65 protein-coding genes (2 of these 65 running past the window's edge) are annotated in these 53547 nt (G+C 63.3%); 35 read left to right on the top strand and 30 right to left on the bottom strand.

Annotated elements, in window-relative coordinates:
- The 7 genes from FAY22_RS15255 to FAY22_RS15225 form a co-directional block, all read left to right on the top strand.
- Positions 1–26 carry the end of a penicillin-binding protein activator gene (locus FAY22_RS15255; RefSeq protein ID WP_146331003.1) on the top strand. It extends 1210 nt beyond the left edge of the window, so the window shows 26 of its 1236 coding nt (coding positions 1211–1236); the start codon falls outside the window, past its left edge; it ends in the stop codon at positions 24–26.
- Positions 26–394 carry a YraN family protein gene (locus FAY22_RS15250; protein ID WP_146331002.1) on the top strand — a complete coding sequence of 123 codons (369 nt, stop codon included), beginning with the start codon at positions 26–28 and terminating at the stop codon, positions 392–394. Before FAY22_RS15255 ends, FAY22_RS15250 begins: the two co-directional genes overlap by 1 nt.
- Positions 395–529: 135 nt before the next feature.
- Positions 530–1126, top strand: coding sequence for a phosphoheptose isomerase (locus FAY22_RS15245; protein ID WP_146331001.1), 597 nt, complete (start codon positions 530–532; stop codon positions 1124–1126).
- Positions 1119–1757, top strand: coding sequence for a BON domain-containing protein (locus FAY22_RS15240; RefSeq protein WP_146331000.1), 639 nt, complete (start codon positions 1119–1121; stop codon positions 1755–1757). Before FAY22_RS15245 ends, FAY22_RS15240 begins: the two co-directional genes overlap by 8 nt.
- A gap of 70 nt (positions 1758–1827) precedes the next feature.
- Positions 1828–2391: a LemA family protein gene (locus FAY22_RS15235; RefSeq protein WP_168204849.1), complete on the top strand. Its 564-nt coding sequence runs from the start codon at positions 1828–1830 to the stop codon at positions 2389–2391.
- A 19-nt stretch (positions 2392–2410) separates the two neighbouring features.
- Positions 2411–2848: a DsrE family protein gene (locus FAY22_RS15230; RefSeq protein ID WP_146330998.1), complete on the top strand. Its 438-nt coding sequence runs from the start codon at positions 2411–2413 to the stop codon at positions 2846–2848.
- Between the two features lie 59 nt (positions 2849–2907).
- The gene (locus tag FAY22_RS15225) at positions 2908–3432 is read left to right on the top strand and encodes a TlpA disulfide reductase family protein (RefSeq protein WP_146330997.1); all 525 of its coding nucleotides are present in this window, start codon (positions 2908–2910) and stop codon (positions 3430–3432) included.
- Between the two features lie 266 nt (positions 3433–3698).
- On the opposite strand, the gene FAY22_RS15220 is transcribed toward FAY22_RS15225, so the two are convergent.
- The 3 genes from FAY22_RS15220 to lipB all read right to left on the bottom strand — a co-directional run bounded on the left by FAY22_RS15220 (position 3699) and on the right by lipB (position 6445).
- A complete protein-coding gene (locus FAY22_RS15220; RefSeq protein WP_146330996.1) occupies positions 3699–4349 on the bottom strand; it encodes a phosphatase PAP2 family protein in 651 nt (216 codons plus the stop codon).
- Positions 4350–4729: 380 nt separating this feature from the next.
- Positions 4730–5713 (bottom strand): lipoyl synthase, encoded by a 984-nt coding sequence (gene lipA / locus FAY22_RS15215; RefSeq protein ID WP_146333469.1) that lies wholly within the window; start codon positions 5711–5713, stop codon positions 4730–4732.
- Between the two features lie 96 nt (positions 5714–5809).
- On the bottom strand, positions 5810–6445 hold the full coding sequence (lipB, locus tag FAY22_RS15210) for a lipoyl(octanoyl) transferase LipB (protein WP_146330995.1): 636 nt from the start codon (positions 6443–6445) through the stop codon (positions 5810–5812).
- Between the two features lie 373 nt (positions 6446–6818).
- Here lipB and FAY22_RS15205 point away from each other — a divergent pair, with 373 nt between their 5' ends.
- Entirely contained in the window at positions 6819–7967 is a 1149-nt protein-coding gene (locus FAY22_RS15205; RefSeq protein ID WP_146330994.1) for a branched-chain amino acid ABC transporter substrate-binding protein, read from the top strand.
- Between the two features lie 178 nt (positions 7968–8145).
- On the top strand, positions 8146–9165 hold the full coding sequence (locus tag FAY22_RS15200) for an asparaginase domain-containing protein (protein WP_210411833.1): 1020 nt from the start codon (positions 8146–8148) through the stop codon (positions 9163–9165).
- 79 nt (positions 9166–9244) lie between these two features.
- On the opposite strand, the gene FAY22_RS15195 is transcribed toward FAY22_RS15200, so the two are convergent.
- The 4 genes from FAY22_RS15195 to FAY22_RS15180 form a co-directional block, all read right to left on the bottom strand.
- On the bottom strand, positions 9245–9619 hold the full coding sequence (locus FAY22_RS15195) for a DUF779 domain-containing protein (RefSeq protein WP_146330993.1): 375 nt from the start codon (positions 9617–9619) through the stop codon (positions 9245–9247).
- Between the two features lie 67 nt (positions 9620–9686).
- Positions 9687–11207 carry an aldehyde dehydrogenase gene (gene adh / locus FAY22_RS15190; RefSeq protein WP_146330992.1) on the bottom strand — a complete coding sequence of 507 codons (1521 nt, stop codon included), beginning with the start codon at positions 11205–11207 and terminating at the stop codon, positions 9687–9689.
- A gap of 301 nt (positions 11208–11508) precedes the next feature.
- Positions 11509–11823 carry a cupin gene (locus tag FAY22_RS15185; RefSeq protein ID WP_146330991.1) on the bottom strand — a complete coding sequence of 105 codons (315 nt, stop codon included), beginning with the start codon at positions 11821–11823 and terminating at the stop codon, positions 11509–11511.
- A gap of 31 nt (positions 11824–11854) precedes the next feature.
- Positions 11855–12205, bottom strand: coding sequence for a DUF2917 domain-containing protein (locus FAY22_RS15180; protein WP_168204848.1), 351 nt, complete (start codon positions 12203–12205; stop codon positions 11855–11857).
- 148 nt (positions 12206–12353) lie between these two features.
- Here FAY22_RS15180 and gcvA point away from each other — a divergent pair, with 148 nt between their 5' ends.
- On the top strand, positions 12354–13250 hold the full coding sequence (gcvA, locus tag FAY22_RS15175; protein WP_146330989.1) for a transcriptional regulator GcvA: 897 nt from the start codon (positions 12354–12356) through the stop codon (positions 13248–13250).
- A gap of 9 nt (positions 13251–13259) precedes the next feature.
- Here the strand turns inward: gcvA and FAY22_RS15170 are convergent, their stop codons facing one another.
- The 10 genes from FAY22_RS15170 to FAY22_RS15125 all read right to left on the bottom strand — a co-directional run bounded on the left by FAY22_RS15170 (position 13260) and on the right by FAY22_RS15125 (position 21574).
- Entirely contained in the window at positions 13260–13529 is a 270-nt protein-coding gene (locus FAY22_RS15170; RefSeq protein ID WP_146330988.1) for a DUF493 family protein, read from the bottom strand.
- Positions 13530–13634: 105 nt separating this feature from the next.
- Complete coding sequence (locus tag FAY22_RS15165) at positions 13635–14492, bottom strand: D-amino acid aminotransferase (RefSeq protein ID WP_146330987.1); 858 nt, start codon at positions 14490–14492, stop codon at positions 13635–13637.
- A 146-nt stretch (positions 14493–14638) separates the two neighbouring features.
- Complete coding sequence (locus tag FAY22_RS15160) at positions 14639–15784, bottom strand: D-alanyl-D-alanine carboxypeptidase family protein (RefSeq protein ID WP_146330986.1); 1146 nt, start codon at positions 15782–15784, stop codon at positions 14639–14641.
- 139 nt (positions 15785–15923) lie between these two features.
- Complete coding sequence (locus FAY22_RS15155; RefSeq protein ID WP_146330985.1) at positions 15924–16547, bottom strand: alpha/beta hydrolase; 624 nt, start codon at positions 16545–16547, stop codon at positions 15924–15926.
- Positions 16548–16549: 2 nt separating this feature from the next.
- Positions 16550–16867, bottom strand: a complete 318-nt coding sequence (locus FAY22_RS15150; protein ID WP_146330984.1) for a ferredoxin — start codon at positions 16865–16867, stop codon at positions 16550–16552.
- A 40-nt stretch (positions 16868–16907) separates the two neighbouring features.
- Complete coding sequence (locus FAY22_RS15145; protein ID WP_146330983.1) at positions 16908–18062, bottom strand: VanZ family protein; 1155 nt, start codon at positions 18060–18062, stop codon at positions 16908–16910.
- Positions 18063–18080: 18 nt separating this feature from the next.
- Positions 18081–18716: an ABC-type transport auxiliary lipoprotein family protein gene (locus FAY22_RS15140; RefSeq protein ID WP_146330982.1), complete on the bottom strand. Its 636-nt coding sequence runs from the start codon at positions 18714–18716 to the stop codon at positions 18081–18083.
- Between the two features lie 11 nt (positions 18717–18727).
- Positions 18728–19663 carry an MlaD family protein gene (locus tag FAY22_RS15135; RefSeq protein WP_146330981.1) on the bottom strand — a complete coding sequence of 312 codons (936 nt, stop codon included), beginning with the start codon at positions 19661–19663 and terminating at the stop codon, positions 18728–18730.
- Positions 19653–20450, bottom strand: coding sequence for an ABC transporter ATP-binding protein (locus tag FAY22_RS15130; protein WP_146330980.1), 798 nt, complete (start codon positions 20448–20450; stop codon positions 19653–19655). Before FAY22_RS15130 ends, FAY22_RS15135 begins: the two co-directional genes overlap by 11 nt.
- Positions 20450–21574, bottom strand: coding sequence for an ABC transporter permease (locus FAY22_RS15125; RefSeq protein WP_146330979.1), 1125 nt, complete (start codon positions 21572–21574; stop codon positions 20450–20452). Before FAY22_RS15125 ends, FAY22_RS15130 begins: the two co-directional genes overlap by 1 nt.
- 102 nt (positions 21575–21676) lie before the next feature.
- Between FAY22_RS15125 and FAY22_RS15120 the strand changes: the two genes are divergently transcribed.
- From FAY22_RS15120 to FAY22_RS15110, 3 genes are read left to right on the top strand one after another with little or no spacing between them, the layout of a single operon-like run.
- Complete coding sequence (locus tag FAY22_RS15120) at positions 21677–22462, top strand: biotin--[acetyl-CoA-carboxylase] ligase (RefSeq protein ID WP_146330978.1); 786 nt, start codon at positions 21677–21679, stop codon at positions 22460–22462.
- Positions 22463–22467: 5 nt separating this feature from the next.
- A complete protein-coding gene (locus tag FAY22_RS15115; protein ID WP_146330977.1) occupies positions 22468–23259 on the top strand; it encodes a type III pantothenate kinase in 792 nt (263 codons plus the stop codon).
- A complete protein-coding gene (locus FAY22_RS15110; RefSeq protein WP_146330976.1) occupies positions 23253–24068 on the top strand; it encodes an SPOR domain-containing protein in 816 nt (271 codons plus the stop codon). The genes FAY22_RS15115 and FAY22_RS15110 overlap by 7 nt, the downstream gene beginning before the upstream one ends.
- Positions 24069–24125: 57 nt before the next feature.
- Here the strand turns inward: FAY22_RS15110 and FAY22_RS15105 are convergent, their stop codons facing one another.
- Together FAY22_RS15105 and FAY22_RS15100 are read right to left on the bottom strand one after the other, a co-directional pair.
- Entirely contained in the window at positions 24126–24338 is a 213-nt protein-coding gene (locus FAY22_RS15105; protein WP_146330975.1) for a zf-HC2 domain-containing protein, read from the bottom strand.
- Between the two features lie 9 nt (positions 24339–24347).
- Positions 24348–24920, bottom strand: coding sequence for a sigma-70 family RNA polymerase sigma factor (locus tag FAY22_RS15100; RefSeq protein WP_146330974.1), 573 nt, complete (start codon positions 24918–24920; stop codon positions 24348–24350).
- Positions 24921–25045: 125 nt separating this feature from the next.
- Here FAY22_RS15100 and argB point away from each other — a divergent pair, with 125 nt between their 5' ends.
- On the top strand, positions 25046–25957 hold the full coding sequence (gene argB / locus FAY22_RS15095; RefSeq protein WP_040042896.1) for an acetylglutamate kinase: 912 nt from the start codon (positions 25046–25048) through the stop codon (positions 25955–25957).
- A gap of 45 nt (positions 25958–26002) precedes the next feature.
- Here argB and FAY22_RS15090 read toward each other — a convergent pair whose 3' ends face one another.
- Positions 26003–26926, bottom strand: coding sequence for a TraB/GumN family protein (locus FAY22_RS15090; RefSeq protein ID WP_146330973.1), 924 nt, complete (start codon positions 26924–26926; stop codon positions 26003–26005).
- A 28-nt stretch (positions 26927–26954) separates the two neighbouring features.
- On the opposite strand from FAY22_RS15090, the gene FAY22_RS15085 reads away from it, so the two are divergent.
- The 3 genes from FAY22_RS15085 to pabB all read left to right on the top strand — a co-directional run bounded on the left by FAY22_RS15085 (position 26955) and on the right by pabB (position 30263).
- Complete coding sequence (locus tag FAY22_RS15085) at positions 26955–27680, top strand: pyrimidine 5'-nucleotidase (RefSeq protein ID WP_146330972.1); 726 nt, start codon at positions 26955–26957, stop codon at positions 27678–27680.
- Between the two features lie 23 nt (positions 27681–27703).
- Positions 27704–28279, top strand: coding sequence for a nucleoid occlusion factor SlmA (slmA, locus tag FAY22_RS15080; RefSeq protein ID WP_146330971.1), 576 nt, complete (start codon positions 27704–27706; stop codon positions 28277–28279).
- Between the two features lie 139 nt (positions 28280–28418).
- A complete protein-coding gene (gene pabB / locus FAY22_RS15075; RefSeq protein ID WP_246860525.1) occupies positions 28419–30263 on the top strand; it encodes an aminodeoxychorismate synthase component I in 1845 nt (614 codons plus the stop codon).
- A 1-nt stretch (position 30264) separates the two neighbouring features.
- On the opposite strand, the gene FAY22_RS15070 is transcribed toward pabB, so the two are convergent.
- Positions 30265–31161, bottom strand: a complete 897-nt coding sequence (locus FAY22_RS15070) for a DMT family transporter (RefSeq protein WP_146330969.1) — start codon at positions 31159–31161, stop codon at positions 30265–30267.
- A 222-nt stretch (positions 31162–31383) separates the two neighbouring features.
- Between FAY22_RS15070 and FAY22_RS15065 the strand changes: the two genes are divergently transcribed.
- Positions 31384–31764 (top strand): hypothetical protein, encoded by a 381-nt coding sequence (locus FAY22_RS15065; protein WP_146330968.1) that lies wholly within the window; start codon positions 31384–31386, stop codon positions 31762–31764.
- A 3-nt stretch (positions 31765–31767) separates the two neighbouring features.
- On the opposite strand, the gene FAY22_RS15060 is transcribed toward FAY22_RS15065, so the two are convergent.
- From FAY22_RS15060 to gpmA, 4 genes are all read right to left on the bottom strand, one after another.
- Positions 31768–32523, bottom strand: a complete 756-nt coding sequence (locus FAY22_RS15060; RefSeq protein ID WP_146330967.1) for a molybdopterin-synthase adenylyltransferase MoeB — start codon at positions 32521–32523, stop codon at positions 31768–31770.
- Positions 32524–32624: 101 nt separating this feature from the next.
- Positions 32625–34112, bottom strand: a complete 1488-nt coding sequence (locus tag FAY22_RS15055; RefSeq protein ID WP_146330966.1) for a S41 family peptidase — start codon at positions 34110–34112, stop codon at positions 32625–32627.
- A 3-nt stretch (positions 34113–34115) separates the two neighbouring features.
- The gene (locus tag FAY22_RS15050) at positions 34116–35483 is read right to left on the bottom strand and encodes a murein hydrolase activator EnvC (RefSeq protein WP_146330965.1); all 1368 of its coding nucleotides are present in this window, start codon (positions 35481–35483) and stop codon (positions 34116–34118) included.
- Positions 35484–35545: 62 nt separating this feature from the next.
- Entirely contained in the window at positions 35546–36292 is a 747-nt protein-coding gene (gpmA, locus tag FAY22_RS15045) for a 2,3-diphosphoglycerate-dependent phosphoglycerate mutase (protein ID WP_146330964.1), read from the bottom strand.
- A gap of 92 nt (positions 36293–36384) precedes the next feature.
- Between gpmA and FAY22_RS15040 the strand changes: the two genes are divergently transcribed.
- The 5 genes from FAY22_RS15040 to FAY22_RS15020 all read left to right on the top strand — a co-directional run bounded on the left by FAY22_RS15040 (position 36385) and on the right by FAY22_RS15020 (position 39252).
- On the top strand, positions 36385–36786 hold the full coding sequence (locus FAY22_RS15040; RefSeq protein ID WP_146330963.1) for a rhodanese-like domain-containing protein: 402 nt from the start codon (positions 36385–36387) through the stop codon (positions 36784–36786).
- Between the two features lie 10 nt (positions 36787–36796).
- Positions 36797–37060 carry a glutaredoxin 3 gene (gene grxC / locus FAY22_RS15035; protein ID WP_146330962.1) on the top strand — a complete coding sequence of 88 codons (264 nt, stop codon included), beginning with the start codon at positions 36797–36799 and terminating at the stop codon, positions 37058–37060.
- A gap of 72 nt (positions 37061–37132) precedes the next feature.
- Positions 37133–37633 (top strand): protein-export chaperone SecB, encoded by a 501-nt coding sequence (gene secB / locus FAY22_RS15030; RefSeq protein ID WP_146330961.1) that lies wholly within the window; start codon positions 37133–37135, stop codon positions 37631–37633.
- An 84-nt stretch (positions 37634–37717) separates the two neighbouring features.
- A complete protein-coding gene (locus tag FAY22_RS15025) occupies positions 37718–38164 on the top strand; it encodes an SH3 domain-containing protein (RefSeq protein ID WP_146330960.1) in 447 nt (148 codons plus the stop codon).
- A gap of 59 nt (positions 38165–38223) precedes the next feature.
- Positions 38224–39252: an NAD(P)H-dependent glycerol-3-phosphate dehydrogenase gene (locus FAY22_RS15020; RefSeq protein WP_146330959.1), complete on the top strand. Its 1029-nt coding sequence runs from the start codon at positions 38224–38226 to the stop codon at positions 39250–39252.
- A gap of 58 nt (positions 39253–39310) precedes the next feature.
- Here the strand turns inward: FAY22_RS15020 and FAY22_RS15015 are convergent, their stop codons facing one another.
- Positions 39311–39640, bottom strand: a complete 330-nt coding sequence (locus FAY22_RS15015; protein ID WP_146330958.1) for a cupin domain-containing protein — start codon at positions 39638–39640, stop codon at positions 39311–39313.
- A 174-nt stretch (positions 39641–39814) separates the two neighbouring features.
- Complete coding sequence (locus FAY22_RS22015; protein WP_168204847.1) at positions 39815–39955, bottom strand: hypothetical protein; 141 nt, start codon at positions 39953–39955, stop codon at positions 39815–39817.
- A 150-nt stretch (positions 39956–40105) separates the two neighbouring features.
- Between FAY22_RS22015 and gspG the strand changes: the two genes are divergently transcribed.
- From gspG to FAY22_RS14955, 12 genes are all read left to right on the top strand, one after another.
- Positions 40106–40570, top strand: a complete 465-nt coding sequence (gspG, locus tag FAY22_RS15010; RefSeq protein WP_146330957.1) for a type II secretion system major pseudopilin GspG — start codon at positions 40106–40108, stop codon at positions 40568–40570.
- A gap of 8 nt (positions 40571–40578) precedes the next feature.
- Positions 40579–41070: a GspH/FimT family pseudopilin gene (locus FAY22_RS15005; protein WP_146330956.1), complete on the top strand. Its 492-nt coding sequence runs from the start codon at positions 40579–40581 to the stop codon at positions 41068–41070.
- 1 nt (position 41071) lies between these two features.
- Positions 41072–41455 (top strand): type II secretion system minor pseudopilin GspI, encoded by a 384-nt coding sequence (gene gspI / locus FAY22_RS15000; RefSeq protein ID WP_146330955.1) that lies wholly within the window; start codon positions 41072–41074, stop codon positions 41453–41455.
- Positions 41448–42071, top strand: a complete 624-nt coding sequence (locus tag FAY22_RS14995) for a type II secretion system protein J (RefSeq protein WP_146330954.1) — start codon at positions 41448–41450, stop codon at positions 42069–42071. Before gspI ends, FAY22_RS14995 begins: the two co-directional genes overlap by 8 nt.
- On the top strand, positions 42068–43060 hold the full coding sequence (gene gspK / locus FAY22_RS14990) for a type II secretion system minor pseudopilin GspK (RefSeq protein ID WP_146330953.1): 993 nt from the start codon (positions 42068–42070) through the stop codon (positions 43058–43060). The genes FAY22_RS14995 and gspK overlap by 4 nt, the downstream gene beginning before the upstream one ends.
- 34 nt (positions 43061–43094) lie before the next feature.
- Positions 43095–44345: a type II secretion system protein GspL gene (gene gspL / locus FAY22_RS14985; protein WP_146330952.1), complete on the top strand. Its 1251-nt coding sequence runs from the start codon at positions 43095–43097 to the stop codon at positions 44343–44345.
- Positions 44342–44857, top strand: coding sequence for a type II secretion system protein GspM (gene gspM, locus FAY22_RS14980; protein WP_146330951.1), 516 nt, complete (start codon positions 44342–44344; stop codon positions 44855–44857). Before gspL ends, gspM begins: the two co-directional genes overlap by 4 nt.
- Positions 44858–44867: 10 nt before the next feature.
- Positions 44868–45641, top strand: a complete 774-nt coding sequence (locus FAY22_RS14975; protein WP_146330950.1) for a type II secretion system protein N — start codon at positions 44868–44870, stop codon at positions 45639–45641.
- 29 nt (positions 45642–45670) lie between these two features.
- Entirely contained in the window at positions 45671–47905 is a 2235-nt protein-coding gene (gene gspD / locus FAY22_RS14970; protein WP_371417300.1) for a type II secretion system secretin GspD, read from the top strand.
- Positions 47906–49345 carry a type II secretion system ATPase GspE gene (gspE, locus tag FAY22_RS14965; protein WP_146330949.1) on the top strand — a complete coding sequence of 480 codons (1440 nt, stop codon included), beginning with the start codon at positions 47906–47908 and terminating at the stop codon, positions 49343–49345.
- Positions 49346–49348: 3 nt separating this feature from the next.
- Complete coding sequence (gene gspF / locus FAY22_RS14960) at positions 49349–50569, top strand: type II secretion system inner membrane protein GspF (protein WP_146330948.1); 1221 nt, start codon at positions 49349–49351, stop codon at positions 50567–50569.
- A 100-nt stretch (positions 50570–50669) separates the two neighbouring features.
- Entirely contained in the window at positions 50670–51518 is an 849-nt protein-coding gene (locus FAY22_RS14955) for a type II secretion system protein N (RefSeq protein ID WP_146330947.1), read from the top strand.
- Positions 51519–51588: 70 nt separating this feature from the next.
- Here FAY22_RS14955 and FAY22_RS14950 read toward each other — a convergent pair whose 3' ends face one another.
- The 3 genes in view from FAY22_RS14950 to hslV are tightly spaced (at most 56 nt apart) and all read right to left on the bottom strand, a layout consistent with a single transcriptional unit that may run on beyond the window.
- Positions 51589–51789, bottom strand: coding sequence for a hypothetical protein (locus tag FAY22_RS14950; protein WP_146330946.1), 201 nt, complete (start codon positions 51787–51789; stop codon positions 51589–51591).
- Between the two features lie 56 nt (positions 51790–51845).
- Positions 51846–53189 carry an ATP-dependent protease ATPase subunit HslU gene (gene hslU, locus FAY22_RS14945; protein WP_146330945.1) on the bottom strand — a complete coding sequence of 448 codons (1344 nt, stop codon included), beginning with the start codon at positions 53187–53189 and terminating at the stop codon, positions 51846–51848.
- Between the two features lie 42 nt (positions 53190–53231).
- Positions 53232–53547 carry the 3' portion of an ATP-dependent protease subunit HslV gene (gene hslV / locus FAY22_RS14940; RefSeq protein WP_146330944.1) on the bottom strand. Its footprint extends 221 nt past the window's final position, so only the last 316 of its 537 coding nucleotides appear in the window; its start codon lies beyond the right edge, outside the window; the stop codon is at positions 53232–53234.

The following is a 53547-nucleotide window of genomic DNA, read 5'->3' as shown; positions in this document are numbered from 1 at the left end:
TGGTGTCGGAAGACGGCGCGCGATAATGGGCTTGTTCGGCACCGGCACGCGCACCGCCAAGCAGGTGGAAGGGCAGGCGGCCGAAGACGCCGCGCTGGCTTATCTGCAGCAGCAGGGATTGAAGCTGTTGCAGCGCAATTTCCGCTGCAAGGGGGGCGAGATCGACCTGATTTTGCAGCAGCAGGACACCCTGGTGTTCGTCGAGGTGCGGAAAAGGGCCGATGCGCGTTTTGGCGGTGCCGCCGCCAGCATTACCGCAAGCAAGCAGGCGCGCCTGATCCTGGCCGCGCAGGTTTTCCTGCAACGCTACCGTGTACCGCCTTCCTGCCGTTTCGACGTCGTCGCCTTCGAGGGCACGCACTTAAGCTGGATAAAAAACGCCATTGAAGCGTAATCAAAAGCAACTTTCTTTGGGCACTTAATTTCCTCGGCGCAGTCCAACACCGGCTATCATTTCCAAATTGAAATAAATGGATTTTGGTAGACCGGCGGGAAGTCGCTTCCTACCTGCACTATAATCGCGATCACTATGACAAACCAACGCATTCAGGCGCACTTCCAGGAAAGTGCCGAATTAAAGATCAAGGCTGCCGCCGTTCTCGCCCAGCCGATTTCGCAAGCTGTGGAACTTATGTTCACGGCTTTGTCTAATGGCAACAAGATACTTGCTTGTGGGAATGGTGGTTCGGCAGCCGACTGCCAGCATTTTGCCGCCGAGCTGGTGGGACGCTTCGAACGCGAACGCCTGCCGCTGCCGGCGCTGGCGCTCACGACCGATACCTCGATCCTGACGGCGGTCGGCAACGATTACCACTTCAACGATATTTTCACCAAGCAGGTGCAGGCATTCGGGCAGCCTGGCGACGTACTGCTGGCGCTGTCAACTTCCGGCAACTCGGCCAACGTGCTGGCTGCCGTGGACGCGGCGCTGGAGCGCGACATGCGGGTGGTGGCGCTGACCGGCAAAGGCGGTGGCGCCATCGGCAAGCGCCTCACCGATGCGGACGTGCATATCTGCGTGCCGCACGATCGCACCGCACGCATCCAGGAAGTGCACCTGCTGACGATTCATTGCTTGTGCGACGGTATCGACGTTGCATTATTTGGGGAGGATGCAAATGATTAACTGGACGCGTGTGACACGTCCTTTGGCGGCCGTGCTGTTGTGCGGCGCTGTCACTGTCAGCCTGCAGGGCTGTATCGAAATGGCTGTCGGCAGCGCCGTCATGGGCACGCTGGCGGCGACCGACCGCCGCACCTTCGGCGCGCAGACCGAGGACAAGGCGATCCTGCTCAAGGGCGAGCGGCGCATCGCCAATCTCGTCGGCGAAGACGGGCATGTCAACATCACCAGCTTCAACCGCAAGGTTCTTCTGACCGGCGAAGTGCGCGACGAAGCGACAAAGGCAGCGGTCGAGCGTGAAGTCAACGCTATCGAAGGCGTGGAATCGATCACCAACGACCTGGAAGTGATGGGCTCCTCCAGCTTCACGTCGCGCTCCAACGATTCGCTCATCACGGGCAGGGTCAAGGCGGCGTTCGTCGACACCAAGGACTTGTACGCGAACTCGATCAAGGTCGTCACCGAGCGCGGCACCGTGTATCTGATGGGCCGCGTCACCCCGCGCGAAGGGCGGCTGGCGGCGGAAGTGGCCAGCGGTATCGGTGGCGTGCACAAGGTCGTCAAGGTGTTCGAATACATTACGGAAGACGAGCTCAGGCAGATGACCGCGCAGCCGGAAAACCAGAAGAAGTGAGCTTTTCCTGATCTGGCATGGGCCGCCGGGCGATCTGCCCCGCGGCTTTTTTTATTCGAGGCGAACGATGATGTCTTTCGTGATCCTGGTTGCGCTGCTGATCGTTTTCTGGGCGGTGGGCGCCTACCAGCGACTGCTGCGGCAGCGCAAGCAGTGCCGGACGGCGTTTTCCCAGGTCGACGCGCTGGCGCTGCATCGCCATGAATTGATGCCGGCGCTCGTCAGGGTCTGCCGGGAGCGGATGCCTCAGCAGGTCGACGCGCTCGATGCGTTACTTGCGGCGGACAAGGCAATCCTCGCCGCATACGCGCATGCCGGCCGCCATGCGCTCGATGCCGCCGCCATCGCTCCCCTGAACGAAGCGGAAGCTGCGCTGGAAACGGCGCTGGGTGCTGTGTTCGCGCTGGTACCGCATTCCGATTCGGCATCCAGCGAGGATCTTTCCAGGCTGATCGAGGAACTGGGCGCGGCGGAGAGCAGGATGGCATTCGCGCGCCAGGTCTACAATGAAGCTGCACGCCATTACAATGCCGCACGCGCGCAATTCCCCGGTTCGGTCGTCGCTGCCGTGTTCGCATTCACGCCGGTGGCTGCGCTGCCGGACGCCGGCATGCGTCAACCGGACCGCCTCTGAACAAGATCGAGAAATGACTATGCGACGCACTTTCCTGAAACACACTCTCGCAGCCCTGAGCCTGCTTGCGGCAGGCGCCATGGTACAGGCTGCGGCTGTCGAACCGGTTAAGGTGGTCTACCACCTCGTCGATGGTATCGACCAGGCTTCACGCGCGATGGCGAACATTCGCAACCATCTGCGCGCCGAACCGGACACGAAAATCGTGGTGGTGGCCAATGGCGACGGCATCCGCTTCCTGCTGTCCGGCGCAACAGAGCGCAACGGCCGGCCGTTCGACGCGGCGGTGGCTGCCCTAGCCGAGCAGGGCGTGGAATTCCGCGTCTGCCGCAATACCTTGAACGCGCACGACATCGCGCCGTCGCAGCTCCTGCCGCAGGCGAAACTGGTGCCCTCCGGCGTGGTCGAAGTTGCCAGGTTGCAGGCGCGCGAGGGCTACGTTTACCTGCGGCCCTAGCCGGCGTCATGAACTGACTATAATGAGGGTTATCCCCAACATCACTAGGCCAAGGCATCATGCAAGCTGAAACTACCAATTCCCGTCAACGCACCTGGATCAAGGCTGTGGCGGCCATTGCCGTGGTGGCTGTCGCGGCAGTCGGGTATCTGTCGATGTCGTCCCAAAAAGCGGCGCCGGACGTGACCTTCACCAGCCTGGGCGGCGAAAAAGTGCCGATGCAAAGCTTGCGCGGCAAGGTGGTCATGGTCAATTTCTGGGCCACCAGCTGCACGACTTGCGTGCATGAAATGCCGCAGATGGTGCAGACCTATAACAAGTACAAGGACAAGGGCCTGGATTTCGTTGCAGTCGCGATGAGCTACGATCCTCCCAATTACGTGCTTAACTACGCGCAGAGCCGCGGCCTGCCGTTCAAGGTCGCGCTCGACACGCAGGGTGAATTGGCTAAATCCTTCGGCGACGTGAAACTGACGCCGACCACCTACGTGATCGACAAGAACGGCAAGATCATCAAGCGCTATGTCGGCGAACCGGCCTTCGCCGAACTGCACCAGCTGCTGGAAAAGGCGCTGGCCGCCTAGAGGGTGTTATGAACTGGGGAAGGGGGCGCGCAGCCCCGGGAACCAGCCGAATGCAAGGCGCGGCGACACGTCGTAGCGGTGCTACGGCAAGGAGCCGCAACACCGCAGGCGGCTGGTTTCCGGGGCTGCCCAGAGGGTTCGAGCGAGAAGGGACGCATTGCGGCGTTGCGGCGCTTGCGCAGGGGGCCACCCTGAGCGTCGCGCCGCGCCTAGCACTGCATCCCTTCTCGCTCGAACGCGCCCCCTTCCCCAGTTCATAACACCCTCTAGGAACGCGAAGACAGCTCCGTCCGGCCCGGCCCCTGCGCATCGCGGGCGCCGGTGCGCATGAACGGCTTGTCGTGCCCCGAGAAAAACAGCGAGACGCCGGTCAGCCACTGCTGCGTCGGCGCCGGATGAAGATAGGGGGCGGGAAGCAGCGCCAGCATGCTCAGGGCGATGCGCAACGGATTGAACACGTGCCTGCGCAGCGATTCGGCTGCAATCCAGATGAAAGCCATGCTCACTGCCGCGCCCAGTGCCGTGCCGGCGACCACTTCCGATACCGAATGCGCATGCAGCGTCAGGCGTGACAGCCCGATGAGCACGGCGCCCGCGAAGCCGGCCAGCACGCCTGCGGCGCGCAGCGCCGGGGCCGTCTTTTGCAGCATCAGGTAAAACAGCACCGGGATGACGGCGGTCGCCCGCATCGCATGGCCGCTAAAGCCGGTGAAGTCGAGCGCGCGAACGCCGATGCCCCAGCCGATGAACGCCATTTTCGTCACGACGACGATGCCCAATCCCGCCGTAAAGAGCCCGCTCCACCAGAGCGCCAGGCGCCGCTCGCCCTCGATGTAGAGCCATGCCGCGATGGCAAATGCGACGAGCATCGTGATGGTGACATCGCCAAACTGCGTGATATGTGTCCATGAAATCATACGTCTCGCTTTAGCAACCGGAGCAGAAATATTGTCGTCGACAGGTCCGACCGGCCATTACGCGGTCGGTTCCCGTTTTTGGGGCGCCGTAACATCTGGTAAATAATTCGGGAAATGAAGGTCCGCCCCCGGCGTGAGGACCGGTTCGGGAAAGGAGGCTTGTCGTCGTCATCGAGCAGAAACAAGCGATATAGCGAGATCGGCCGTTGACACAAGAACCGAAAAACCATTTGGCGCCACGACGCGCAAGGCGTGGGGCCGGCATCGATTATTTTTACGGCTTCACGCGGCCTGCCGTTTAGTTTTTATCAAGCCGCATCGTCGTTCGCTGCGGCAGGTCTGCGCGAAGCGGCCGGGAAAACCGCTTCGCTCGGGCCGGATCAGGCCACGCCGGCGCCATGCGCCTGCATGTCGGCGTGGTACGAGCTGCGCACCATGGCGCCGACGGCGGCGTGCGCAAAGCCCATCTTGTACGCTTCGTCCTCGAACATTCTGAACGTGTCCGGATGCACGTAGCGGCGCACCGGCAAATGGTCGCCCGACGGCATCAGGTACTGCCCGATGGTGAGCATGGTGACGCCGTGCTCGCGCAGGTCGCGCATCACCTGCAGGATTTCCTCGTCGGTCTCGCCCAGGCCGACCATCAGTCCCGACTTGGTCGCGACTTCCGGATGGAGTTCCTTGAAGCGCTTGAGCAGGCTCAGGGAAAATGCGTAATCGGCGCCCGGACGCGCTTCCTTGTACAGACGCGGCACGGTTTCCAGGTTATGGTTCATCACGTCCGGCGGCGCTTCCTTCAGCACTTCGAGCGCGCGCTCCATGCGGCCGCGGAAGTCCGGGGTGAGGATTTCGATGCGGGTGTTGGGCGACTGCTCGCGCACCCGCCGGATGCAGTCGGCGAAATGCCCGGCGCCGCCGTCGCGCAGGTCGTCGCGGTCGACCGAGGTGATCACCACGTAATTGAGCTTCATGGCGGCGATGGTTTTCGCCAGCTTGGCCGGCTCTTCCGGATCGAGCGGGTCGGGACGGCCGTGGCCGACGTCGCAAAACGGGCAGCGCCGGGTGCACTTGTCGCCCATGATCATGAAGGTGGCGGTGCCCTTGCCGAAGCATTCGCCGATGTTCGGGCAGCTCGCTTCCTCGCACACCGTGACCAGCTTGTTGGTGCGCAGGATATCCTTGATTTCGTAGAAGCGGGTCGACGGCGAGCCTGCCTTCACGCGAATCCAGTCGGGCTTTGCGAGCTTCTCGGCCGGCACGATCTTGATCGGGATGCGCGCCGTCTTGCCGGCGCCTTTCTGCTTCTCGTTCGGGTTGTAGTCGGCGGGGGCGGAAGAGGGCAGGGGCTTGCTGTCGGTCGTCATGGTCGCTTCGTCAGTGTTCATTCCGGCGCGGGCCGAATCCGGCGGCTTGCGCGTCGACGCTGTTCTCGGATGGATATCGGAGCGGCAGGGAATGCTTCAGGTCGTCAGTAAATCGGTCAGGTTGTGAGCGAGCGCCAGCTGCACGTCGCGCAAGGGCGCTTGCACGCCGACGGTTTGCATGTCCACCGTCGCCATGCCTTCGTAGCCGCAGGGGTTGATCCACGAGAACGGCGCCAGGTCCATCGCGACGTTGAGCGACACGCCGTGATAGGTGCAGCCGTTGCCGCGCACCTTCAGTCCGAGGGCGGCGATTTTTGCGCCTTTCCAGCGGCCGTCGCACATGTAAATTCCCGGCGCGCCGGGCTTGCGCTCACCGTCGAGATTATACGCGTGCAAGGTATTTATGACCGACTGTTCGATTTTATTCACGAATTCGCGCGCGAACAGGCGTGCGCCCGGGCGGCGGCGCAGATCCATGAGCAAATAGATAACGACCTGGCCCGGGCCATGGTAGGTGACTTCACCGCCGCGGTCGGTCTGGATCACCGGGATGTCGTGCGCATTGAGCACGTGCGACGGATCGGCGCCCAGGCCGAGCGTGAATACCGGCGGATGTTCGACGATCCACAGTTCGTCCGGCGTTTCGGATGTGCGCGCGTCGGTGAAGGCGCGCATGGCGGCAAAGCTCGTTTCATACGGCTCGAAGCCGCGGTCGATGATGGTCGGTGTCATTAGCGCAGTATAGTCCGGAACACCCGGCGCTACAGCGGAATCGCTTTTGACTGGGTTTATCCCGACAGTTGCGGTCCAGTTTGCCGGCTTTCATGCCAATTCAGGGAGCGCCAAAAATGACAATAACAATCGCCATCGAATGCGCCCGACGGCCAGGGCCAGGCTAATGGCATGCCGCTTCCCCAGGCGACGATTGCGATTAATCAAAACGTCTTCAAGCATTTGCGCCAGTTCTCGCCGGACAGGTTGAAAATCAGTGCGGCCGGGAGGCATCCCTTGCTCAAATGCCGGCGCTATTTCGACGCGCCCGCGCAGTTTGCTGATTGGGTAAATTCCTGCAGTACCTTCTTGTCCAACCCTAGGAGATAAGCATATGCAGTTCAAGACAAAAATGATTCCGTTGGCTGGCGCTATCGCCTTTGCATTCGCGGGCGCTGCATCGGCACAGGAGCAAGTCGTCAAGATCGGCCACGTCGGCCCGATCTCGGGTGCCATTGCCCACCTGGGCAAGGATAATGAAAACGGCGCGCGCATGGCGATTGACGAACTGAACGCCAAGGGCGTGACCATCGGCGGCAAGAAGGTCAAGTTCGAACTGCTGGCGGAGGACGACGGAGCAGACCCGAAACAAGCCACCTCGGCCGCCCAAAAGCTGGTCGACGCCCATGTCAACGGCGTCATCGGCCACCTCAATTCCGGCACCACCATCCCGGCTTCCAAGATTTACCACGATGCCGGCATCCCGCAGATTTCCCCGTCCGCGACCAACCCGAAATACACCCAGCAAGGCTTCAACACCACCTTCCGCGTGGTGGCCAACGACGGCCAGCTGGGCGGCACGCTGGGCCGCTATGCGGCTGACCAGATGAAGGCCAAGAAGGTGGCCGTGATCGACGACCGTACCGCTTATGGCCAGGGCGTGGCCGAGGAATTCATCAAGGGCGCCAAGGCCAAGGGCGTGCAAGTGGTGGCGCAGCAGTACACTAATGACAAGGCGACAGACTTCAACGCCATCCTCACCTCGATCAAGGCCAAGAATCCGGACGTCGTGTTCTTCGGCGGCATGGATGCCGTGGCCGGTCCGATGCTGCGCCAGATGAAGGCGCTGGGCATGAACGCCAAGTTCATGGGCGGCGACGGCATCTGCACCGAGGGCCTGGTCAACCTGGCCGGCGACGCCATCGGCGAACCGGGCAAGATCGTGTGTGCCGAAGCCGGCGGCGTGGAAGAGGCGCAGAAGAAGGGCATGGACGAGTTCCGCGCCGCGTACAAGAAGAAGTTCGGCATCGACGTCCAGCTCTACGCACCGTACGTCTACGACGCGGTGATGGTGATGGTCGAGGCGATGAAAAAGGCCAATTCGGCCGAGCCGGCGAAATACCTGCCCGAACTGCACAAGATCAGCTACAAGGGCGTGACCGGCAATATCGCCTTCGACGCCAAGGGCGATATCAAGAACGGCACCCTGACGCTGTACACCTACAAGGGTGGCAAGCGCGAACAGATCGCCGTGGTGAAGTAACACGAACGGCGACGACGGGCGGTCGGAGACGGGCCGCCCGCGAAGGCCGAATTGTCCATCCTGTGCCGGCTGGCTGGCCGGGTGCTTTCATCCGGCGCGGCGGACCGTGGCATACTTTTGCGCTTTCGGCTCGGCACGCCGGAAGACGGCGCGACCGTCGAACCGGCAGGATGGAATAATGACGATGAAACAAAAGCATATCGGCCTGATTTACACCGGCGGCACCGTCGGTATGGAAAAAACCGCGCGGGGCTATGCGCCGATGCGCGATTTCGCCGCGGCGCTGTCCCGCCTGCTGGACGGCGGGAGCGGCGCCGTGCCGCGCTACACGCTGCACCAGTACGCCGAACCGATCGACAGCAGCAATGCCACACCCTGCGACTGGCAGCGGATCGGACGCGATATCGCCGCGCGCTATCACGAGTATGACGGCTTTGTCGTCCTGCACGGCACCGACACCATGGCCTATACCGCGGCGGCGCTGTCCTACATGCTGCAAGGCGTGCGTAAACCCGTCATCGTCACCGGTTCGCAGATTCCCTTGAGCGTGGCGCGCTCGGATGCGCCGCACAACCTGATCACGTCGCTGCAGCTGGCCGCCTCGGAGGCGATCCACGAAGTCGCGCTGTATTTCAACCAGCGCCTGCTGCGCGGCAATCGCGCTACCAAGGTGAGCGCCGAACGTCTCGACGCATTCGACAGCCCCAACTACCTGTGGCTGGGCGAGGCAGGCATCGAGGTGCGGCTTAATCATGCCGCCTTGCTGCCCGACCCAGGCCAGGAGCGATTCGAACTGCCGGAGTACGAAAACCGTACCGTGTTGCCGATGCGCTTCGTGCCTGGCTTGCCGCTGCGGGCGGTGCAGGCATTGCTGGACCTGAAGCCGGACGCCGTGGTGCTGCAATGCTACGGCGCGGGCAATGTGCCGGACCGCGATGCGGCGCTGCTCGACATACTTGCGCGCGCCGACGCGGCGGGGACGGTGCTGGCTGCCTGCAGCCAGTCGCCGCACGGCAGGGTGACGATCGGCGCCTATGCGGCCGGCGCGGGCATGATCGATGCCGGCGTGATCGGCGCGGGAGACATGACGTTCGAGGCAGCCTTCGTCAAGCTGCACCACCTGCTCGCGCGCGGCTTGCCGGCGGCAGAGGTGAAAACGGAATTCCTGCGCGATCTGTGCGGAGAGCGGAGCGCCTGACACGACATTGTCCCAGTTCGGGACAATTCAATCGGCACCACGCGCCAGGGTGGGCGGCCGCGGGAGGGGCTTGCCCGTTCTATCGGGCTTGCAGCAGCGCGTCATTTTCTTCGTCGGTGAACAGCCTGGAGCGCGTCAGGAAGCGCTTCCCGGTACCGTTATCGAGCGAAAACATGCCGCCGTTTCCGGCGACCACGTCGATGATGAGCTGTGTGTGCTTCCAGTATTCGAACTGGTCGGCGCCCATGTAGAACGGCACGCCGTATACGTTGCCGAGGAAAACGTCGCTCGCACTGATGTTGAAATCACCTGCCGCGTAGCACAGAGGCGCGCTGCCGTCGCAACATCCGCCCGACTGGAAAAACATTAGTTCACCATGCTTTTCCCGCAACGCCGCAATGAATTCCCGGGCGGCTTCGGTTGCCACCACACGCTGAACCACCGGTTGTGCCATGTTCGTTCTCCACGCAGAAAAAACAGGCGTGCCCTGCTTGTGGCAAGGCACGCCGCCTGATGAACGCTTAGAAGAAGCCGAGCGCTTTCGGGCTGTAGCTCACCAGCAGATTCTTGGTTTGCTGGTAATGTTCAAGCATCATCTTGTGGGTTTCGCGTCCGATGCCAGACTGCTTGTAGCCGCCGAATGCCGCGTGCGCCGGATACAGGTGGTAGCAGTTGGTCCACACGCGGCCGGCCTGGATGCTGCGGCCCATGCGGAAGGCGCGCGAGCCGTCGCGGGTCCAAACGCCCGCGCCCAGACCGTACAGCGTGTCGTTGGCGATCGCCAGCGCGTCCGCTTCATCCTTGAAGGTGGTGACCGACACCACCGGCCCGAAGATCTCTTCCTGGAAGATGCGCATCTTGTTGTTGCCGGCGAAGATGGTCGGCTTCACGTAATAGCCGCCGGCCAAGTCGCCCGACAGGAGGTTCTGCTCGCCGCCGATCAGCACCTTCGCACCTTCCTGGCGGCCGATGTCCAGGTAGGACAGGATCTTTTCCATCTGCTCTTGCGAAGCCTGGGCGCCGATCATGGTGGTGCTGTCGAGCGGATTGCCCTGCTTGATGGCAGCGACACGTTTTACTGCGCGTTCCATGAACTTGTCGTAGATCGATTCCTGCACCAGCACGCGCGACGGGCAGGTACAGACTTCGCCCTGGTTCAGGGCGAACATCGCGAAGCCTTCCAGGCACTTGTCGAAGAATTCGTCGTCCGCATCCAGCACGTCTTCGAAGAAGATGTTGGGCGATTTTCCGCCCAGTTCCAGCGTCACCGGGATAATGTTTTGCGCGGCGTATTGCATGATCAGGCGGCCGGTGCCGGTTTCGCCGGTGAATGCGATCTTGGCGATGCGCTTGCTGGAGGCCAGCGGCTTGCCGGCTTCCAGGCCGAAGCCGTTGACGATGTTCAGCACGCCGGGCGGCAGCAGATCGGCGATCAGCTCGGCCAGCACCATGATCGAGGCCGGGGTCTGCTCGGCCGGCTTCAGCACCACGCAGTTGCCTGCGGCCAGCGCCGGCGCCAGCTTCCACACAGCCATCAGGATCGGGAAATTCCACGGAATGATCTGGCCGACCACGCCGAGCGGCTCATGGAAATGATAGGCATAGGTATCGGCGTCGATCGGCGCGACGCTGCCTTCCTGGGCGCGGATGCAGCCGGCGAAGTAGCGGAAGTGGTCGATCGCCAGCGGGATGTCGGCGGCCATCGTTTCGCGGATCGGCTTGCCGTTGTCGATCGTTTCGGCGGTCGCCAGCAATTCCAGGTTGGCTTCCATGCGGTCGGCGATCTTGTTGAGCACGCGGGCGCGGTCGGCCGGGGATGTCTTGCCCCAGGCAGCCTTTGCGGCATGGGCCGCGTCGAGCGCCAGTTCGATGTCTTCGGCGGTGGAGCGTGCGATCTCGCAGAAGGGCTGGCCGATCACCGGGCTGATGTTCTGGAAGTACTGGCCACCGGTCGGCGCCACGAATTTGCCGCCGATGAAGTTGTCATAGCGTTGCTTGAACGGATTCTTGATGCCGAGTTTGCTGATGTCTGCAAGATTCATGTCTTCCTCCAAAATGGTGTGGGGCAGGCTATTGGCGTATATGTCTCGCGGTATGGTGCCGCGAGTACGTGATACATAGGGCAAGCGCTGTGCCAGACAGTCTTGGGCGGCGGTGTATGCAGCGCAAAGCGTGGGCTGGCGCGCCTTTCGGGGCGGAGCGGGGAAGCGGAACGAAGGGGGAGGGGAATTTGCCGGGCACGCGGGTAGCGGTGCGCATGTCCTATTTTTGAACAGTTCATGAAGGCACTGTTCAAATTCGCACCAGGTGGCGGACATTCCGGTATTTCGGAAGGAAGAAAAGCTAGACGCTGCCTTCCTTTTCTATGACGAGGATACGTGCTGCGCCGCGCGGGTGGGCGACGTGTTCGCAGCCGGCGCCGGCGAAAAACACATCGCCGGCCTGCAGTTGCGCGATTTTCTCGACCCCTGCCTCGCGGTAATGCATGTCGACCGCGCCATCCAGTACGGCGAACACTTCCTCGCCGTCATTGACATGCCACTGATACGGCGTATCGGTCCAGTGCAGGCGGGTGGTGACGCCGTTCATGCGGGCGATGTCGAGCGCTCCCCAGGGGCGCTCGGCGGTAAAGTCGCGGCTGCGGATAATTTTTTGCATGGGGCTGTTCGGGGCGTGGGTGGGGACAGTCTCAGCAGTTGCCGCTGCATGTGCCGTGCCGCTTGAAGGATGCGGTCGCCGTGCGGCGCGAGGCGAAGCGAGCGGCCAGCGGGCCGGCCAGCGTTTTCAGTGCGTCCGGCCAGCTTGCCGGCGACTCGACGTCGATGCGGCTTGCGGCGCTGTCCGCCTCGACCACGGTCAGCCTGCCGGGGAGCGTCGTGAATGTGTCGCCCGCCGACAGCCAGTAATCGTGCGGAATGCCCTCGACGGTAATCCAGAGGCGGCCTTGCCGCAAACGCAGTGTCTGCACACGCCCGGCGATCCCGGAAACAACCTGGCCGGGCAAAACCGTGAGCGATTGTTTTGTGAAAAGGCTTCTCATGGTCATGGACTCCTGAAATGGCGGGCGGGGCGCCGCTGCAGGCTCGCGGAAACGGATCAACCCTGCCTTGTGAACTCATTCTAGTGCTTGTGCCGGTGTTATCTAAACGATATATTTTCGACTCTCTTGTTAATTTTGCTCACATGACATGGCTGACCTGCGACGCCTGCCCAATCTGGCCGCCTTGCGCGCATTCGAGGCGGCGGCGCGCCACGGGAATTTCTCGCGCGCGGCCGAGGAAATCCATGTCACCCACGGCGCGATCAGCCACCAGGTGCGCGCGCTGGAGGCCGACTTGGGCGTGGCGCTGTTTGCGCGGCACGGCAAGCGCATCGCCATCACGCCGGAAGGCGAGCGATTCGCAGCGACGCTGCGCCGCGCGCTGGGCGATATCGCAGCCGAGGCCGACGCGCTCAGGGAGGGGGGCAAGCAGCAGCGGTTGACCATCACCGCGCTGCCGTCCTTTGCGGGACGCTGGCTGGCGCCGCGCCTGGGACGGTTCATCGAGCAGCATCCCGAGCTGGAGGTGATGCTACAGTCGAGCAACCATCTCACCGACTTCGTGCGCGAAGCGGTCGACGTCGGCATCCGCTTCGGAAAAGGCGGTTATGCAGGATTGGCCAGCGAGAAGCTGATGGATGATTACTATTATCCGGTGGCCAGTCCGCGCTTCAACGGCGGCAAGCTGCCGAAGTCGCCGGCCAGACTGGCGCGCGGCATGCTGCTGCGCTGCGAGGGCGAACCCTGGCCGCCCTGGTTTCAGGCTGCAGGGCTGGATTTGCCGGAGCCGACCGGGGGACTTGTGTTTCAGGATTCGTCGATGCTGGTGCGCGCGGCGGCCGAAGGGCACGGCATCGCGCTGGCGCGCCATGCGATCGCAATGACGGAACTGGCGTCGGGCGAACTGGTGCGGCTGTTCGACGTCGCAATCCGGTGCCCGCATTCCTACTATCTGGTCTGTCCGCCGGAGGCGCTGCAAAAGCCGCAGGTGCGGGCGTTTCGCCAATGGTTGTTCGACGAGGTGGCGAAACTCGGCCCGCCCTGAGTTACAGGATTACAGGACGACCTTCACCATCGGATGCGAGCTCAGCTCGCGGTACAGGTTGTCGAGCTGCTCGCGGCTGATGGCGCGCACGGTAACGGTCAGCGACAGATAGGTGCCCTTGGAAGAAGGGCGCATTTCCATCTTGCCGGCATGGAAGGTCGGATCGTGCCGCGTCACGACTTCGACCATCGTCTGGGCAAAGGCGTCCTGCATGATGCCCATGATCTTGATCGGGAAGTCGCTCGGATATTCGATAAGGGTGTCGGAGGTCTGCGTCATGATGTGCTCGCTGCGGCGGTTCGGAGGTAAGCAGGAACGGCCGTTCGAATGAGGTGCTCGATACGGATGGCGCAAGAGCGCCATTCGGTCGGAAAGATGTCTATTTTACGCCCTCTTGGCATCCTGGTAGGCCGCGTGGAGCAGCCGGAATACCGGGCCGGGCTTGCCATCGCCCACGGGCCGGCCGTCCAGCGTAACCACCGGCAGGACTTCTCTGCCGGCCGACGACAGCAGCACCTCGTCCGCTGAGAAGACTTCGCTGCGCGTAATCCGGCGCGCTTCGAAAGGGATGTTGCATGTGGCGCATAGTTCCGCGATCAAGCCGTAGCGGATGCCTTCCAGGATCAAGGCATCCGTCGGCGGCCCCATTAGTTTGCCATCCTTGACGACCCACACGTTCGAAGACGCGCCCTCGGTCAGGAAGCCGTCGCGGAACTGGATCGCCTCGGCCGCGCCTTGCTCGGCTGCCTGCTGCGCGGCCAGCACGTTGCCGAGCAGGGAGATCGACTTGATGTCGCAGCGCAGCCAGCGCTGGTCTTCCATGGTGACGCAGGCGATGCCGTTGTCACACATTTCGGCCGACGGCGGCGTGAAGTCGTTGGTCATGATGAAGACGGTCGGCGCGACATCCTTCGGGAAGGCATGCGCCCGCCGCGCCACGCCGCGCGTGACCTGCATGTAGACCAGCTGGTTGTCGGCTGCAAATCCGGCGGCGTAGGCATCGGTCACGCGCGCGATCAATGCCATCCATTCCTGTTCGCTGTACGGATTGGCGATGCCGACCGCCGCCAGACTGCGGAACAGGCGCGCCATGTGCTGCCGGACGCGAAACAGCCGGCCGGCGTACATCGGAATCACTTCATAGACGCCGTCGCCGAAAATGAAGCCGCGGTCGAGCACCGGGATCTTCGCTTCGGACAGGGAAGTGAAGGCACCGTTGAGGTAGACGAGAGGATCTTGCATGTCGATTGAAGGCAGGCGGCGCTTCGTGCTCGAACGCCAAAATGTGAAACGCGGCGGGCATGGCGAGAAGAAGCGTCGCTTCCGTTGTTCGCCATGTCCGCCGCGTTCGTTGGGGCTGGACGGGCAGGACTGCCCGCGCCGGCCGGTTATTTCATCATCAGGCGCACCGAGTCCCAGGCGCGGCCGAAGATGCTGGCCTGGTTCACTTGCTCCAGCGCGACGACCGGCAACTCGCTTTGCTGCTTGCCGTCGACCATCACCTTCAGCGTACCGACCTTGCTGTTCTGGTTGACCGGCGCGATCAGCGGGTCCTTGCGTTCCAGCACCGGCTTCATCTTGTCGGCAATGCCCTTCGGCACGGTCACATAGACATCATGCGTAAAGCCGATCTTCACCGTGTTTTGCGAGCCTTTCCAGACTTGCGGCGTTTGGACCGCCTGGCCCTTCGCATACAGCTTGACGGTGTCGAAATTCTGGAAGCCCCAGTTCAACAGTTTCTGGCTTTCCTGCGTGCGCACCTGGTCGGATGGCGTGCCGATGACGACCGAGATCAGGCGGCGGTCGCTGTTGCCGCTCGGGCGATGCGCAGTCGAGATCAGGCAGTAGCCGGCGCTGGAAGTGTGGCCGGTTTTCAGGCCGTCGACCGTCGGATCCAGCCACAGCAGGCGGTTGCGGTTCTGCTGCTTGATGTTGTTATAGGTGTATTCCTTGATCGAGTAGATCTTGTAGTCTTCCGGGTGGTCGTAGACCACGTGCGTCGCCAGCGTCGCCAGGTCGCGTGCCGTCGAATAATTGCCGGGATCGGGCAGGCCGTGCGCATTGACGAAGTGGGTCGACTTCATGCCCATGCGCTCGGCTTCGCGGTTCATCAGGGCGGCGAACGCATCCTCGGTGCCGGCCACCGCTTCGGCCAGCGCCACGGCCGAGTCGTTGCCGGACTGGATGATCAGGCCGTACAGCAGGTCGTTGACCTTCACCGGCGTGGCCGGATCGATAAACATTTTCGAGCTGCTCTTGTCGACTTTCCAAGCGCGCACCGAGACGTTCACCATCTGGTTGGCGTCGAGGCGCTTTTCCTTGATCGCGGCCGATGCGAGGTAGGCCGTCATCAGCTTGGCCAGCGAAGCCGGCTCGATGCGCATGTCGGGTTCGTGCGAGGCCAGCACCTGGCCGCTGGTGGCGTCGAGCAGCAGCCACGACTTGGCGTCGATGGTGGGCGCAGGAACGGATTGCGCGAAGGCGCAGGACAACGAGAGGGCTGAGGCGGCAAGCGCCGCAAATAATTTTTTCATGAATATAACAAATGAAAGTCCGCTCGGAGTCCGGCGGATGACGCGAAGAAACAAGCTCGAAATTATAGCGCTGCTGCTTGCGCCGGTTTAAAAACCAGCCGTTGATTGCAGTCAATTGCAACGGTTTTTGAACCGGCGGTCAGCGGTGCCACATTTCGACCACGAAATTCTTTATATGTTGCAACTTGCGGTGAAAAAAATGATCGGCGCCCGGGATGACGATGACCGGCAAGTCTTGCGGGCGTGCCCAGTCGAGCACATCTGACAATGGAATCGTCTCGTCGTGTTCGCCATGGATCAGGATAGTGTTGGCGGGAACGTCCGGGATGACCCACTTGCCGGCGGCGGTACCGACCAGGACCAGGCGTTCGGCCGGCGCGCCTTGCTCGGCCAGACGTTGTTGCAGTTGCGCCTGAACCACAGTGCCAAAAGAGAAACCGGACAGCGCGACCGGCAAGCCGGGATATTGCTGCTGCATATGCGCCAGCAAAAGCGCCATGTCGTCGGTTTCGCCGCGGCCGGCATCGTGTTCGCCTTCGGACTTGCCGACACCGCGGAAATTCATGCGCACGGCGGCATAGCCGAGCGCGACGAAGGCGCGCGCCAGCGTCTGCGCCACCTTGTTGTCCATCGTGCCGCCATACAGCGGATGCGGGTGGGCTACAAGTGCGATGCCGCGCGGCGCGCCGTGCGGCAGGTCGAGCGCGCACTCCAGCGCGCCCGCCGCGCCGGCGAGGGAGAAGCGTTGGGTATGGGCGTTCATTGTCAGATTTTCAAGCGCTCGACGACTTTGCCACCGACCAGGTGTTCATCGATGATTTCGTCGATGTCGTGGTTGTCGACATAGGTGTACCAGGTGCCTTCCGGATAAACCACCAGCACCGGGCCTTCCTCGCAGCGGTCCAGGCAGCCGGCCTTGTTGATGCGGACCTTACCCTGGCCGTTCAGGTGCAATTCCTTGATGCGCTTTTTTGCATGCTCTTGCGCCGCCTGTGCGCCCTTGTCGGCGCAGCAGGGGCGTCCTTCCTCGCGCTGGTTGAGGCAGAAAAAGACGTGGTGCTGATAGTACTGCTGGTCGCTCATGATCGGTCGTGTTACCCAAAGGCGAGATGATACACCCGTGTCAGCTCCGCTTCAGGCGATGCGCCGGATGCAAAAGAAACCACAGCGCGAAAAATTGCCAGAACAGCGACAGGAAATGCGCGGCGCCGTTGAAATTCAGGAATTTCCCTTGTATCCAGGCCTGCAGCGTCGCGACGAAATAAGGATTGGTCGGTACCAGGTTGACCGCGATGAAGCTCGCCAACAGGCTGACCACCGCCAGCCGCCGCTGCATCGTATGCGGCGCGAAGATGAGGCCGGACGCCATCATCGCGCCGACCAGCAATCCGCCCTTGGCGCCGGGCGTGAGCCAGGCGAAGGCGTTTTCCGGCGCAAAGAACAAGCCGCTGGCCAAGACCTTGGCCGCCAGCGCCGCCGCCAGCAGGAGCAGCAGCAACACCGCGCGCGGCGCCTGCTTGCGCAGCAGGCAGGATGCGGTCAGCAGCGCGCCGGCCAGGCCGCAGGCGGTAATGATGGTTTCGGACAGCCAGTACTCCTGCACGCTGAATTCCATGTCACGCCGCAGCAGCGTGACCAGGTCGACCGGCGTTTCCAGCAGATGCGACAGCCATTCGGACAGCAGCGGCATGAACTGCCCATGCCCGAACAGATAGCTTTGCGGATAAATCTGCGCCAGCGGCCACAGCCCGATCACGATCAGGCCGCGTCCCGCGTCCTCCACGAACCAGCGCTGGCGCAGCCGCAGCAGGCGGCTTTGTTCAAGGAAGACGCGCCCCAGGCGCACGCCGGCAATCGCGCCGATGCAGGTTCCGGAAAGATTGGTGATGAAATCCAGGTTGGAAGACACCCGGTTGGGAAGATAGGTTTGCAGCGCTTCCATGCTCCCGGACAGCAGTGCGCCGCATGCGACGGCGAGCAGGGCCGCTGCCCAGCCCCGCAAGTGCGGATGCAGCGCAAAGACGACCAGCATGCCGAACGGCATGTAGCCGATGACATTCGTGATGACGTCGAACCCTGTCCAGTAATGCGGCAAAGGCTGCAGCAGGAAGGCCCAGAACGGCAAACCGATGTCGCGCCAGTTAGAGAACGGATACAGGCTGGCATAAACGATCAGGAAGCTGTACATCGCCAGCCCGACGCGCGCGAAGGTTGATACGTGCGGCGTGGCATCCGGTTCGGCGGCGGCCGTTTGCAGGCTTTCCTTGTTCAATGGCATGGTTCGGTCATGGTGCTGTCATGGCGCGCCTGCGGGACGCCCCATGGCGTCTCCCTGTCTTTGCGGCAACGCGGCCAGCCACCGCATTATGTCGGCAATCGCCATATCGCTAGCCGCTGCCAGCGCCCGTGCGCCGCCGCCGGCATCGGCGCTGGCGGCCGGCACCTGGCTGCTGAACGATTGTTGCGCCACCAGTACGCGTCCCCGGAACAGCGACGCGCGCAAGGTCACCCGGCCGACGCTTTTTCCGGGCACGTCGAAGACTTGCATGAAATCGTCAGCTTCGATGCGCAGCAACGGCATGTTGGCGGCCCCGTCGGAGGCCGGCAATACAACCCCGCCGGCCTGCGCGATGCGCGTCTTCACGCGCTGCGTGACCATCTGCGTCGGCGGCGTCATCCAGCGGCTTTGCGTATAAGCGCGCGGCTGCAGATCGCTCTGGTAATTCAGCCGGTAAAACATCAGCGGCCGGTCGAGCCAGCCGGGCGCCGTCACGTCCGCCACGCTTATCGCGGGCAAGGCCGGCGCGCCGGTCATCGGACGTGCCGGCCCGAGATCGTACAGCGTTGCCGATTCCGGTCTGGGCAGCGCGCAGCTGACGAGCAACATGCACATCGCACACAGCGCGGGAATCCTCTGGAGTGTTTTTTTCATCTGTTGTTCCCTTATCTGGAGGGGGCGCCAAAGCCGGGCTCGCCGGGGCCGGGCGCGGCGCGCGGCATGCCGAACAACACGCTTTGCGGACGTTCGTTCAGGTTGTCGAGCGTACGGTTGAGCGCGCGCAACGACGAGCGCATGTCGCCGGCCAGCGGCAGCGTTTCGTATTCGAGTTTGCTGGCCATGCTGCCCATCTGTTCAGCCGCGTTGCCCAGTTGTGCCAGCGCGCCGCCGGGAGCCTGCAGGTTGCGCGACATCTTGTCCAGGCTGACGGTGAGGGCGCTGGTGTTTTGTGCCAGGGTATTGACGGAGCTTAAGGTTTGCTGCGCCTGCGCCGTCAGGGCCGGCAGTTTTTCCAGGGTCGGCTGCAGTTGCCGCGGGACGGCTTCCATGGCCGAGGCGGCCTTGCCTGCCTTTTCAAAGGCGCTCAGGATGGCTTGCTGGTTGGCCGGCGCGAGCATGTCGTTGAGGCGCCGGGTTACTTCCTGCGCCTGCTGCAGGATGGCCAGCCCGCGCGTCTGCAGCTGGTCGAACAGGCTGGGCCGCATGTCGATGCGCGCGATATTTTCCTCGCTGCTTGGCAGCTTGGTCGGGTTGCTGCCATCGTCATCCAGTTGGACATAAGCGATGCCGGTGACGCCCTGGTAGCCGAGCGAGGCAAAGGTCGAATGCGTGACCGGCGTGTCCGGCCGGACCTTGATGCGCACCAGGATCTGCCCCGGCACCTGCGGGTCGAACGAAATGTCTTCCACCTTGCCGACGTCCAGTCCGCGATAGCGCACGTTGGCCTGGGGATTGAGGCCGGGAATCGACTGCTTGGTCGCGATCTGGTACGGCACCCATTGCACGCGGTCGCGATTGAGCCACAGGCCGATCAGGACCGCGGCGGCCAGCAGCGCCAGCGTGAAAAGGCCGGCAACGACGGCATGCGACTTATTTTCCATGTTCCATGTCCATTTCCTTGTTGCGTAATACTTCCAGCGCGCGCCGGCCGCGCTCCCCGAGGAAGAATTCCTTGACGAACGGATGCGGCATCCTGATCACCTCTTCCGGCGTGTCGTTGGCGATCACATGCTTTTCCGCCAGCACGGCTACCCGCGTCGACAGCTCGAACAGCGTGTCGAGGTCATGCGTGACCATCACCACCGTCAGATGCAGTTCGCGGTGCAGCGCGCGAATCAGATTGACGAAGCTGTCCGACAGGTCCGGGTCGAGGCCGGCGGTCGGCTCGTCCAGGAACAGCAGTTGCGGTTCCAGTGCAAGCGCGCGCGCCAGCGCCACGCGCTTGACCATCCCGCCGGACAGGTCGGCCGGCATTTTCAGCGCATCGCCCGGACTGATGCCCACCATGTCGAGCTTGAGCAGGACCGCGTCGCGGATCAGACCTTCCGGCAACGCGCGCAACTCGCGCATCGGCTGCGCGACGTTGTCGAACGCGGTGAGCGCGGAAAACAGCGCGCCGTGCTGGAACAGCATGCCCCACCGGTTGCGCAGCGCCTGCAACTGCGCGCCCGTGGCGCGGTGGATGTCTTCGCCGAACACCCGCACCGTGCCGTGCGCCGGCTGCTCCAGCCCCAGCATCTGCCGCAGCAGCGTAGTCTTGCCGGAACCGGAACCGCCCACCAGCGACAGGATTTCACCCTTGCGGACCTCGAGATTGAGATCCTGGTGGACCACGAACTGATCGAAGCGAGTGCACAGGTCCCGGATCTGGATGATGGGCTGCGGCATCAGCGGAACCCCACGCCCTTGAACAGGATCGCGAACACCGCATCGGCCAGGATCACTGCGGTAATGGCGGTGACGACCGATAGCGTGGTGCCCTGGCCCAGGCTTTCGGTATTGGGCTTGACGCGCAGTCCGAAGTGGCAGGCCACCAGCGCGATCAGCATGCCGAACACGATGCCCTTGCCGAGTCCGATCCAGTAGTTCAACAGGGGCACGACGGACGGCAGGCGCTGCAGGAAGTAGCTGGGCGACAGGCCGAGCTCCAGGTGCGCCGCGGTCATGCCGCCGACCAGGGCGATTGCATCGGTCCAGATCACCAAGAGCGGCATCGAGATCGCCAGCGCCAATACGCGCGGCAGGATCAGGCGATAGCCATGCGGCATGCCCATCACCAGCATCGCATCGAGCTCCTCGGTCACGCGCATGACGCCCAGCTGGGCCGTGATGGCCGAGCCGGAGCGTCCGGCGACCAGGATGGCGGCCAGCATCGGTCCCAGTTCGCGGATGATGCTCATGCCCAGGATGTTGACCAGGTAGACATCCGCGCCGAAGGTATGCAGCTGTTGCGCCGACAGGTAGGACAGCACCACGCCGATCAGGAATGCCACCAGCGCGGTGATACCGAGCGCACGGTAGCCGATATGGAACACGTTGGCGGAAATTTCTTTCCACGGTCCGCGCTGGGGGCGCATCAGGAAGCTGCCCATGTCGATGGTCAGCTGTCCGATCAGGCCGACGAAATAATAGGCATGGCCGGCGAGGTCGTGCAGCCAGCGTTGCAGGCGCCGGCCCAGTGGCCCGTCGCGCCGGCCCGGCGGGAGCCGAAGCGGCGCGCTGCGCTCGATGCGGTTAAAAATGTCGCGATGGTCGTCGGCCAGTGCGAGCTGCTGCGGGCGCGTCTTGCCCCATGCATTCCACAGCAGTTGGGCGCCGATATGGTCGAGAGAGGCGATCTGCGTTAAATCCCAAGCAATATGTGGGCTCTGCGGCAACCTGTGCAGCGTCGCCTGAATGCTCTTCATGACGCCGGATTGCGCCAGCGCATTGACTTGCCAGCTGCCGACGGCGCGAACCGCCAGGTGCGTGCCGGGTTCGATGTTCAGGGCGGGCGGTTGCTGATTTGTCATGCTGCGAGTTTAAGGGAGAATTATCCTGTCGTCATCCTTTGCCAGATCATGCCGTCCGCATCAGAAAATGACGGACCAGAGTCGTCCCGTTACAATCACGCCATGAAACTTTCCCCCGAACGCATTTCCAGTTTTTGCCATCCGGCCGCGCGACAGGTGGCGCTCAAGGTAGTGGACGAAACCGGCTCCACCAATGCCGACCTGCTTGCCGCGCTGCCGACGATGGCGACGCCCGCCTTGCTGGTCGCGCGCACCCAGACAGCGGGGCGCGGACGCGCCGGGCGCAGCTGGCTGTCGGCGCCCGGCAAGTCGCTGACCTTTTCGCTGGCATGGAAATTCGACGCGCCGTTGCAGGCGCTGGTCGGATTGCCGTTGGCCGTCGGGGTTGCGCTTGCGGAAACGCTTGACATGTTCAATGTGAACGTCCGGCTGAAGTGGCCGAATGACGTGCTCTATGAAGGAAAAAAGCTGGCCGGCATCCTCATCGAAAGCGCGGCGGCAACCCGCTCCGACCAGAGCTGGGCCGTGATCGGCATCGGGATCAACATGGCGCTCGACGAGGAACTGGTCGCGCGCATCGAGCGCCCGGTCGCCAATATCCCCTGGCTGGCGGACCTGGATCAGGACATGTTGATGGCTACCCTGTTGAACCGGCTGGCCGAAGCCATGGAGCAATTCGGGCAGGAAGGACTGGCCGCCTTCGTGACGCGCTGGAACCACTTGCACGCCTATGCCGGCAAGCCGGTCGTCATCGTCGATCACGGCAAAATATTGCATGAAGGAACTGCTGTCGGGGTCGATGCCATCGGCCGCTTCTTGCTGGACGGCGCCGCCGGCCGCATTGCAATCATGGCCGGCGACGTATCGCTGCGGCCGTCGGAAAGGTAAACGGAATGCTGCTACTGATAGATGCCGGCAATACCCGCGTGAAATGGGCAATGGTCCCGAGCGGCGCGCACGTGCCGGGCGAACTGGGCGGCTGGACCGCCAGCGGCATGGTCGAACATGCCCGGTTGCTGGAGCTGGCCGATGAATGGCGCGGGCAGAATATCGTGCGGGTGCTGATTTCGAACGTGGCCGGGCAGGCCATGCGCGATGCGCTGGAACAGGTGTTGCTGCGCGCGCTAGGCATGCAGCCGGTGCCGCTGGAATGGTTTTGTTCGGCGGCGACACTGGGCGGCGTGCGTAACGCTTACCGTAATCCAACCCAGCTCGGGTGCGATCGTTTCGCATCAGCGATCGGGGCGCATGCCTTGTTCCCGGATCAGCCCCTCATTGTCGCCACCTGCGGTACGGCGACCACGATCGATGCCATCTCGGCGGACGGCGTATTCATCGGCGGCATGATCCTACCCGGGCTGGGCCTGATGGCCAGTTCGCTCGCCAGCAATACCGCGCAATTGCCCCAGGTGGCGCAAGGCCTCGATATTGCGGACCCGTTCGCGGACAATACCGATGCGGCGATCGCCAGCGGCTGCATCGCCGCGCAAGCCGGCGCCATCGAGCGGGCGCTCGCGGCGCATGCGCAGCGCAGCGGCGGCCGGGTGCAATGCATTCTTTCCGGCGGCGCCGCCGCCCTGATCGCGCCGCACCTGCCGGCGCCGCACCGCAGGGTCGACAATCTCGTGCTGATCGGCTTGCATCAAGTCGCCATCAGCACCGCACGACACAACACATCATGCTGAAATTCTTTTTCTGGCTGCTGGTGCTGGCCAATGCCGCGTTGTTTTCCTACCAGCGCGGCTATCTCGACTGGTGGCTGCCGAGCGGGCGCGAGCCGGCACGCTTAGCCAATCAGCTCAATGCCGACAAGATCAAGCTTGCCTCTGCCCCGAGTGCCGCGCCCGGCACGGCGGCGGCCGGTGCCGCATCCTCAGCCGCATCCTCTGTGGCACCGGTTGCACCTGCAGAGCCGGCCACTCCCGCCCAGGCCGCACCCGCGCCCGTGACTGCGCCCGCCGCTGTCCCTGCGGCCGTTGCGAATGCAGCGCCGGCAGCGCCAGCGCCGCCCCCGCCGGAGAAGAAAAAGCCGGCCATGATCGCGTGTACCGAATTCGGCAACTTCAACGCCGAGGATGCCAAGCGTGTTTCCGCACAACTGACGGCGCTAGCCATCGGCAGCCGCATCGAGCAGCGTCCGGTGCGGGAAGTGACCAGCCATATCGTCTATATTCCGCCGCAGGCCGACCGCGAAGCGGCAGAGAAGAAGGCGGAGGAGCTGCGCGGCCTGGGTGTCAGCGACATTTTCATCATCCAGGACAATTCCAGCTTGCGCTGGGGGATTTCGCTCGGCGTGTTCAAGACGGAAGAAGCGGCGCGCACGCATCTTGCCAATTTGAACCAGAAGGGCGTGCGCTCGGCCCGCATCGGCGAACGCAGCGTCAACCTGGTGGCGCTCCAGGTGCGCGACATGGAGGCGGACAAGAAAGCGGCCCTGGAACGATTCAAGGCGCGCTATCCCAAGCAGGATATCCGGCGCTGCGAGCCGGCCTGATTCATCACTGCCGCGGCCTTTCGCCGCCATCGCCGGCCTGGATGCGTTAATAAATCGCTATTGCTTGCCGTCTTGTCCGTCGTCGTCGGGCGAAGGCATGAGCTGGCGCATGGCGCGGCGCAGCAGTTGCATCTGGCCGCTGAAATTGCGGCAGGCATGGCATACCAGCAGGTGGACGCGGATGCGTGCGAGTTCGGCCATGGATAATTCGCGGTCCAGCCCTTCCGAGGTAAGCCGGTGTATTTCCTTGCAAGTAATCTTGAGCGCCATCGGGTTTTCCTAGCGGGTCCGGTTGCCGAACCAATTCAGGTCAAGGCATTCGCGCAGCTGAATCCGGGCGCGGTACAGCATGACCCAGGCATTAGACGAGGAAATGCCCAATTCCTTACAGATTTCATCGGTATCCAGTTCCAGCCATTCCCGCATCATGAAAATGCGCGCATTCCGGGGCGGCAGCCTTTCCAGGCAAAGTTCCAGGACACGGAAAAAATCCTTCTGCTCCAGCGCCGCGCCCGGGTCTCCCCATTGACGCGGCATATCCACCGTGTGGCCGTCCGGCTTGAACAGTGCGTCGATGGCGTCGGCGTCGGACTGTCCATCCTCGGCTTCGATGCGCACTTCGCGCCTGGCGCCGCGCAGCGCGTCGATGATCTTGTGCTTGAGGATGCCGGTGACATAGGTGCGCAGCGACGACTCGCCGGCGAAGCGCTCCGGTTTTTCCAGCACCGCGATCAGGGTGTCCTGCACCACATCCTCCGCCAAGCTGTCGTTGCGCAGCTGCAGGGCAGCAAAACGCAGCAGCGCCGGGCGCAGGGATTCGAGTGCGCGAGGAAGGTCAGGAGAGGTTGTCATTTGCGCAAAAGACTAGCCCAAGCCTCGTCGAAATACAAGAAATGCTACGGCAGACAACCGCGCTTCGGAAGCGCTTTCCCTGTAAAATCGCGTCCAGTGAAAAAATGTTGACGATAGGCCCTACCATGACCGACTTAACCGATCCCGCCGCCGATCTGAGTGCGGTTGCCCCGCAGATCAAGGCTCAAATCCTGGCCGAGGCGCTGCCTTATATCCGCAAGTTCCACGGCAAGACCATCGTCGTCAAATACGGCGGCAATGCCATGACCGAAGAGCGACTGAAGCACAGCTTCGCGCGCGACGTCATCCTGTTGAAGCTGGTCGGCATGAACCCGGTCGTGGTGCACGGCGGCGGCCCGCAGATCGACAATGCCTTGAAGCGTCTCGGCAAGCAGGGCACCTTCGTGCAGGGCATGCGCATCACCGACGAGGAAACCATGGAAGTGGTGGAGTGGGTGCTGGGCGGCGAAGTGCAGCAGGATATCGTGATGCTGATTAATCACTACGGCGGCCAGGCGGTCGGCCTGACCGGCAAGGACGGCGGCCTGATCCGCGCGCGCAAGATGAAGATGCCGGACAAGGAAAATCCGGGCCAGTTCCTCGACATCGGCTTCGTCGGCGAGATCGAGGCGATCAACCCGGCCGTGGTCAAGGCGCTGCAGGACGATGCCTTCATCCCGATCATTTCCCCGATCGGTTTCGGCGAGGATGGGCAGGCGTACAACATCAACGCCGACCTGGTGGCCGGCAAGATCGCGGAAATCCTGCGCGCCGAAAAGCTGATCATGATGACCAACATCGCCGGCGTGCAGGACAAGCAGGGCAACCTGCTGACCGACCTGTCGGCGCGCGAGATCGACGAGATGTTCGCCGACGGCACCATTTCCGGCGGCATGCTGCCGAAGATTTCGTCGGCGCTGGACGCCGCCAAGTCCGGCGTGAACACGGTGCACATCATCGACGGTCGCATCGAGCATTCGCTGCTGCTGGAAGTGCTGACCGAGCAAGCGTTCGGCACCATGATCCGCTCGCACTGAGCAATCCTTCCCGCGTGCCCGATTTCCGATCCGGCGCGCGGGGCGTCAATACAGCTTTTCCACCTCGTAGCCGCGCCGGCGCAGCAGCGCCGGCACGCCGTTTTCCCCCAGCACGTGCAGCAGGCCGATGGCGACGAATGACGTTTCGCCGGACTGCAGCAGCGCGCCGATCTTGTCGGCCATTTCCGGGTTGCGCTTGTCGAGCAGGACGCGCTGCGTGAAGTCGGCCGACAGGGTTTTCTCCGCCAGCGACTCGCGCAACAGCCGTTCCTGCGCATCGCCGTCGGCGCTGGCCCAGGCCTCGATCAGCGCGCGCGCCTTGCCCCGCGATGCGCTTTCTTCCAGCTCCGCCAGATTCTCGCGCAGGTATTGTTCCTGTTGCGCGTCGCTCATGTCGTCGTACAGCGACATCTGGTATTCGGCCGACTCCAGTTCCCGCACCTCCTTGGCCTGCGCCTGGGCAAGCAGGAAGAACTCGATGCCATAGCGTCGCTGGTAACCCTGGCGCTCAAGGTCCAGTCCCACCAGCATGTTCGTCACCAGCCACGGCTTGAGCATCGTCACCTGCGCGAACGGCATGCCGAAGCGTTCCAGCGCGCGCCGCAAGTGCGCAAGGCCCGCAGGCGACAGGTGGCGCTCCAGCGTATCGCCGTCGGCATACAGGCCGTGCTTTCGCAGCGCCGCCTGGAACGGCTCGTCCCGGCGCACGTCCAGTTCCAGCACCAGGCGGCTGGCATGCGACAGCGCCTGCGTCACCTGGTCGTCGAGCGGGAAGAAGGCGGGCAACCCGACATGAATGGTGCCAAACACATAAGCGGTGTGGCCTTGTTGCCGCACCCGGTACAATGCGCCGCGGCGCGCGGCGGCCGTGGCTTGTGCGGCGGCAGGGGCTGGATTATTCTCGCCATAGGCGAACGGAAGAAAAAATGCGGCGAATGCGCTTAGCAAAAAAATAATTCTGATGTTCATGCGCTCCCTTTCAAAACAACTCTAGCAGATGCCCAAGCCGATTTGGTTGTTCGACCTCGATAACACGCTGCACAACGCATCGCATGCGATTTTCCCGGCCATTAACGCGAACATGAATGCCTTCATCGCGAAGGTGCTCGGCGACGGCGACACGCCGGCCGACCCGGACACCGTCAACGCGGCGCGGCTGGCGTACTGGAAGCGCTACGGCGCGACCTTGCTGGGCATGGTCAGGCATCACCAGGTCCGGATGGACGATTTCTTGCGCGAGGCGCATCGCTTCGATGATCTGCCTTCCATGATCCGCGCCGAGCGCGGCCTCGGCCAGCTGCTCAGGCGCCTCCCGGGGCGCAAGATCCTGCTGACCAATGCCCCGCGCCGCTATTCGCATGATGTGATGCGCCATCTCGGATTGCACCGGCATTTCGCCAAGCACATCGCGATCGAAGCGATGCACGTGCATCGGCAGCTGCGCCCGAAGCCGTCCCGGCACCTGCTGCGCAAGCTGGTGGCTAAAGAACGCATCGCTCCTAGCCGTTGTGTATTGGTGGAGGACAGTGTCGACACGCTCAAGGCCGCCAAGGCTATCGGCATGCGCACCGTCTGGATCACGCAGTACCTGGCGACCAGCCCCAACCTGCGGCAGCTGGCGGGCAACCGGCCGCTGCCGAGGTTTACCAAGAGGCCCATTTACGTCGATGTCAAAGTACAATCGGTCATGGAATTGCCGACCACGCTGCATCGACTGCGTTAAACAGCTCACTTCAACAGAACATCATGGCAACCACAAAACCGGGCGAACGCAAGCTCCAGATTCTTCAGGCCCTGGCAGCAATGCTGGAGCATCCCAAGGGAGAAAAAATCACCACCGCGGCGCTGGCCGCCAGGCTGGAGGTATCGGAGGCGGCGCTGTACCGCCACTTCGCAAGCAAGGCGCAGATGTTCGAAGGCCTGATCGAATTCATCGAATCCACCGTGTTCGGCCTGATCAACCAGATCAGCGAACAGCAGGAAAACGGCCTGGCGCAAGTGCACGCGATCGCCGGCATGCTGCTCAATTTCGCCGAGCGCAATCCCGGCATGACGCGCGTGCTGATCGGAGACGCACTGGTCAACGAGGACGAACGCCTGCAGCTGCGCATGAACCAGTTCGTCGAGCGAGTCGAGCTGTCGCTCAAGCAGGCGCTGCGCATCGCGGTCACGCAGGGCGAGGCGCAGGAAGGCGAGGTCGCGGCGCGCGCCAACATGATCGCGAGCCTGGTGCTGGGGCGCTGGCATCGCTTCGCCAAGAGCGGCTTCAAGCAAAGTCCGTCGGAGAACGCGCAGGCGCAGATCGCGCTGCTGCTGGCGTAAGAACAGGCAGCGGTCAGGTGCGGCTTGCGCGGCACTCCGTCGGGAATAGCCCCGCCTGACCGCTGCCCGGCTTGGCATTACAATACGCGTTTCGGCGCCGTGTCCAGCGCGCCGCCGCATTATCGCTGTCTGTACCGCCTTGAATTCTCCTTTCAATCCCGCCACCGATTGCATTGCGCTGCTCGACGACTGCCGGGCCGGCGATGCCGATCCGCGCTCGCGCCTGTACACCGGTTATGCCGGCGCGCTGTCCTGCGGCGATGCCGCCGGGCTGCCGGCCATGCTCGATGCGATGCAAGATGCGTTGCGGCAGGGCTTGCACGCGGTGGGCGTGTTTTCCTATGAGCTGGGCGCGGCCCTGCACGCGCTTGCGCCGCGCGAAGATGCCGGGCCGCTGGCGCAGGTTATGCTGTTCGATCGCTGCGAGCGGCTGTCCTCGGCGCAGGTCGAACAATGGCTGGCGCGGCGATGCGACGATGGCCGGCCGGCCGGCATTGCCGGCATCTCGGCCAGCGTGACGCAGGAGCAGTTCGCCGAGGCGATTGCGCGCATCCACGCCTACATCGAAGCCGGCGACACTTATCAGATCAACTATACGTACCGCCTGCGCTTCGAGGCATTCGGCGCGCCGCACGCGCTGTACCGCCGGCTGCGGCAGCGGCAGCCGGTGCCGTACGGCGCATTCATCGTGCTGCCGGATGGGCGCGCCGTTCTGTCCCTGTCGCCCGAGCTGTTCATGCAGCACGCGCAAGGCACGCTGCTGACACGCCCGATGAAGGGCACCGCGGCCGCCACGGGCGATGCCGGGCAGGACAGGGAACGTGCCGCGGCGCTCGCGGCTGATCCGAAAAACCGTGCCGAGAACCTGATGATCGTCGACCTTCTGCGCAACGACCTGGGGCGCGTGGCCCGGTTCGGATCGGTACGGGTGCCGCAGCTGTTCCAGGTCGACCGCTTCAGCGGCGTGCTGCAAATGACGTCCACCGTCGAGGCACGCCTGCGCGACGACGTGGCGCTGCGCGACATATTCCATGCCCTCTATCCGTGCGGCTCTATCACCGGAGCGCCCAAGCGGCGCACCATGCAGATCATCCGCGAACTGGAGCCCGATGCGCGTGGCATCTATACCGGAGCCATCGGCTGGTTCGACGCGCCCGGTGCGGACAACCCACACAGCGTCGGCGACTTCTGCCTGTCGGTGCCGATCCGCACGCTCTGCCTGCAGGCCGCCGCGAATGGCGTGCGCCAGGGTGAAATGGGCGTGGGCGCGGGCATCGTGCACGACAGCCTTGCGGCGGACGAGTTCGCCGAGTGCGCGCTGAAGGCGGCGTTCCTGACCGGCCTGCCGAATGAATTCGAGTTGCTGGAGACGATCTACGCCACGCGTAAAGGCGGCTGCCGCCATCTGGATTTGCACCTGCAGCGCCTGTCCGCGTCGGCGCGCTATTTCGGATTTCAATATGATCAATCGCGCGTGCGCGCCGCCTTGCGCGGGACTTGCGATGCGCTGCCGCCGGAGGTGCCGCACCGGTTGCGGCTGGCATTGCGGCGCGACGGCGGCTGCGACTTGCAGAGCGCGCCGCTTGCGCCGTTGCACGAACCGGTAGGCGTGCTGCTCGCGCCCGAGGCGGTCGCCGCCGACGATGTCTTCCTGCGGCACAAGACCACCGTACGCCAACGCTACGATGCCGCCTGGCGCGAGGCGGAAGCGCGGGGCGCGTTCGACATGCTGTTTCGGAACACGGATGGCGAACTGACCGAAGGCGGACGCAGCAATGTGTTCGTCAAGCTGGACGGCCGCTGGTGCACGCCGCCGCTTTCGTCTGGCCTGCTGCCCGGCGTGATGCGCGCGGTCCTGCTGGCCGATCCGGCATGGAATGCGCAGGAGCGGCGCCTCACGCCGGAGGACTTGTGGCGGGCCGAAGAAATCGTGGTGTGCAATGCGCTGCGCGGCGTGCTGCGGGCGAGCCTGATGGCCGGATAGTCTATTCGCCGGCAAGCGCTTTGTCCGGCACGTTGCGCGCGGCCGGCAGCACAAGCCCCATCGCGAGCAGCACCACGGCGCCTCCAGCCAGCGTCCCGGCGCGCACCGCCTCGTGCAGGAAAATCGCTCCCCATAACATGCTGAACAAGGGAATCAGGAACGACACGCACATGGCCCGTGTCGGACCCACCTTCACGATCAACGGAATGAATAATGCCTGCGCCAGCCCGGACGACAGCAGGGACAGGCCGGCAATGCATCCCAGCGCAAGCGGCGACGGCACGGTCTTAGGCAGCACGAAGGGAGCCGCCGGCAGCATCATCAGCCCGCCCAGCACGAGCGATCCGGTGGCCATGGCAATCGGATGGATGCCGCCCGGCATGCCAGTCTTTTTGACGATGATGCTCGAGATCGCGTAACTCGCTGCCGCCAAGAGGCAGGCGGTGATCGAGATCAGCGTCGTTGGTGTCGCCGCCAGCGTGCCGGCGCCGACCAGGATCGCCACTCCCGCCACTCCCAGCAACAGGCCAACGATCTTGAGCGCCGTCAGGCGCTCGGACAGCCACAGCACCGAGAACACCGCGCCGAACAGCGGCGCCGTCGCGTTCAGCACCGCAGAATGGGCCGCCGGCAGATGCAACGCCGCGAATGAAAAGCAGGTGAACGGCAAGACGCCGGCAAACAGTCCGACCACGGCAAACGGCTTGAGATTGGCCCGCCAGTGCAACGTCACGCCAGTGGCGGTCGCATACGTCATCAATGCGATGCCGGCCAGCGAGGTGCGCAGCATCGCGGTCAGCAGGGGGCCGACTTCCGGGACGGCGAGCCGCAGGAAGATGAACGAGCCGCCCCAAATGGCGGAAAGAAAGACCAGCTTCGCGAGATCGGCGGGGGGCATGAGAAAAAGAAGATTGCTAGACGGCAATAATCCTGCCGGCCGATTGTAGCATCAGGCTATGAACGGCGCTGCAGGCACCGTGGCCGCTGCGTGGCAGCGGCTATCCGTTGGACAAGCGCGCTTGAGCAGGGATAAGGCTCTGGCGGACAACTGTAATGCGGTTGATACAAACCAAAGGGGGTAAGCCGGGTTCGCAAATAATCATACGAGGGGAGACTTCAAATGATAATGCAATGCTTAACGCGCGCCATGGAGGCATCGGCCATCGCGTTCGCCATTTTCGCGATTACCGGTTGCAGCGGGCGTAGCGCCGCGGCCAATGCGGAAGCAGCGGCTCGCAGTGGAGCTTCGCCATCCGTCACCGCGTCGGACACGCAGGCGCAGCAAGAGGACGACGAGGCGCCGGTGGTCGAGGCGCAAGCGCACCGCGTGATGCAGCACACCCTGGTCGAGCAATACCATTTCAACGCGTACAGGAAATTCAACGCCATGCTTGATGCGGCGCCGCATCGGCATGGTGAGACTATGCGCTCGGAGCCGGATACTTCGGGCGGGGCGGATTTCTCTGCCTGCTCGAGCGCCAGTTTGATCAGGCAGGACTAGCTCTTAACACCCTCGAGTTCCGCACACCGGGCAGCCCGCGTTGCGCGCCACGCGGATGCTGGTCCATTCCATGTGGCGCGCATCGAGCAGCAGCAGACGACCGGCCAGCGATTCGCCGATGTCCGCGATCACCTTCAGCGCTTCGGCCGCCTGCATCGTCCCGATGATGCCGACCAGCGGTGCGAAAACGCCCATGGTCGAGCACAGCACTTCCTCGAACTCCTGGTCCGGCGGAAAAAGGCAGGCGTAGCAGGGCGTGTCCGCGTGGCGTGCATCGAAAACCGATATCTGGCCGTCGAAGCGGATCGCCGCGCCCGATACCAGCGGTACTTCGTGCTCGACGCAGGCGCGGTTGACGGCATGACGCGTCGTGAAGTTGTCGCTGCAGTCGAGCACCACGCTCGCCTGAGCGACGAGTGCGCTCAGGCGCTCGCCTTCGACGCGCTCGCTCAGCGCGACGATCTCGATGTCGGGATTGATTTTCTCCAGCGTTTGCTTCCCGGATTGCGCTTTCGGCTGGCCGACGCGCTCGGTGGTATGCAGGATCTGGCGCTGAAGGTTGGTGAGGTCCACGCTATCGTTGTCGACCAGCGTGATCTTGCCCACGCCGGCAGACGCCAGATAGTAGGCGGCGGGAGAGCCGAGCCCGCCGGCGCCGATCACCAGCGCACGGGCGGCCAGCAGCTTTTCCTGGCCTTCGATTCCGATGTCGTCGAGCAGGATGTGGCGGGAGTAGCGCAGTAGCTGGTTGTCGTTCATGAGGAATTTCGTATTGCGCGCAATGGAAGGCCTAATGTAGCACTTTCCGGCGCCAAAAAAGGAAAAGGCCGCAATGCGGCCTTTTCTATCGCGGATACCGGTTATTTCTTCTCGCCGTGTCCGTTGCCGTTCCCGTTGACGTTCTTCTTGTCGTTGATGGTGTCTTCCTTCTTGCTCTCGATCTTGGCGGACTTCGAGAGCTGGACCGGCAAGCCCTTCAACTGGTTGAGCGCTTGCGCCAGCTGGAAGTCGTCCTTGCCGCCGAATTCGAGCGGCTTGCGCTTCTTCTCGAGTGCGGCCAAGCGCTGTTCTTCTTCCAGTTCGTCGACCAGCTTGGCGTGCGCGGCGTCGTCCTTGGCCTTGTCCTTGTCGTTCATCAGGTGGTGCGTCAGGTCCGCTTCGCGCAGCCGCAGCCCGTTCAGGCCGTCACCGTCGGCATTTTCGTCAACCAGCAGGTCCGGTACGATGCCCTTGGCCTGGATCGAGCGGCCGTTCGGCGTGTAGTAGCGCGCGGTGGTCAGCTTGACGGCGGTATCGGCGGTCAGCTGGCGGATGGTCTGCACCGAGCCCTTGCCGAAAGTCTGCGTACCCATGATGGTGGCGCGCTTGTAATCCTGCAGCGCGCCGGCCACGATTTCCGAGGCCGAGGCCGAACCGGTGTTGACCAGCACCACCATCGGCACCTTCTTGACCGCTTCCGGCAGCTTTGTCAGCGGATCGGACAGTGCGGCGCGCGAGGAGGTGTAGAACTCGCGGCGCGCGTAGAACGTCGCCTTGGAATCCGGCAGCTGGCCGTTGGTCGACACCACCGGAACGTCCTTCGGCAGGAAGGCCGCCGACACGCCGATCGCGCCGGGCAGCACGCCGCCCGGATCGTTGCGCAGGTCGAGCACCAAGCCCTTGAGGTTCGGCTCCTGCGCGTAGATCGCGGTGAGCTTCTTGACCAGGTCTTCCACCGTCGGCTCCTGGAATTGCGCAATGCGCACCCAGGCGTAGCCCGGTTCGACCACCTTCGACTTCACGCTCTGCACCCGGATTTCCTGGCGCACGATGGTGACGATGATCGGCTTGTCTTCTTCCTTGCGGGCGATGGTGAGCGTGATCTTGGTATTGGGTTCGCCGCGCATGCGCTTGACCGCTTCGTCGAGCGTCATGCCCTTGATCGGGGTGTTGTCCAGGCGCGTGATCAGGTCGCCGGCCTTCAGGCCGGCCTTGAACGCAGGCGAATCCTCGATCGGGGAGATGACCTTCACGTAGCCGTCTTCCATCCCGACCTCGATGCCAAGGCCGACGAACTTGCCTTGCGTGCCTTCGCGCAGCTCCTTGAACGCCTTCTTGTCGAGGTAGGCGGAGTGCGGGTCGAGCGAGGCGACCATGCCCGAGATGGCCTCGGTGAGCAGTTTCTTGTCTTCGACAGACTCGACGTAGTCGGACTTGATCAGGCCGAACACGTCGGCCAGCTGCCGCAGCTCTTCCAGCGGCAGGGGCGTCGTTGTCTTTTGCGCGCTCGCTTCGAATTGCATCGAGCCGGCGATGCCGGCGATGACGCCCAGTCCGATAAGACCGAAGTTCTTCAGTTTACTGCTCATGTGTCACCTGGAAATCCATTCAAGAGGATCAAACGCGCGGCCCTGATGCCGCATTTCAAAGTATAAACCCGATTGTTCGTTGCCGCCGCTGTTGCCGGCGCTGGCGATGATCTCGCCTGTCTTGACCAGGTCGCCGGCATGCTTCAGGACCGCCTGGTTATTGCCATAAATAGTCAGGTATTCGCTTCCATGGTCAATGATGATCAGATTGCCAAAGCCGCGCAGCCAGTCGGCGAAGACCACCCGCCCACCGGCGACGGCCTTGACGTCCGCGCCTTCGGCCGTGCGGATGAACAATCCTTTCCAGCTCGGTCCGTCGCCGCGCTTGCTGCCGTATTTCGCCAGCAGGTCGCCCTTGACCGGGAGCCGCAACTGGCCGCGCAGCGACCCGAAGGAGCGCCCGAATACCCGGTCTTGGACGCCGGCTTCCGGCGTGAGTTCATTTCGCCCCAACAATTTCGGCGGCGGTTCGTCATCGTCTATTGCATCAGGATTGCGCACCTTCGCCTTGACCGAGCTCATTTTGGACGCTGCGGCAGCGCTGTTTCTTGCGGCGGTGCGTGCCAGCTGCTCCTGGCGCCGCTTCTCCAGCTGCGCGGCCTCGGCCTTGCGTTGTTCCTCGATTAACTTGGACAGGCGGTCAACCAGCCCTCCCAGGCGCTGCTCGTCGCGTTCGATATGGCCGGCCTGCTTGCGCTGCGCGGCCAGCTTGTTCGACAGCTGGGCCAAAAGCGCCGCGCGGCGCGACTTTTCCTGCTCGAGCTGGGCTTTCTGCTCGCGCTGCTCCTGCGCGACTTCGTCCAGCTCGTCTTTCGCCTCCTGGGTCGCGCTCTTGTTGTTTTCGATCGCCGCCATGTTGGCGCGCAGCGCTGCGATCAGTTTGGCCTGCGCCTGCGACACGTAGCCCATGTATTGCAGGTCGCGGTTGATCCGGTTCGGATTGTCGCCAGACAGCAGCAGCTTGATGCGATCCTCGTTGCCGGCTACGTAGTGCTCGCGCAGCAGCGTGGCGAGCTGCTTCTGCTGGGCTGCGATCGATTGCGCCAGCCGCTCCTGCTCGTGCGATAACTGGGATATCTTGGCTTCGATCGCGCTCTGCTCTTCGCCCAGGTCGCGCAGGGCGCGATTGGCTTGCGAGATGGATGCTTCCGAGTGCGCCAGTGCGTCGGCGGCATCGCTCTTGGCCGTTTCGGTACGGGTGATCTCGCGCTTGAGCGTATCGAGTTTTTGCTGCAGTTCGGCTCGCTCGGCTTCAGCGGCATGCTTTTGCCGGGCGCGGTCGGTGGTTTTTCCGGCATGGGCGGGCAGCAAGCCGCCCGCCATGGCGGCCGTGATGCCGAGCGTGGCAAGGAATTTCTTCGTAATACGCATGCGATGCCTGGACAATCGAAATTCCCTGGTGCCCGGTGTGGTGATGGTTGAAAAATGGAGGCTTACTTCGACTTGCCCTGGCTGGCGACAGCCTTCATCGCCGCTGCGATCGCTTCCTGGTCGCCCAGGTAGTAGCTCTTGATCGGCTTCAGGTCCGCGTCCAATTCATATACCAGCGGCTGGCCGTTCGGGATGTTCAGGCCGACGATATCGGCATCGCTGATGCCGTCCAGGCTCTTGATCAGCGCGCGCAGGCTGTTGCCGTGGGCCGAAATGAGGATTTGCTTGCCAGCGCGGATGGCCGGTGCGATTTCTTCATCCCAGGCCGGCATCACGCGCGCCACTGTGTCTTTCAGGCATTCGGTGAGCGGGATCTGTTCCTTCTTCAGCTGGGCATAACGCGGATCGTTGTAGGACGTGCGCGGATCGTTCGGCTCCAGCGGCATGGGCGGCGTGTCGTAGCTGCGGCGCCAGACCAGTACCTGCTCGTCGCCGTACTTGGCGGCGGTCTCGGCCTTGTTCAAGCCCTGCAACGCGCCGTAGTGACGCTCGTTGAGGCGCCAGTCGTGCTCGACCGGGATCCACATCAGGTCCATTTCATCCAGCGTCAGCCACAGCGTGCGGATGGCGCGCTTCAATACCGACGTATAGGCCAGGTCGAAGGTGAAGCCGGCGTCCTTGAGGATCTTGCCGGCCTGACGTGCTTCGGCGATGCCTTTTTCAGTCAGGTCGACATCGGTCCAGCCGGTGAAGCGGTTGTCCAGGTTCCACGTGGATTCGCCGTGGCGCATGAATACGATTTTATACATGGTTGATGATGGAAAGTCAGTGAAAGGGGATTCGGGAGCCGAATTGGCTTCTATTTTATAATGTCGCGATTGTTTAACACTATTGAGGCACCGTGAAATTTCTCATCGATAACATTTGGCTCATCGCGCTGGCGCTGGTATCGGGCGGCGCGCTCGCATGGCCGAATCTGCAACGACGCGGCGACCGGGTATCCCTGCTGCAGGCAACGCAACTGCTCAACCAGGGCAAGGCCATTGTGGTCGATGTCCGCGAACCGGCCGAATTCGCAGTCGGCCATTTGCGCGATGCGCGCAATATCCCGCTCAAGGAGCTGGGCGGCCGGATCGGCGAGCTTGATAAGTTCAAGGCCAGGACCGCCATTGTGGTGTGCCAGCGCGGCGTGACCTCCTCCAAGGCCGTGTCGCAACTGAAGAAAGCCGGATTCGCCGAAGCCGTCAGCCTGGATGGCGGTATCGCAGCCTGGCAGGCGCAAAGCTTGCCGTTAGTTAAGTAAGGAAAGTGACATGACTGCACGCGTCCTCATGTACAGCACCGCTGTTTGCCCGTATTGCACCATGGCAGAGCGCCTCTTGAAGTCCAAGGGCGTCGAGCATATCGAAAAAATCCGGGTCGACCTTGAGCCGGAGCAGCGCGCCGAAATGATGCAGAAAACCGGCCGCCGCACGGTGCCGCAGATTTATATCGGCGAGACCCACGTCGGCGGATTCGATGATCTCTCTGCGCTGGATCGGGCTGGCAAACTGGACCCGCTGCTGCAAGGCGCGTAGACTTGGCACTTCAACAACCGGGGGACGGCGTGCGCCGTCCCTTTTCCATCTTATTTTCTTCGAAGGCATGTCATGGCTGACCAAAACCAACAACCCGTGTTCCAGATCCAGCGGATTTATCTGAAAGACTTGTCGCTTGAGCAGCCGAATTCGCCGGCCGTGTTCCTGGAGCAGGAAGCGCCGAACATCGAAGTGCAGGTCGATGTCGGCGTCGAAGCGCTGGCCCCGACCGTTTTCGAATCGACCGTGACCATCACCGTCACCGCCAAGGCCAAGGACAAGGTCGCCTTCCTGGTCGAAGGCAAGCAGGCCGGCATTTTCGAAGCCGCCAACATCCCGGCCGAACAGCTCGACCCGCTGCTCGGCATCGGCTGCCCGAACATCGTCTATCCGTACCTGCGCGCCAATATCGCCGACATTATCACGCGCGCCGGCTTCCCGCCCGTGCACCTGTCGGAAATCAATTTCGAAGCGTTCTACCAGCAGCGCCTGCAGGCTCTGGCAGAGCAGCAGCAACAACAGAGCGGCGGCTCCGGCATCGTCATGTCGGACGGTACGCCTGCAAAGCATTAATCGCCAAGCGGCATTCCGGCCAATAAAAAGACATGCGCCGGGCGGCTGCCCGCGCGCGCCGGAACATGCCGAGGGAGTGCATTCATGAAATTTCCACGTCTGGTGGCTTTTGCCATGTTGATGTCTGCCGTCGCCAGTGCCACGGCCGCCATCGAGTTCAAGTCGGTCGGCGCGGCGCCGGCGGTGATGTACGACGCGCCGTCGGCCAAGGGGCGCAAGCTGTATGTCGCGCCGCGCGGCATGCCGGTCGAAGTGGTGCTGACCTACGGCGACTGGAACAAGGTGCGCGATGCTGCGGGCGATATGGCCTGGGTCGAGGCCAAGCGGCTGATGCCGCGACGCCACCTGGTTGTCAGGGTTGCCAGCGCCAGGATCCGCGCGGCGGCCGACGATGCAGCGCCGCTGGTCTTCACCGCCGACAAGGGGGTACTGCTGGAACTGGTCGATGCGGGCGCTTCGGGGTGGGTCAAGGTGCGCCACCGCGACGGGCAGGCAGGCTTCGTGCGGGCCGCCGACGTCTGGGGCGAATAAGGCGCCAGGCCTGTTCGCCGGAATGGAAATCAACAGAGGTCGACAGAGGTTAGCGACTTATGCAAGCGTCAACAGCAGCACAGCCGGTAAAAATCTCGATATTGGGCGCGGGCGCCTGGGGTACGGCGCTCGCCATCGCGCTGGCGGGCCGGCATCAGGTCCTCCTGTGGGGGCGCGACGAGCAGGCGATGCGCGCGGCGGCAGCCTCACGCGAGAACGGGACCTACCTGCCCGGGTTCGCCTTGCCCGAAGGCCTGCGGGTCACCTCCGACTTTGACGAGGCAGTCGCGCATGTGGCCGCCGATCCGCAGGCGCTCCTGATCGTGGCATCGTCGGTCGCCGGCTTGCGCCCGCTGGCGCAGCAATTGCGGACGCATCCGATCCCGAATCTGGTTTGGCTGTGCAAGGGTTTCGAGGAAAACACGCGCCTGCTGCCGCATCAGATCGCGCGCGAAACGCTGGGCGCGGACGTGGCGCTCGGTGCCTTGTCGGGGCCGTCCTTCGCGCAGGAAGTGGCACGCGGCTTGCCGTGCGCCTTGACGATCGCGTCGGACTCGCCGGCGCTGCGCGAGCTGGTGGTAGGCGCCGTGCACGGGCGCGCCATCCGCGTTTATTCGACTGACGACCTGGTCGGCGTCGAAGTTGGCGGCGCGGTCAAGAATATCCTCGCCATCGCCACCGGCGTCGTCGATGGCATGGGGCTCGGCCACAATGCACGCGCGGCGCTCATTACGCGAGGGCTTGCCGAAATTACCCGGCTCGGCATCGCGCTCGGCGGCCGCGCGGAAACCTTTATGGGCCTGGCCGGCATCGGCGACCTGATCCTGACATGCACCGGCGACTTGTCGCGCAACCGCCAGGTCGGCCTTGGCTTGGCACAGGGCAAGAAGCTCGACACGATCGTGACGGAACTCGGCCATGTCGCCGAGGGCGTGCGCTGCGCGCAGGCGGTACGCGCGCTGGCGGCGCAACACCAGGTTGAGATGCCGATTGCAAATGCCGTCGCGGCGGTGCTGTTCGATGGCGGTTCGCCGCGCGACATGGTGGAGAGCCTGTTGTCGCGCGACCCGCGCGACGAGCGGGCCTGATTCCGCACGTGTTGCTTTCCATGTGGCGCAGTTCGCGCCGAGGCGGTGAGCGCTTCGATTATTCCGGTTTGCGCAGCATCGTCATCAGCACTGACGCATCCTCGAGAGCGCGCAACGCGTAAGGTACGTTGCCGGCAAGATAAATCATCCGGCCCGCCTGCAGCACTTGCGTCTTGTCATGCGCCTGCAGTTCGACCGTTCCTTCTAGGCAGAGCAACGTGATTTCTCCCGCGACATGATGTTCCGGCACTGACTTATCCGCCGGTAAAACGAGGCGCATCACTTCCAGATCGTCCGTCCTGAGTAGTGCGGTGGACATCGACTGACGCAATTTTTCTGCGAGCGGGCGAACGTCGATCAGTTCGCCGGAAGTGGCATGGTGCAACATGAGCGGTCTCCTTCACGAGCGGCATTGGCGGCAACGGTGTTATCGAGACTGCATCAACGGTTTGTTTGTTCCATGCGTCACAGGAAAATGCGACGACGCAAGTGGGCGCCCGGCCTCGAAGGGTAGCGTTTCGCAACGCGATAAATAACGTGATCGCCGATCACGAAAGGCAAACTATTTGCGCTGCCCATAGTCATAGATATTCCGTATCGCAAGCAACTTGCCCGCCTCCGGCAGGGCATTGTCCAGCACATCTTGCTGGTCTGACAGGAAAACCGAACTGCTTTTGTCTTTTATCCTGACGCTTTTTGTCATTTCATGTCATGAATGACAAAATCCCTCCCAAATCGCCGTATCGCGAATGGTTTTTCCGGAAGTAATGTTTCTGATAATACAAATGCATTCCTGACATGCATTGCGATTTATACTGGTGTTTTCTTTATTCTTTCAAAAGAAATAATTTTTATGCGCAATAACCTGGTTTTTCGTTCCCGCAACGCATTTTCGCGCCATATCAGCCGCGGTTTCACGCTGATTGAAATCATGGTGGTCGTCGTCATTATGGGGATTCTGGCCGCGCTGGTCGTTCCCAAGTTGATGGGGCGTACCGACGATGCGCGCATTACCGCCGCCAAGCAAGACATTGCCACTTTGATGCAGGCGCTCAAGCTGTACAAGCTCGATAACCAGCGCTATCCGACTACGGAACAGGGCTTGCAGGCGCTGATCGCCAAGCCGACCACGGGGCCGGCAGCCAATGGCTGGAAGAGCGGCGGTTATATCGACAAGCTGCCCAAGGACCCGTGGGGCAACGCCTATCAATACCTGTCGCCGGGCGTCAAGGGCGAGGTCGACGTGTTTTCGTACGGTGCCGACGGCCAGCCGGGCGGCACCGGGGTCGATGCCGATATCGGGTCGTGGGAACTGTAAGCGCCTCCTTGTACCATCCTTGTCATCGCGCTGCGCACCGCACGCGGGCGCGCGGCTTCACCCTGCTTGAGCTGCTGGTCGTGCTGGTCATCGCCGGCATCATGCTCGGCGTCGTGACCCTGACCGCCCTTCCGAACCAGCAGCGCGCGTTACAGGACGACGCGCAACGCATCGCCCTGCTCATGCAGCTGGCGCGCGACGAGGCGATCGTGCGCAATCGCCCGGTCGCCTTCGAAGCCGGGCCGGAGCGCTACCGTTTCCTGATCCTCGACGACAGCACCTGGTCGCCGCTGCCGCAGGACGACCTGCTGCGGGAAAGGGAATTCAAGCGCGCGCCGATTGCGCTTTCCATTTCGCCTGCCGCCGCCGCAACGGCCAACCCGCTGCGCGTCGTGTTCGGGCGCGAGCCGGTCGACAAGCCGTTCATGCTGACCATGTCAACCGAGGGCGCGAGCGTGGCGATCCGCGCTGACGGTATCGGGCACTTCACGGTGGAGTGACATGCGACCATACCGTTCACCGTGCCGCGCCGCCGGCTTTACCCTGCTCGAAGTACTGGTCGCGCTGGTCGTTGTCGGCACCGCGCTGGGCGCGAGCCTGCGCGCCGTCGGCAGCCTGACGCAAAACAGCAGTGCGCTGCGCGCATCGATGATGGCGACCTGGTCGGCCGAGAACCGCCTGGCGCAAATCCGTCTGGCGCGCGAATTCCCGGCCTTCGGCAAGCGTTCTTTCGCCTGCCCGCAGGACGAATTAAAGCTGGTGTGCGAAGAAGAAGTGATCGCCACCCCGAACCCGTTTTTCCGGCGCGTCGAAGTCAGCGTGTTCGACGAGCGCAATCCGGAGCGCCGCATCATCAAGCTGTCGCAGGTGGTGTCCAATGGCTAGCCGTCAAAACCGGGGCTTCACGCTGGTCGAACTGTTGGTCGCCATTACCGTCATGGCGATCGTCGCCGTGCTCGGCTGGCGCGGGCTCGACACCATCGTGCGCGCCCGGGTGGCGCTGACCCAGGACCTGGAGCAGACGCGGGGCATCCAGCTCGCATTCGCGCAGATGCAAAGCGATTGCGCGCATATCGTCCAGCCGTCGAATATCGCGGGGCACGCCACGTTGCTGACCGGGCCCCAGCGCGTCACGATGGTGCGCACGGTATTCGCGGAAAACCAGCCTTCGCGCGTGCAGGTCGTCGTCTATCGCCTGCGCGACGGCAAGCTGAGCCGGTACGAGTCGCCGGCCACACGCGATCTGACGGAACTGGATTCGATGTGGCAGGCGGCGATCGACGAAACGAATGCCGCGCCGGGCATCCTGCTGCAGTCCGATGTCGGGCAGATGAGCATCGATTCGTTATTCCGCAATAGTTCCGGTTCCGGCGTCAGCAACACGCCGCCCGCAGCCACGCCCCAGGGCAATGTCGCCATGCCGGTCGGCTTGCAGGTCGTCCTGCAACTGAACGGGCATGAAACCGGCATGACAAAGATTTTCCTGCTGGGTGCGGTATGAAAGCGCGCCGGCATCCCCGTCAACAAGGCGTTGCGGTCATCACCGCGTTGCTGCTTACGACGCTGGCCATCACCATCGTCGCCAGCCTGTTCTGGCAGCAGCAGGTGCAGGTGCGCGCCATCGAAAACCAGCGCCTGCAATTGCAGAAGCAGTGGATCCTGCGCGGTGCGCTGGACTGGAGCCGCCTGATCCTGCGCGAGGATGCGCGGCATTCGCGCGTGGACCATCTCGGCGAGCCGTGGGCGGTGCCGCTGGCCGAGACGCGGCTCGACGAGTACGTGGAAAACAAGGAAGCGAGCGGAGAGGCGGGGGATGCATCGCTGTCCGGCGGAATCGTCGATGCGCAGTCGCGCTTCAACCTCACCAATCTCGCGCAGCAGGGCAAGGCCAATCCCGCCGAAGTGGCCGCCTTCGCGCGCCTGCTGTCGCTGACGCGCCAGAATCCGTCGCTGGCGCAGGCAGCGGCCGACATGATGGCCACGGCCCAGGCGGCTGCGGCGCCGGTTGCAGCAACCGGCACGAACCCGGCAACGCCGGCGGCACCCGTTTCCAGTTCTTCGTCGAAAAAGCCGCTCGATATTCTGCAAGTCGATGACCTGCTCGCGGTTCCCGACTTCACCCCGGAGGCGCTTGCCGCGATCAAGGACTTTATCGTGGTACTCCCGCAATCGACCAAGATCAATGTGAATACCGCACCCGCGGAGGTATTGGCAGCTAGAATTGGTACACTGTCACTTTCCGAAGCAACGGCGCTTGTTGCTGCAAGAGAATCGGCGTGGTTCAAGGATGTGCCGGATTTCGAGCAGCGCTTGCAAGGCAAGACCATCGATGCTGCGGACAAGCAGCAGCTCACGGTGAGCACCAATTATTTTCTGGTGAACGGGAATGTACGCCTCAACCGGGCGGGAATGCAGATGCAGTCGCTGATCGAGCGCAGCGGTTCCGGCGCCTTGCCGACGACCCAGATAATCTGGATCCGCGAGAGCTAGCAGTGAGCGAAGAACAAGAAAGAACGAGACGCCCTTGAGCACACTATACATCCGCCTACCATCGAAGGCCGCCGCAGACAGCCTGGGACCGGGCATGCCCCTGTACTGCCAATACGCGTTTGCCTCCAATGGCGGCGCGGTCGAACGCGAAGGCGTGGCCGCTCTGTCGGAACTGGCTGAGCCGGTTGGAAAAGCGCAGCAGGTGGTGCTGTTGCTTGCCGCCAGCGACGTGACGCTGTTGCGCGTGAAAGTGCCGCCGCTGCCGCCCGCCAAGCTCAGGGCCGCGCTGCCCAATCTGGTGGAAGATGACCTGATGAGCGATCCGGCCGAGTGCGTGGTGGTGGCCGGCGACACGCTGCACGACTTGCGCACGGTCGGCGTGGTGCAGCGCAGCTGGTTGGAATTGCTGGCCAGGACCCTGCATGCGCTCGGCGCGCGCCGCGTGTCGGCCCTGCCGTCGCAATTATGCCTGCCCTTCGCGGGCGACGGTGTGAGCGCCGCCGTGACGGAGCAGGGCGAGGATATCGAAGTCGCGGCGCGCCTAGCCGAGCAGGATGGGATCGGCTTGGCGATCATGGCCGACCAGCCGGAGTCGGCCGCCTTCGACGTGATCCAGTCGCTGACGGCACTTGTGCCGCAGGCGGTGCTGACGCTGTACGTGCCGCAGTCGCGCCTGCGCGACTACCAGGATTCGCTGCACCTCGTTCCCGCGCAGGAAGAGCGTATCAAGCTCGCTCCCGACAGCTGGACGCAGTGGATCGGCGGGGCGGCCGATGTGTCGCTGGACCTGATGAGCGGGCTGGCAGGTGCGGCGGGACCGCAATTCAACTGGCGTCCCTGGCGCTGGCCACTGGCGCTGGCGGCGGCATTACTGGCGATTAACGCCCTTGGCTTGAATATCGAATGGCTGCGCCTGAAGCGGGAAGCGGAGGCGCTGCGCGCGGGCATGATCCAGACCTATCGAAGCACGTTCCCGAAAGATCAGGTCATCGTCGATCCGCTAGCGCAAATGCGGCAAAAGATGACGACCGCGCAACGTGAATCCGGCCAAATCGCACCGGACGACTTCCTTGCGCTGGCGGCCGCCGTCGGCGATGTGATGCGCGGCGTCGCGCCGGGCGCTTCGCCGATTGCTGCGCTCGAGTACCACGACCGCAGCCTGACGGTGAAGCTCAAGCCGGGCAGCTCGGTACCCGTCGAGCCGGTGCGCAATGCGCTGGCCGCGCGCAATTTATCGATTTCTCAGCCGGACACCGGCGTGTGGCAGATCCGGAGCGCCCGATGAATCCGACCCTGAATGCACTGAACGTAAAGTTCGCAACGTTCTGGCAAGAACGCAACCCGCGCGAGCGCAGCCTGCTGGCGGCCGCCTTCGCGGTGATCGTTCTTGGCCTGTTTTATGCGCTGCTGATCGATCCTGCGCTCAGCGGCCGCAAGGACATGGAAAAAAAATTGCCGGCCCTGCGCGAGCAGGCCGCCGAGGTGCAGGCACTGTCGAAAGAAGCCGGTGCGCTCGCCGGCAAGGGCTCCGCGCCCGCTGCAGCAGTCACCAGGGAAAGCATCGAAAGCGCGCTCAACAACCGCGGCCTGAAACCGCAAAGCGTGATCGTGACGGGCGAACTGACCAAGGTGCAGCTGAACGGTGCGTCATTTTCCGGCATCGTCGACTGGCTGACCGAAATGCAGAAGAGCGCGCGCCTGTCCGTAGTCGATGCCAACGTGGATGCGCAGGCCAAAGCCGACACCGTGAACGCGACCTTGACCTTGCGGCAGCAGCGCAGCGAGTCGACCCAGTAAGGCAGATCCGGTGCGACGCCTCGTGATATGGTTACTGGCGGGAATAGTCACTGTGGCACTGACTTTCATCGCCTTTTGCCCGGCAGCCTGGATGGCGGTCTTGCTGGAGAAGCAGACCGGCGGACGCCTGACCCTGGGCGATCCCCAAGGCACGCTGTGGCGCGGCTCCGCCTTCATCGGCGGCGCGCCGAGTGGCAATGATCCGGTCACGCCACTGTTGCCGGGGCGCTTTTCGTGGCGCTTGTCGCCGATGGTATTGCTGGGACAGGTCGACCTGGACCTGGAAAACAGAGCGGCGCTGGCACAGCCGCTGAAGATAACGGGAACATGGCACCAATGGCTGGCCAGTGCAGACTCGGTTTATTTGCCGGCGGAAAGATTGGCGGGATTGGGTGCGCCGCTGAATACGATACGGCCGTCTGGAGAGATGCGGTTGTCGTGGACGCCGCTGCAGTTGATGCGACAAGGTAATGCCGTAAATGTGAACGGGACGACGACCTTGCAAATGGACGACATTGCGTCGCGTCTGTCACCGATCAAACCACTGGGCGCTTACCAAATGATAATGGACTGGCATGGTGCGCAGGCGCAACTAACATTGAAGACGATCAAAGGTCCGATGTTATTAAGCGGTCATGGCACGGTGACCAATGGACGATTGCAGTTTTCCGGAAAGGCGGAAGCGGAAGAGGGGCAGGAAGAACGGCTGGCAAATCTGTTGAATTTGCTGGGACAACGCCGACGAGAAGGCGACAAGTATGTTATCGCGCTAGAGTTCAAATGAAAAATAATCATTCAGCAGAAACATTAACATTGAAAAGCCACATCCGCTCCGGCGGGCGGGGGAGCTGGCGTCGCGTCGGGGCGGCCGCTCTGATCCTGTGCCTGATGACCGGCATGCCGCCGGCCATCGCGCAAGACCCCGCATCCAACCAGGCGACGCTCAATTTCGTCGGCGCCGATATCGAATCGGTGATCAAGGCCATCGGCCATTACACCAGGACCACCTTCATCATCGATCCGCGCGTCAAGGGCACGATCAACCTGGTATCGGAAAAGCCGGTCACCAAGGCGCAGGCAATGGAGCTGCTGACGTCGGCACTGCGCCTGCAGGGCTTCGCGGTCGTCAGGAGCGACGGCGTCACCAAGGTAGTGCCGGAAGCCGATGCCAAGCTGCAGGCAAGCCCGGTGAGCCAGGCCAGCGTGCGCGGCGACCAGATCGCCACCCAGATCTTCCGCCTCAATTACGAATCGGCCAACAACCTCGTTCCCGTGCTGCGCCCGCTGATTTCGCCGAACAATACGATCAACGCCAATCCGGGCAACAACTCGGTCGTCATCACCGATTACGCCGACAACTTGAAGCGCCTCGGCAGGATCATTGCCGCGCTCGATACGCCGGCCGCCGGCGACCTGGACGTGGTGCCGATCCGTCACGCGGTGGCGACCGACATCGCCGCGCTCGCCAACCGCCTGCTCGACCAGGGCGCAGCCGGCGGCGCGCCCGGCGCGGAAGCCGGACGTGTGTCCGTGCTGGCCGACAGCCGCACCAACTCGGTCATCATTCGCGCGCCTTCGGCAGCGCGCGCCAACCTGGCGAAATCGCTGATCGCCAAGCTCGATCAGCAGACATCCCTGCCGGGCAATGTTCATGTGGTCTACCTGCGCAATGCGGACGCGATCCGGTTGGCCCAGACGCTGCGTGCCGTGGTGGCGTCGGAGACGTCGGCGCAGGCATCGACCCCGCAGGCACAGCAGCAACAGCCGCAGCAACAGCAGACTGGGCTGGCGTCGCAGGGCCAGCAGCAGGGCCTGGGCACCGGCGGCGGACAATTGCAGCAGTCTACGACGCCGGCGGCATTGCCCACAGGAGGGGCGGGGGGCTTCATCCAGGCCGATCCCGCCACCAATTCGCTGATCATCACCGCCAACGAAGCGGTCTACCGCAATTTGCGCGCGGTCATCGACCAGCTCGATGCGCGGCGCGCGCAGGTCTACATCGAATCGCTGATCGTCGAAGTGACCGATTCCGTGGCCGCCCAGCTCGGTGTGCAATGGGCCGGCGCCACCGGCGATTCGAACAGCAGCTACCGTGTCGGCACCATCACCGGTTTTTCCACCGGCGGCGACAACCTGATTTCGCAGCTGGTCGCAAGACTGAGTGCGGGCACGTCCACCTCGGCGGCATCCATTGCCGGCGCGCCGAGCAACGGCTTGAACATCGGCGTGTTCAAGCAGAACAACGGCCAGCTTGGGCTGGGCCTGCTGGCGCACGCGCTCGCTGCTAATACCGACACCAACATCCTCTCGATGCCGAACCTGATCACGCTGGACAACGAAGAAGCCCGTATCCTCGTCGGCCAGAACGTGCCGTTTATCACAGGGCAGTTCACCACGACCAGCGGGAGCGCGACCAATCCATTCCAGACCATCGAGCGCCGCGACATCGGTGTCGTGCTGAGGGTGCGCCCGCAGGTTTCCGAAGGCGGCAGCGTCAAGATGGCGATTTACCAGGAAACCTCGGCGATCACCGACTCCACCAACGCCGCCGGCTTGATCACCAGTAAGCGCTCGATCGAGACCAACGTGCTGGTCGACGACGGCCAGCTCATCGTGCTGGGCGGCCTGATCGACGACAATGCGCAGTACAGCAACGAAAAGGTGCCGGTGCTCGGCGATGTGCCGGTGCTCGGCAATCTCTTCAAGTACCGCAAGCGCAATCGCGCCAAGACCAACCTGATGGTGTTCTTGCGCCCGACAGTCATCCGCACCAACGAGCAAAGCATGAACGTCACTGCCGACCGTTACGATTTCATCCGCGGCATCCAGGCGGGGGCGCAGCCCGAATCGGTGATCGGATTGCCTGATGTGAGCGCTCCGGCGCTGCTTCCTTTGCAGAATGGCATGCCGCAAGGCGGGCCGATGATGAATGCGCCGCGCGATGTGAACGGCAGCGTCCAGGGCGGTGTCCAACGTATTCCGCCCGTGACCGTGCCGCCGAGCCAGGCTCCGGGCACATCACCCGAACCGAATCAGAGAATACAGTAAATGAGTACCGTACTGACCGACGCCAGACTTCTTCCCTACGCCTTCGCGCGCGACCACGCCTTGCTGGCGCGGCGCAGCGAGGCCGTGGGCAATGCGGTCGAAGTCTGGGTGTCGGAAGCCACCGCGCCGTCCGCAATCACCGAAGTCAGCCGCCGCTACGGACGTGTCAAGCTGAAATCGCTGCCGCATGCCGATCTGGAAGCGGCGATTGCCAAGGCCTACGCCAATTCCGCCGGCGATGCCGCGCAGGTGGTCGAGGATGTCGAATCCGACCTCGACCTGGCCAAGCTGATGCTCGACATGCCGGCCATTGAAGACTTGCTGGAGTCGGCTGACGATGCGCCGGTGATCCGCATGATCAATGCGCTTCTGACGCAGGCGCTGCGCGAGGAAGCCTCCGATATCCACATCGAGCCGTTCGAGCAGGTCTCGGTGGTGCGTTTTCGCATCGACGGCGCGCTGCGCGACATCGTGCGGCCGAAGAAGGCGATTCACGCCTCGCTGATCTCGCGCATCAAGATCATGGCGCAGCTCGATATCGCCGAAAAGCGCTTGCCGCAGGACGGCCGCATCACGCTGCGCGTGGGCGGCAAGCCGGTCGACGTGCGCGTGTCGACGCTGCCCACCGGCCATGGCGAACGCGCCGTGCTGCGTTTGCTGGACAAGGAGGGCGGCCGGCTCGACCTGAGCCATCTCGGCATGAGCGCCGACGTGCAGAAGCAGTTCGACAACCTGATTGCCCAGCCGCACGGCATCGTGCTGGTCACCGGCCCGACCGGTTCCGGCAAGACCACCTCATTGTATGCGGCGCTGTCGCGCCTGAATTCGCCCACCACGAATATTTTGACGGTGGAAGACCCGATCGAATACGAGTTGCCGGGCATCGGCCAGACCCAGGTCAATGCGCGCATCGACATGACCTTCGCCAAGGCGTTGCGCGCCATCCTGCGCCAGGACCCGGACGTGATCATGATCGGCGAGATCCGCGACCTCGAAACCGCGCAGATCGCGGTGCAGGCATCACTCACCGGCCACCTGGTACTGGCCACGCTGCACACCAACGATTCCGCCGCTGCCGTGACGCGCCTGCTCGACATGGGCATCGAGCCGTTCCTCTTGTCGTCGTCGCTCCTGGGGGTGGTGGCGCAACGCCTGGTGCGCAAACTGTGCCCGCACTGCAAGCGGCAGGATGGCCATGAGTGGCATGCGGTCGGCTGCGACAAATGCGGGCACACCGGTTATCACGGCCGCGTCGGCGTCTATGAGCTGCTGCTGACCACCGAGCAGATCCGTGCGCAGATCCACGACCGCGCCTCCGAAGCCGACATCCGAGCCACCGCGCAGCGCAACGGCATGCGCACCATGCGCGAGGATGGCGAGCGCTGGCTGGAAGCCGGCGTGACGACGCCGGAGGAATTGTTGCGGGTAACGAAAGAGTAAGCGATGCCGGCATTCCGCTATGAAGCCGTCGATGCGGCGGGCGTAACCAAGAAGGGCGTGGTCAATGCCGACAGCGCCAAGGCCGCGCGCTCCGACCTGCGCTCGCAAGGACTGGTGCCGCTGGCGGTCGACGCCATCACCGCTCAGGTCGACGAGATGGGGCAGACCCGGCGCAGCGCGTTCGGCGACCGCCTGTCGACCACCGAGCTGGCCCTGTTTACCCGCCAGCTGGCGAGCCTGCTGGAATCGAGCCTGCCGCTCGAACAGGCGTTTACTGCGCTGCTGGAGCAGGCCGAGCGGCCATACGTGCGCGACCTGGTCGCCTCGATTCGCTCCGAACTGATGGGCGGCTCGTCGCTGTCGGATGCGCTGTCGCGCCACCCGCGCGACTTTGCCGACATCTATCGCGCGCTGGTCGCCTCCGGCGAGCAGATCGGACAGCTCGCGCGCGTGCTGTCGCGCCTGGCCGACTATATCGAACGGCGCAATTCGCTGGTGCAGAAGGTGCGCCTGGCGTTCACCTACCCGGCCATCGTCACCGTGGTCGCATTTGCCATCGTGATCTTCCTGCTCGCCTACGTCGTGCCGCAGATCGTGTCGGTGTTTGCCAACACCAAGCAAAAGCTGCCGCTGCTGACGGTGATCATGCTGGCGATTTCAGACTTCGTGCGCAACTATGGCTGGATCGTCGCCATTATTGCGGTCGGCGCGTTTTTCGCATGGCGCACTGCGCTCAAGAATCCGGATATCAAGTACCGCTGGCATAAATGGCTGCTTGAGGCGCCGCTGTACGGCAAGTTCGAGCGCAGCCTCAATACCGCACGTTTCGCCAGCACGCTGGCGATTACCACCGGTTCCGGCGTGCCGATCCTGCGCGCGCTGCAAACCAGCCGCGACACGCTGTCGAACGTTGCCATGCGCGAGCAGGTCGAGGATGCGACCACCAGCGTGCGCGAAGGGGTTGGCCTGGCGCGCGCTTTGTCCGCGCATAAGCATTTCCCGCCGATGCTGATTCACATGATCCGCGCCGGCGAGGTGACCGGCGAGTTGCCGGCCATGCTGGAGCGCGCATCCAATGCGCAGGAGCAGGACCTGGAGCGGCGCGCGATGACTATCGCGGGCTTGCTGGAGCCCGCCCTGATCCTGGTGATGGGCGTCGTGGTGCTGCTGATCGTGCTGGCGGTATTGATGCCGATTATCGAGATCAACCAGCTGGTGCGTTAAGGAGAGTGCGGGTTTTTCGGCATAAGAACAATCAGATGCTTGTACCCGCGCCGGCTTGTCCGCGAGGGAAAGGGCAGGAACCCATCATGAGAGGGAGTAAATGAAGCGCGTGCCGCTGATCGTCAGTTTCTTGCTGTTCATCGCACTGTGCGCATCGATTGCGTACTGGGGCTTGCAGCTGTTCAAGCCGCCGACGCGGCCGGTGGCCGCCCCGCCACGCGTCGCGCGGGCGGACATCTCCCCGGATGAAGCCGCGGCCCTGTTCGGCGGGCGGCCGGGCAAGGTTGCCGCCGCGAGCAACTATCAATTGAAAGGCGTGATCCTTTCCGGCACTGAAAACGACAGCGTTGCGATCCTGAGCGCCGACGGCAAGCCTGCGCAAGCGGTCGGCGTCGGTACGGAAGTGGTGCCGGGTGTGACCGTCAAGGAAGTGCACCGCGAGTATGTGTTGTTGTCGGACGCCGGCGCGGTCAAGCGCGTGGACCTGCCGGAAAATGCGAAGATGCAGGTGAATATCGCTTCGGCGGCACCGACCACCGGTGTGCAAGAAGGAGCAGGAATCGCGCCGTCGCCGGCTCGCAATCCGCCAACGCCACAAACGACGCAAGCGCCAGCCGCGACGCCGGCTCCCGCTCCTGCCGCAGCGTCCGGCCAGACACCGGGGGTGCGCTCGCCGTTATTGCCACCGCCGGCGCCCCAGGCGCTGCAGCAGGGGCAGACGCAACCGCTAAGCCAGACAGCGCCCGCCGTTCCGGCGCGCGTGGTCGTCCCGTCACCGGCCGCACAAACGGCTACGTCTCCTGCGACGCCCGCGCCGGCAGTCGTTCCCGCTCCGGCGCCAACAACAGCCGCTCCAGCTGGCATGCCGCCCGTAACGCAGCCGGCACCAGCGCCGGCCACTGGCTCATCGGGCGAAATGCTGCCCCCTCCGGCGCTTCAAAGCCGTTAGAGCCATTTCAGCCAGGCAGCATCCGATTAGGAAGCGGTGCGAGCACGGCCCCGTGTCGGGGCTATGCGCCTTAATCGTCTTTGCTGATATCGGGTAGTCTGTTCAACAGCTTCTGCTGCAAGGATTTCCCTTTTGCGGTGGCTTGCTGCTGCGATTGCGCGAATCGCTGCCTGGCATCCGGCGCATTCGGATTGCGAGCCTTCAGTGCCTTTTGCGAAGGTTCCGCCCGGATCATCAGCTTTTGCCGCGTGGCGAGTGCCTTGTTGGCCATGACATGGTGGGAAAGTGGGCCGGCGCGGGCTTGGTCCGCGCCGGCACGATGGATGATTACAGGACGTAGCGCGACAGATCCTCGTTGACGGCGAGCGCGCCGAGCTTGTCGTCGACATAGGCAGCGTCGATGGCGACGGTCTTGCCGGACACTTCGCTGGCCGAGAAGGAAATTTCTTCGAGCAGCTTTTCCATCACGGTGTACAAGCGCCGCGCGCCGATGTTCTCGGTCTTTTCATTGACCGAGAACGCGATTTCCGCCAGTCGCTTGATGCCGCTGTCGGTGAACTCGATGCGCACGCTTTCCGTGCCGAGCAGCGCTTCGTACTGCTTGGTCAGGCAGGCGTCGGTGGCCGTCAGGATGCGCTCGAAGTCGGCGATCGACAGCGATTCCAGTTCGACCCGGATCGGGAAGCGCCCTTGCAGTTCCGGGATCAAATCGGACGGCTTGGCCAGATGAAAGGCGCCGGAAGCGATGAACAGGATGTGATCGGTACGGATCATGCCGTACTTGGTGTTGACGGTGGTGCCTTCGACCAGCGGCAGCAGGTCGCGCTGCACACCCGCGCGCGACACGTCCGCGCCGCCGACTTCGGAGCGGCTGGCGATCTTGTCGATCTCGTCCAGGAACACGATGCCGTTCTGCTCGACGTTGGCGATGGCCTTTTGCTTCAGCTCGTCTTCGTTGATCAGCTTGGCCGCTTCTTCCTCGACCAGGAGTTTCATCGCGTCCTTGATCTTGAGCTTGCGCTTTTTCTTGCGCGACGCGCCCAGGCCGGAGAACATCGACTTGATCTGCTCCGTCATTTCCTCCATGCCGGGCGGTGCCATGATTTCCATGTGCGGACCGGTTTCGGCCACTTCGATCTCGATCTCGCGGTCGTCCAGCGCGCCCTCGCGCAGGCGCTTGCGGAAGGTCTGGCGCGCCGTGCTTCCCTGGGCATCGGTATCCGGCGTGCTCGGGGCCGCCGAAAAGCCGAAGTCGCGCGGCGGTGGCACCAGGATGTCGATCACGCGGTCTTCCGCCGCATCCTCGGCGCGCGTGCGCACCTTGCGCATCTCGGTTTCGCGCGTCTGCTTGATGCCGATGTCGATCAGGTCGCGGATGATGGTGTCGACGTCGCGACCGACATAGCCGACTTCGGTGAACTTGGTCGCTTCGATCTTGATGAAGGGCGCGTCGGCCAGCTTCGCCAGGCGGCGCGCGATTTCGGTCTTGCCCACGCCGGTCGGGCCGATCATCAGGATGTTCTTCGGCGTGATCTCGTGGCGCAGCGGCTCTTCCACCTGCTGCCGGCGCCAGCGATTGCGCAAGGCGATGGCGACCGCGCGCTTGGCCTTGCCCTGGCCGACCACGTGCTTGTCGAGTTCGGAGACGATCTCTTGGGGAGTCATGTTCATGATGTTGTTCGCAATCCGTGGAAAACGTTATGGGGCGCCGCGTTATTCGAGCGTCTCGATCGTGTGCGACAGGTTGGTGTAGATGCACAGCTCGCCGGCGATGGTGAGCGACTTCTTGACAATGTCCAGCGGCGACAGCTCGGTATTTTCCTGCAGTGCCTTGGCGGCCGATTGCGCATAGGCGCCGCCGGAGCCGATGGCACCTATGCCGTCCTCAGGTTCGAGCACATCGCCGTTGCCGGTGATGATCAGCGTCGATTCGCGGTCCGCCACCAGCAGCATCGCTTCCAGCCGGCGCAGCATGCGGTCGGTGCGCCAGTCCTTGGCCAGTTCCACCGACGCGCGCATCAGGTTGCCC

Source organism: Noviherbaspirillum sp. UKPF54, assembly GCF_007874125.1.
Classification (GTDB): Bacteria; Pseudomonadota; Gammaproteobacteria; order Burkholderiales; family Burkholderiaceae_D; genus Noviherbaspirillum.
This window is presented reverse-complemented; position numbering and strand designations above follow the sequence as displayed.

What these genes read in the sequence shown, in the direction of transcription:
- FAY22_RS15055 (WP_146330966.1), bottom strand. Translation starts at nt 34,112, where the DNA reads ATGAGCAGTAAACTGAAGAACTTCGGTCTTATCGGACTGGGCGTCATC.
- FAY22_RS15230 (WP_146330998.1), top strand. Translation starts at nt 2,411, where the DNA reads ATGCGACGCACTTTCCTGAAACACACTCTCGCAGCCCTGAGCCTGCTT.
- gspI (WP_146330955.1), top strand. Translation starts at nt 41,072, where the DNA reads ATGCGACCATACCGTTCACCGTGCCGCGCCGCCGGCTTTACCCTGCTC.
- FAY22_RS15250 (WP_146331002.1), top strand. Translation starts at nt 26, where the DNA reads ATGGGCTTGTTCGGCACCGGCACGCGCACCGCCAAGCAGGTGGAAGGG.
- FAY22_RS15180 (WP_168204848.1), bottom strand. Translation starts at nt 12,205, where the DNA reads ATGAGAAGCCTTTTCACAAAACAATCGCTCACGGTTTTGCCCGGCCAG.
- FAY22_RS15020 (WP_146330959.1), top strand. Translation starts at nt 38,224, where the DNA reads ATGCAAGCGTCAACAGCAGCACAGCCGGTAAAAATCTCGATATTGGGC.
- FAY22_RS15145 (WP_146330983.1), bottom strand. Translation starts at nt 18,062, where the DNA reads ATGCCATTGAACAAGGAAAGCCTGCAAACGGCCGCCGCCGAACCGGAT.
- FAY22_RS15105 (WP_146330975.1), bottom strand. Translation starts at nt 24,338, where the DNA reads ATGGCGCTCAAGATTACTTGCAAGGAAATACACCGGCTTACCTCGGAA.
- FAY22_RS15090 (WP_146330973.1), bottom strand. Translation starts at nt 26,926, where the DNA reads ATGAACATCAGAATTATTTTTTTGCTAAGCGCATTCGCCGCATTTTTT.
- FAY22_RS15015 (WP_146330958.1), bottom strand. Translation starts at nt 39,640, where the DNA reads ATGTTGCACCATGCCACTTCCGGCGAACTGATCGACGTTCGCCCGCTC.
- FAY22_RS15240 (WP_146331000.1), top strand. Translation starts at nt 1,119, where the DNA reads ATGATTAACTGGACGCGTGTGACACGTCCTTTGGCGGCCGTGCTGTTG.
- FAY22_RS15200 (WP_210411833.1), top strand. Translation starts at nt 8,146, where the DNA reads ATGACGATGAAACAAAAGCATATCGGCCTGATTTACACCGGCGGCACC.
- gspF (WP_146330948.1), top strand. Translation starts at nt 49,349, where the DNA reads ATGCCGGCATTCCGCTATGAAGCCGTCGATGCGGCGGGCGTAACCAAG.
- secB (WP_146330961.1), top strand. Translation starts at nt 37,133, where the DNA reads ATGGCTGACCAAAACCAACAACCCGTGTTCCAGATCCAGCGGATTTAT.
- FAY22_RS15160 (WP_146330986.1), bottom strand. Translation starts at nt 15,784, where the DNA reads ATGAAAAAATTATTTGCGGCGCTTGCCGCCTCAGCCCTCTCGTTGTCC.
- gspK (WP_146330953.1), top strand. Translation starts at nt 42,068, where the DNA reads ATGAAAGCGCGCCGGCATCCCCGTCAACAAGGCGTTGCGGTCATCACC.
- gspM (WP_146330951.1), top strand. Translation starts at nt 44,342, where the DNA reads ATGAATCCGACCCTGAATGCACTGAACGTAAAGTTCGCAACGTTCTGG.
- slmA (WP_146330971.1), top strand. Translation starts at nt 27,704, where the DNA reads ATGGCAACCACAAAACCGGGCGAACGCAAGCTCCAGATTCTTCAGGCC.
- FAY22_RS15220 (WP_146330996.1), bottom strand. Translation starts at nt 4,349, where the DNA reads ATGATTTCATGGACACATATCACGCAGTTTGGCGATGTCACCATCACG.
- FAY22_RS15070 (WP_146330969.1), bottom strand. Translation starts at nt 31,161, where the DNA reads ATGCCCCCCGCCGATCTCGCGAAGCTGGTCTTTCTTTCCGCCATTTGG.
- gspE (WP_146330949.1), top strand. Translation starts at nt 47,906, where the DNA reads ATGAGTACCGTACTGACCGACGCCAGACTTCTTCCCTACGCCTTCGCG.
- FAY22_RS15120 (WP_146330978.1), top strand. Translation starts at nt 21,677, where the DNA reads ATGAAACTTTCCCCCGAACGCATTTCCAGTTTTTGCCATCCGGCCGCG.
- FAY22_RS14955 (WP_146330947.1), top strand. Translation starts at nt 50,670, where the DNA reads ATGAAGCGCGTGCCGCTGATCGTCAGTTTCTTGCTGTTCATCGCACTG.
- gcvA (WP_146330989.1), top strand. Translation starts at nt 12,354, where the DNA reads ATGGCTGACCTGCGACGCCTGCCCAATCTGGCCGCCTTGCGCGCATTC.
- FAY22_RS15205 (WP_146330994.1), top strand. Translation starts at nt 6,819, where the DNA reads ATGCAGTTCAAGACAAAAATGATTCCGTTGGCTGGCGCTATCGCCTTT.
- FAY22_RS15195 (WP_146330993.1), bottom strand. Translation starts at nt 9,619, where the DNA reads ATGGCACAACCGGTGGTTCAGCGTGTGGTGGCAACCGAAGCCGCCCGG.
- FAY22_RS15110 (WP_146330976.1), top strand. Translation starts at nt 23,253, where the DNA reads ATGCTGAAATTCTTTTTCTGGCTGCTGGTGCTGGCCAATGCCGCGTTG.
- grxC (WP_146330962.1), top strand. Translation starts at nt 36,797, where the DNA reads ATGACTGCACGCGTCCTCATGTACAGCACCGCTGTTTGCCCGTATTGC.
- FAY22_RS15155 (WP_146330985.1), bottom strand. Translation starts at nt 16,547, where the DNA reads ATGAACGCCCATACCCAACGCTTCTCCCTCGCCGGCGCGGCGGGCGCG.
- FAY22_RS15235 (WP_168204849.1), top strand. Translation starts at nt 1,828, where the DNA reads ATGTCTTTCGTGATCCTGGTTGCGCTGCTGATCGTTTTCTGGGCGGTG.
- gspG (WP_146330957.1), top strand. Translation starts at nt 40,106, where the DNA reads ATGCGCAATAACCTGGTTTTTCGTTCCCGCAACGCATTTTCGCGCCAT.
- FAY22_RS15100 (WP_146330974.1), bottom strand. Translation starts at nt 24,920, where the DNA reads ATGACAACCTCTCCTGACCTTCCTCGCGCACTCGAATCCCTGCGCCCG.
- gpmA (WP_146330964.1), bottom strand. Translation starts at nt 36,292, where the DNA reads ATGTATAAAATCGTATTCATGCGCCACGGCGAATCCACGTGGAACCTG.
- FAY22_RS15150 (WP_146330984.1), bottom strand. Translation starts at nt 16,867, where the DNA reads ATGAGCGACCAGCAGTACTATCAGCACCACGTCTTTTTCTGCCTCAAC.
- lipA (WP_146333469.1), bottom strand. Translation starts at nt 5,713, where the DNA reads ATGACGACCGACAGCAAGCCCCTGCCCTCTTCCGCCCCCGCCGACTAC.
- lipB (WP_146330995.1), bottom strand. Translation starts at nt 6,445, where the DNA reads ATGACACCGACCATCATCGACCGCGGCTTCGAGCCGTATGAAACGAGC.
- FAY22_RS15245 (WP_146331001.1), top strand. Translation starts at nt 530, where the DNA reads ATGACAAACCAACGCATTCAGGCGCACTTCCAGGAAAGTGCCGAATTA.
- FAY22_RS15165 (WP_146330987.1), bottom strand. Translation starts at nt 14,492, where the DNA reads ATGCAAGATCCTCTCGTCTACCTCAACGGTGCCTTCACTTCCCTGTCC.
- adh (WP_146330992.1), bottom strand. Translation starts at nt 11,207, where the DNA reads ATGAATCTTGCAGACATCAGCAAACTCGGCATCAAGAATCCGTTCAAG.
- FAY22_RS15125 (WP_146330979.1), bottom strand. Translation starts at nt 21,574, where the DNA reads ATGACAAATCAGCAACCGCCCGCCCTGAACATCGAACCCGGCACGCAC.
- FAY22_RS15060 (WP_146330967.1), bottom strand. Translation starts at nt 32,523, where the DNA reads ATGAACGACAACCAGCTACTGCGCTACTCCCGCCACATCCTGCTCGAC.
- hslU (WP_146330945.1), bottom strand. Translation starts at nt 53,189, where the DNA reads ATGAACATGACTCCCCAAGAGATCGTCTCCGAACTCGACAAGCACGTG.
- FAY22_RS15225 (WP_146330997.1), top strand. Translation starts at nt 2,908, where the DNA reads ATGCAAGCTGAAACTACCAATTCCCGTCAACGCACCTGGATCAAGGCT.
- FAY22_RS15185 (WP_146330991.1), bottom strand. Translation starts at nt 11,823, where the DNA reads ATGCAAAAAATTATCCGCAGCCGCGACTTTACCGCCGAGCGCCCCTGG.
- FAY22_RS15115 (WP_146330977.1), top strand. Translation starts at nt 22,468, where the DNA reads ATGCTGCTACTGATAGATGCCGGCAATACCCGCGTGAAATGGGCAATG.
- FAY22_RS14995 (WP_146330954.1), top strand. Translation starts at nt 41,448, where the DNA reads ATGGCTAGCCGTCAAAACCGGGGCTTCACGCTGGTCGAACTGTTGGTC.
- FAY22_RS15135 (WP_146330981.1), bottom strand. Translation starts at nt 19,663, where the DNA reads ATGGAAAATAAGTCGCATGCCGTCGTTGCCGGCCTTTTCACGCTGGCG.
- FAY22_RS15170 (WP_146330988.1), bottom strand. Translation starts at nt 13,529, where the DNA reads ATGACGCAGACCTCCGACACCCTTATCGAATATCCGAGCGACTTCCCG.
- FAY22_RS15025 (WP_146330960.1), top strand. Translation starts at nt 37,718, where the DNA reads ATGAAATTTCCACGTCTGGTGGCTTTTGCCATGTTGATGTCTGCCGTC.
- argB (WP_040042896.1), top strand. Translation starts at nt 25,046, where the DNA reads ATGACCGACTTAACCGATCCCGCCGCCGATCTGAGTGCGGTTGCCCCG.
- FAY22_RS14950 (WP_146330946.1), bottom strand. Translation starts at nt 51,789, where the DNA reads ATGGCCAACAAGGCACTCGCCACGCGGCAAAAGCTGATGATCCGGGCG.
- FAY22_RS15065 (WP_146330968.1), top strand. Translation starts at nt 31,384, where the DNA reads ATGATAATGCAATGCTTAACGCGCGCCATGGAGGCATCGGCCATCGCG.
- FAY22_RS22015 (WP_168204847.1), bottom strand. Translation starts at nt 39,955, where the DNA reads ATGACAAAAAGCGTCAGGATAAAAGACAAAAGCAGTTCGGTTTTCCTG.
- FAY22_RS15140 (WP_146330982.1), bottom strand. Translation starts at nt 18,716, where the DNA reads ATGAAAAAAACACTCCAGAGGATTCCCGCGCTGTGTGCGATGTGCATG.
- FAY22_RS15050 (WP_146330965.1), bottom strand. Translation starts at nt 35,483, where the DNA reads ATGCGTATTACGAAGAAATTCCTTGCCACGCTCGGCATCACGGCCGCC.
- FAY22_RS15130 (WP_146330980.1), bottom strand. Translation starts at nt 20,450, where the DNA reads ATGCCGCAGCCCATCATCCAGATCCGGGACCTGTGCACTCGCTTCGAT.
- FAY22_RS15085 (WP_146330972.1), top strand. Translation starts at nt 26,955, where the DNA reads ATGCCCAAGCCGATTTGGTTGTTCGACCTCGATAACACGCTGCACAAC.